This window comes from Pacificispira sp. (assembly GCF_965228185.1).
Lineage (GTDB): Bacteria > Pseudomonadota > Alphaproteobacteria > UBA8366 > Aestuariispiraceae > Pacificispira.
In genome coordinates this window covers 346,030-403,700 of the sequence record NZ_CBDDHE010000003.1, presented here as the reverse complement: position 1 = coordinate 403,700, position 57,671 = coordinate 346,030, and the positions used below count along the sequence as shown (strand labels likewise).

Annotated in this window: 51 protein-coding genes (2 of these 51 only partly in view); 20 read left to right on the top strand and 31 right to left on the bottom strand. The window is 62.2% G+C overall.

Annotation, left to right across the window (positions count from 1 at the left end; genetic code table 11):
* The 9 genes from ACO06O_RS05505 to ACO06O_RS05465 all read right to left on the bottom strand — a co-directional run.
* Positions 1–1,330: the 5' portion of a hypothetical protein gene (locus tag ACO06O_RS05505; RefSeq protein ID WP_421877124.1), read on the bottom strand. The gene continues 548 nt to the left of window position 1, outside the view; 1,330 of the gene's 1,878 nt are visible here — the first part of the coding sequence; the start codon lies at positions 1,328–1,330; its stop codon lies beyond the left edge, outside the window.
* Between the two features lie 88 nt (positions 1,331–1,418).
* The gene (locus ACO06O_RS05500) at positions 1,419–2,516 is read right to left on the bottom strand and encodes a hypothetical protein (RefSeq protein WP_421877122.1); all 1,098 of its coding nucleotides are present in this window, start codon (positions 2,514–2,516) and stop codon (positions 1,419–1,421) included.
* Positions 2,513–5,131: a virulence factor SrfC family protein gene (locus ACO06O_RS05495; RefSeq protein ID WP_421877120.1), complete on the bottom strand. Its 2,619-nt coding sequence runs from the start codon at positions 5,129–5,131 to the stop codon at positions 2,513–2,515. Before ACO06O_RS05495 ends, ACO06O_RS05500 begins: the two co-directional genes overlap by 4 nt.
* A gap of 21 nt (positions 5,132–5,152) precedes the next feature.
* Positions 5,153–8,239: a virulence factor SrfB gene (locus ACO06O_RS05490; protein WP_421877118.1), complete on the bottom strand. Its 3,087-nt coding sequence runs from the start codon at positions 8,237–8,239 to the stop codon at positions 5,153–5,155.
* A gap of 56 nt (positions 8,240–8,295) precedes the next feature.
* Positions 8,296–9,528: a hypothetical protein gene (locus tag ACO06O_RS05485; protein ID WP_421877116.1), complete on the bottom strand. Its 1,233-nt coding sequence runs from the start codon at positions 9,526–9,528 to the stop codon at positions 8,296–8,298.
* A 5-nt stretch (positions 9,529–9,533) separates the two neighbouring features.
* Complete coding sequence (locus tag ACO06O_RS05480; RefSeq protein WP_421877114.1) at positions 9,534–11,429, bottom strand: S1 family peptidase; 1,896 nt, start codon at positions 11,427–11,429, stop codon at positions 9,534–9,536.
* Positions 11,430–11,475: 46 nt separating this feature from the next.
* Positions 11,476–12,579: a hypothetical protein gene (locus tag ACO06O_RS05475; RefSeq protein WP_421877112.1), complete on the bottom strand. Its 1,104-nt coding sequence runs from the start codon at positions 12,577–12,579 to the stop codon at positions 11,476–11,478.
* A gap of 343 nt (positions 12,580–12,922) precedes the next feature.
* On the bottom strand, positions 12,923–14,380 hold the full coding sequence (locus ACO06O_RS05470; protein WP_421877110.1) for a sensor domain-containing diguanylate cyclase: 1,458 nt from the start codon (positions 14,378–14,380) through the stop codon (positions 12,923–12,925).
* 112 nt (positions 14,381–14,492) lie between these two features.
* On the bottom strand, positions 14,493–15,812 hold the full coding sequence (locus ACO06O_RS05465) for a hypothetical protein (RefSeq protein ID WP_421877108.1): 1,320 nt from the start codon (positions 15,810–15,812) through the stop codon (positions 14,493–14,495).
* Positions 15,813–15,965: 153 nt separating this feature from the next.
* Between ACO06O_RS05465 and ACO06O_RS05460 the strand changes: the two genes are divergently transcribed.
* Together ACO06O_RS05460 and ACO06O_RS05455 are read left to right on the top strand one after the other, a co-directional pair.
* A complete protein-coding gene (locus ACO06O_RS05460; RefSeq protein ID WP_421877106.1) occupies positions 15,966–17,123 on the top strand; it encodes a formylglycine-generating enzyme family protein in 1,158 nt (385 codons plus the stop codon).
* Positions 17,124–17,350: 227 nt separating this feature from the next.
* Entirely contained in the window at positions 17,351–18,115 is a 765-nt protein-coding gene (locus ACO06O_RS05455; RefSeq protein ID WP_421877104.1) for an AAA family ATPase, read from the top strand.
* A 66-nt stretch (positions 18,116–18,181) separates the two neighbouring features.
* Here the strand turns inward: ACO06O_RS05455 and ACO06O_RS05450 are convergent, their stop codons facing one another.
* The 5 genes from ACO06O_RS05450 to pdxY form a co-directional block, all read right to left on the bottom strand.
* Entirely contained in the window at positions 18,182–19,615 is a 1,434-nt protein-coding gene (locus ACO06O_RS05450) for an alanine/glycine:cation symporter family protein (RefSeq protein ID WP_421877102.1), read from the bottom strand.
* 136 nt (positions 19,616–19,751) lie between these two features.
* Positions 19,752–20,255: a PAS domain-containing protein gene (locus ACO06O_RS05445; RefSeq protein WP_421877100.1), complete on the bottom strand. Its 504-nt coding sequence runs from the start codon at positions 20,253–20,255 to the stop codon at positions 19,752–19,754.
* 55 nt (positions 20,256–20,310) lie between these two features.
* Positions 20,311–21,549: an amidohydrolase family protein gene (locus ACO06O_RS05440; RefSeq protein ID WP_421877098.1), complete on the bottom strand. Its 1,239-nt coding sequence runs from the start codon at positions 21,547–21,549 to the stop codon at positions 20,311–20,313.
* Between the two features lie 115 nt (positions 21,550–21,664).
* Entirely contained in the window at positions 21,665–23,209 is a 1,545-nt protein-coding gene (locus ACO06O_RS05435) for a trimethylamine methyltransferase family protein (protein WP_421877096.1), read from the bottom strand.
* Between the two features lie 92 nt (positions 23,210–23,301).
* The gene (gene pdxY, locus ACO06O_RS05430) at positions 23,302–24,159 is read right to left on the bottom strand and encodes a pyridoxal kinase PdxY (RefSeq protein ID WP_421877094.1); all 858 of its coding nucleotides are present in this window, start codon (positions 24,157–24,159) and stop codon (positions 23,302–23,304) included.
* A 173-nt stretch (positions 24,160–24,332) separates the two neighbouring features.
* Here pdxY and ACO06O_RS05425 point away from each other — a divergent pair, with 173 nt between their 5' ends.
* From ACO06O_RS05425 to ACO06O_RS05395, 7 genes are all read left to right on the top strand, one after another.
* The gene (locus ACO06O_RS05425; protein ID WP_421877092.1) at positions 24,333–25,250 is read left to right on the top strand and encodes a DMT family transporter; all 918 of its coding nucleotides are present in this window, start codon (positions 24,333–24,335) and stop codon (positions 25,248–25,250) included.
* Positions 25,251–25,323: 73 nt separating this feature from the next.
* Entirely contained in the window at positions 25,324–26,217 is an 894-nt protein-coding gene (locus tag ACO06O_RS05420) for an HpcH/HpaI aldolase/citrate lyase family protein (RefSeq protein ID WP_421877090.1), read from the top strand.
* 110 nt (positions 26,218–26,327) lie between these two features.
* On the top strand, positions 26,328–28,295 hold the full coding sequence (locus ACO06O_RS05415; RefSeq protein ID WP_421877088.1) for a peptidoglycan-binding protein: 1,968 nt from the start codon (positions 26,328–26,330) through the stop codon (positions 28,293–28,295).
* A gap of 34 nt (positions 28,296–28,329) precedes the next feature.
* A complete protein-coding gene (locus tag ACO06O_RS05410) occupies positions 28,330–29,376 on the top strand; it encodes a MaoC family dehydratase (protein ID WP_421877086.1) in 1,047 nt (348 codons plus the stop codon).
* A 35-nt stretch (positions 29,377–29,411) separates the two neighbouring features.
* Complete coding sequence (locus ACO06O_RS05405) at positions 29,412–29,930, top strand: molybdopterin-dependent oxidoreductase (RefSeq protein ID WP_421877084.1); 519 nt, start codon at positions 29,412–29,414, stop codon at positions 29,928–29,930.
* Positions 29,927–31,378 carry a sensor histidine kinase gene (locus ACO06O_RS05400; RefSeq protein WP_421877082.1) on the top strand — a complete coding sequence of 484 codons (1,452 nt, stop codon included), beginning with the start codon at positions 29,927–29,929 and terminating at the stop codon, positions 31,376–31,378. Before ACO06O_RS05405 ends, ACO06O_RS05400 begins: the two co-directional genes overlap by 4 nt.
* A gap of 104 nt (positions 31,379–31,482) precedes the next feature.
* On the top strand, positions 31,483–32,982 hold the full coding sequence (locus ACO06O_RS05395; protein ID WP_420417446.1) for a CoA-acylating methylmalonate-semialdehyde dehydrogenase: 1,500 nt from the start codon (positions 31,483–31,485) through the stop codon (positions 32,980–32,982).
* 60 nt (positions 32,983–33,042) lie between these two features.
* Here the strand turns inward: ACO06O_RS05395 and ACO06O_RS05390 are convergent, their stop codons facing one another.
* Both ACO06O_RS05390 and ACO06O_RS05385 read right to left on the bottom strand, forming a co-directional pair.
* Positions 33,043–33,717, bottom strand: coding sequence for a putative 2OG-Fe(II) oxygenase (locus tag ACO06O_RS05390; RefSeq protein WP_420417447.1), 675 nt, complete (start codon positions 33,715–33,717; stop codon positions 33,043–33,045).
* 129 nt (positions 33,718–33,846) lie between these two features.
* Positions 33,847–34,614: an SDR family oxidoreductase gene (locus tag ACO06O_RS05385; RefSeq protein ID WP_421877080.1), complete on the bottom strand. Its 768-nt coding sequence runs from the start codon at positions 34,612–34,614 to the stop codon at positions 33,847–33,849.
* Positions 34,615–34,708: 94 nt separating this feature from the next.
* Between ACO06O_RS05385 and ACO06O_RS05380 the strand changes: the two genes are divergently transcribed.
* The gene (locus ACO06O_RS05380) at positions 34,709–35,626 is read left to right on the top strand and encodes a DUF1835 domain-containing protein (RefSeq protein ID WP_421877078.1); all 918 of its coding nucleotides are present in this window, start codon (positions 34,709–34,711) and stop codon (positions 35,624–35,626) included.
* Here ACO06O_RS05380 and parA read toward each other — a convergent pair.
* Entirely contained in the window at positions 35,623–36,258 is a 636-nt protein-coding gene (parA, locus tag ACO06O_RS05375; protein WP_421877076.1) for a ParA family partition ATPase, read from the bottom strand. The genes ACO06O_RS05380 and parA overlap by 4 nt on opposite strands.
* Before the next feature lie 146 nt (positions 36,259–36,404).
* Between parA and ACO06O_RS05370 the strand changes: the two genes are divergently transcribed.
* The 5 genes from ACO06O_RS05370 (at position 36,405) to ACO06O_RS05350 (ending at position 39,677) form a co-directional block, all read left to right on the top strand.
* The gene (locus ACO06O_RS05370; protein ID WP_421877074.1) at positions 36,405–37,364 is read left to right on the top strand and encodes an L-threonylcarbamoyladenylate synthase; all 960 of its coding nucleotides are present in this window, start codon (positions 36,405–36,407) and stop codon (positions 37,362–37,364) included.
* Between the two features lie 98 nt (positions 37,365–37,462).
* The gene (locus tag ACO06O_RS05365; RefSeq protein ID WP_421877072.1) at positions 37,463–38,008 is read left to right on the top strand and encodes an EF-hand domain-containing protein; all 546 of its coding nucleotides are present in this window, start codon (positions 37,463–37,465) and stop codon (positions 38,006–38,008) included.
* A 34-nt stretch (positions 38,009–38,042) separates the two neighbouring features.
* Positions 38,043–38,705: an RNA polymerase sigma factor gene (locus tag ACO06O_RS05360; protein ID WP_421877070.1), complete on the top strand. Its 663-nt coding sequence runs from the start codon at positions 38,043–38,045 to the stop codon at positions 38,703–38,705.
* A 43-nt stretch (positions 38,706–38,748) separates the two neighbouring features.
* The gene (locus ACO06O_RS05355) at positions 38,749–39,204 is read left to right on the top strand and encodes a hypothetical protein (RefSeq protein ID WP_421877069.1); all 456 of its coding nucleotides are present in this window, start codon (positions 38,749–38,751) and stop codon (positions 39,202–39,204) included.
* On the top strand, positions 39,201–39,677 hold the full coding sequence (locus ACO06O_RS05350; protein WP_421877068.1) for a periplasmic heavy metal sensor: 477 nt from the start codon (positions 39,201–39,203) through the stop codon (positions 39,675–39,677). The genes ACO06O_RS05355 and ACO06O_RS05350 overlap by 4 nt, the downstream gene beginning before the upstream one ends.
* Before the next feature lie 350 nt (positions 39,678–40,027).
* Here ACO06O_RS05350 and ACO06O_RS05345 read toward each other — a convergent pair whose 3' ends face one another.
* The 9 genes from ACO06O_RS05345 to ffh form a co-directional block, all read right to left on the bottom strand.
* Positions 40,028–40,387, bottom strand: coding sequence for a VOC family protein (locus ACO06O_RS05345; RefSeq protein WP_421877066.1), 360 nt, complete (start codon positions 40,385–40,387; stop codon positions 40,028–40,030).
* Positions 40,388–40,533: 146 nt separating this feature from the next.
* Positions 40,534–41,154: a 3-isopropylmalate dehydratase small subunit gene (leuD, locus tag ACO06O_RS05340; protein WP_421877064.1), complete on the bottom strand. Its 621-nt coding sequence runs from the start codon at positions 41,152–41,154 to the stop codon at positions 40,534–40,536.
* Positions 41,155–41,171: 17 nt separating this feature from the next.
* Positions 41,172–41,342 carry a hypothetical protein gene (locus ACO06O_RS05335; RefSeq protein WP_420417458.1) on the bottom strand — a complete coding sequence of 57 codons (171 nt, stop codon included), beginning with the start codon at positions 41,340–41,342 and terminating at the stop codon, positions 41,172–41,174.
* Positions 41,339–42,745, bottom strand: coding sequence for a 3-isopropylmalate dehydratase large subunit (gene leuC, locus ACO06O_RS05330; protein WP_421877062.1), 1,407 nt, complete (start codon positions 42,743–42,745; stop codon positions 41,339–41,341). The genes ACO06O_RS05335 and leuC overlap by 4 nt, the downstream gene beginning before the upstream one ends.
* Positions 42,746–43,117: 372 nt before the next feature.
* Positions 43,118–43,528, bottom strand: a complete 411-nt coding sequence (rplS, locus tag ACO06O_RS05325) for a 50S ribosomal protein L19 (RefSeq protein WP_420417462.1) — start codon at positions 43,526–43,528, stop codon at positions 43,118–43,120.
* Positions 43,529–43,561: 33 nt separating this feature from the next.
* Entirely contained in the window at positions 43,562–44,272 is a 711-nt protein-coding gene (gene trmD, locus ACO06O_RS05320) for a tRNA (guanosine(37)-N1)-methyltransferase TrmD (RefSeq protein ID WP_421877060.1), read from the bottom strand.
* 4 nt (positions 44,273–44,276) lie between these two features.
* Positions 44,277–44,801 (bottom strand): ribosome maturation factor RimM, encoded by a 525-nt coding sequence (gene rimM, locus ACO06O_RS05315; protein ID WP_421877058.1) that lies wholly within the window; start codon positions 44,799–44,801, stop codon positions 44,277–44,279.
* Between the two features lie 49 nt (positions 44,802–44,850).
* Positions 44,851–45,300, bottom strand: coding sequence for a 30S ribosomal protein S16 (rpsP, locus tag ACO06O_RS05310; protein ID WP_421877056.1), 450 nt, complete (start codon positions 45,298–45,300; stop codon positions 44,851–44,853).
* A 66-nt stretch (positions 45,301–45,366) separates the two neighbouring features.
* Positions 45,367–46,845 carry a signal recognition particle protein gene (ffh, locus tag ACO06O_RS05305; protein ID WP_421877053.1) on the bottom strand — a complete coding sequence of 493 codons (1,479 nt, stop codon included), beginning with the start codon at positions 46,843–46,845 and terminating at the stop codon, positions 45,367–45,369.
* A 328-nt stretch (positions 46,846–47,173) separates the two neighbouring features.
* Here ffh and ACO06O_RS05300 point away from each other — a divergent pair, with 328 nt between their 5' ends.
* The 4 genes from ACO06O_RS05300 to ftsY all read left to right on the top strand — a co-directional run bounded on the left by ACO06O_RS05300 (position 47,174) and on the right by ftsY (position 50,772).
* Entirely contained in the window at positions 47,174–47,590 is a 417-nt protein-coding gene (locus ACO06O_RS05300; protein ID WP_421877050.1) for a helix-turn-helix domain-containing protein, read from the top strand.
* 114 nt (positions 47,591–47,704) lie between these two features.
* Positions 47,705–48,553, top strand: coding sequence for a diaminopimelate epimerase (gene dapF, locus ACO06O_RS05295; protein ID WP_421877048.1), 849 nt, complete (start codon positions 47,705–47,707; stop codon positions 48,551–48,553).
* A complete protein-coding gene (mtaB, locus tag ACO06O_RS05290) occupies positions 48,550–49,806 on the top strand; it encodes a tRNA (N(6)-L-threonylcarbamoyladenosine(37)-C(2))-methylthiotransferase MtaB (RefSeq protein ID WP_421877046.1) in 1,257 nt (418 codons plus the stop codon). Before dapF ends, mtaB begins: the two co-directional genes overlap by 4 nt.
* 42 nt (positions 49,807–49,848) lie before the next feature.
* A complete protein-coding gene (gene ftsY, locus ACO06O_RS05285) occupies positions 49,849–50,772 on the top strand; it encodes a signal recognition particle-docking protein FtsY (protein WP_421877044.1) in 924 nt (307 codons plus the stop codon).
* Positions 50,773–50,798: 26 nt separating this feature from the next.
* On the opposite strand, the gene ACO06O_RS05280 is transcribed toward ftsY, so the two are convergent.
* Positions 50,799–51,269: a GNAT family N-acetyltransferase gene (locus ACO06O_RS05280; RefSeq protein ID WP_421877041.1), complete on the bottom strand. Its 471-nt coding sequence runs from the start codon at positions 51,267–51,269 to the stop codon at positions 50,799–50,801.
* Positions 51,270–51,425: 156 nt separating this feature from the next.
* Here ACO06O_RS05280 and ACO06O_RS05275 point away from each other — a divergent pair, with 156 nt between their 5' ends.
* Positions 51,426–53,168 carry a methyl-accepting chemotaxis protein gene (locus ACO06O_RS05275; RefSeq protein WP_421877039.1) on the top strand — a complete coding sequence of 581 codons (1,743 nt, stop codon included), beginning with the start codon at positions 51,426–51,428 and terminating at the stop codon, positions 53,166–53,168.
* Positions 53,169–53,249: 81 nt separating this feature from the next.
* Here the strand turns inward: ACO06O_RS05275 and ilvC are convergent, their stop codons facing one another.
* The 4 genes from ilvC to ACO06O_RS05255 all read right to left on the bottom strand — a co-directional run.
* Positions 53,250–54,269: a ketol-acid reductoisomerase gene (gene ilvC / locus ACO06O_RS05270; RefSeq protein WP_421877037.1), complete on the bottom strand. Its 1,020-nt coding sequence runs from the start codon at positions 54,267–54,269 to the stop codon at positions 53,250–53,252.
* A gap of 163 nt (positions 54,270–54,432) precedes the next feature.
* A complete protein-coding gene (locus tag ACO06O_RS05265; RefSeq protein WP_421877035.1) occupies positions 54,433–55,500 on the bottom strand; it encodes a response regulator in 1,068 nt (355 codons plus the stop codon).
* 460 nt (positions 55,501–55,960) lie between these two features.
* Entirely contained in the window at positions 55,961–56,953 is a 993-nt protein-coding gene (locus ACO06O_RS05260) for an MDR family oxidoreductase (RefSeq protein ID WP_421877033.1), read from the bottom strand.
* Positions 56,954–56,992: 39 nt separating this feature from the next.
* Positions 56,993–57,671, bottom strand: partial view of a dimethylsulfoniopropionate demethylase gene (locus tag ACO06O_RS05255; RefSeq protein ID WP_421877031.1) — the 3' portion only. Its footprint extends 431 nt past the window's final position; only the last 679 of its 1,110 coding nucleotides appear in the window; its start codon lies beyond the right edge, outside the window; it ends in the stop codon at positions 56,993–56,995.

The following is a 57,671-nucleotide window of genomic DNA, read 5'->3' as shown; positions in this document are numbered from 1 at the left end:
AGCCCCCCTCGTCGTCGCCGATTTCATCGTCGACCTCGATCTTGGGTTCTTCGGAAATGGCATTCACCAGCCGCCCGATGACCCCTTTCAGGTTGCGCTTGAACTGGTCCGGATCGCGTGCGTCGACCGGGTAGTACATTTGGTCGAGGACGTTGTGAAATCCGGAAATGGCTTCGTAGGCCTCTTCCGCCGCGCCGTCATAGTTTCGGCTGGATTTGGATTTGATGTGCAGTGTCGCAATGCCGACTTTGGCGTCATCCGCGTCTGTCCGCACGTCCTTCGGACTTAAAGCGTAGCCTGCGTTTTCATCGCCCGGGGGTTTGGGGGGCGCGTCGGTGATCAGGATGATGATCCGACCGGCGAAATCGACTTCCTTTGTTTCCCAAACGGTTTCGTTGATCGCGTGCGTCAGACCCGCGATCGAATCCTCCGGGAACCCCCAGGTCGAAACGTCCTGCAACGCCTTCATTTCGCCCAGTGCCGTCACGATGGCATCGGCCGGCGCGTTCGGGTCCAGCGCCAGATATTCCTTCACCCGGTATTCGATCCCCGGGCGGCCTTCCGGATTGTCGCGGAACCCGACCAGACCGAAACTGACCGAGCCCTCATCGCCGCTTTCGCGCAGTTGATCGACAATCTCACGAACCGTAACCAGGGATTCTTCGATAAAGGGTCCCATCGACTGGGTGGTGTCGATTACGAAAACGATGCCGGTTTTCAGCGGTTCGTCAGGGATCAGAGACCCAGCCGCCGTTTCCTTCAACGGCACCGCGGCAATTTCCATTTCCAGCGCTTCATACTGGGAATAGCCGACGACGCGTTCGCGGAAATCGGTAATCGGCATCAAATAGAAACTCTCGGTCACGTCGACCGCCAGTTCCGGCTCGATGGAGACGACGCCGCTATCCGTCAGGTCCTGCTTTTTCTCGGCGGCGCTGCGGTTCTTGGTGACGATATCCAGATAGGATTCCTGCTGCAGCAGATCGGCCAGGCGCGGCTGCGTGTCATAGATCAACTGCCGGACCCGCTCGTCCCCCCGCAGCGTGAAGGCACCGACAATGTTATGAACCCAGGGGACGGTGCCTTCGGATTTGATCCAGCCGTCCACCTGTATTTCGCTTTTGCCTATCCGCAGCCAATCGCCGTCCCGTTCGTAGACATAGACCGGCTGCAACGGCCAAAGCGCGCCCGCTTCCTTACCGTCTTTCGCGTCATAAAGGGCTTGGCCGGGTTTTGTCAGAACCCGCTGGAAGATCGTCTTCGTATCTTCAAAAAGCAGCGGGCGCTCCGCGAAGGCGCCGCCGGTACTGAAGACGGAGACAACCGCCAACAATGCGCCCCCTGCCAATGATCGGATCCGCGACCGCCCCTTATGCGGTGAGGAACCCGGTTCGCGTTGGTCGATGCGGAACACTGTCTCAACTCCCCTGGCAGAACTTCTCATGCGTGACCTGTTCGCTCAGCCCCGTCGCGCTTTCCAGAACCTTGCACAGCGCCTCGGACAAGGGATCGGCCTCGCTAAGGCCTGCCTTCTTGGCGCTGTCATATAGCCGGATCGCGGTATTGGCATTCTTGCTTCCCATCGGATTGTCCCCGTCCAGATTTGGGTCCATCCATTTGCCCAATTGCAATTGCGCCTCGGGATAGGCCTCCGCCACCAGTGCCTCCACCAATTGCAAGGCCGATTGGGTATTTCCTTCGGTTATGCAGCTCTGCGCCATGGCCCATCGTTCGTCGGCGGCCGCGCCCTGAACCCCGGCAGGATCGCAGGCACCGGACGCCGTGTCGGATTGAGTGGCATCCGCCGGCTTTTCCTCCTCCTGCTCTACGACAGGAGTTTCCTCGGTCTTCGGTTCGTCGCCCGACATGCCGAAATAGGCGCCGGCACCGCCAAGCACCAAAAGCAGGCCCAGCACCCCAAGGATCAGCGGCACCTTGCTTTTCGGCGTCTCCGTTTGGCCGTCGTCGGGCTTCGGGTCGTTCACAGGCCCCGGCACAGGCTCCGGTTCGGGCGCCGGCGGTGTCGGCTCCGGCGTTGGTTGCACGGGCGGGCTCGGTGGCTCAGGGGGGCGTGGAGGCGGCGTGTCGCCGCCGGGCGGGGTTGGGGCAGGCTGCGCCGGACGGCCGGGAGACACCTTTCCGATACCCACCTTCCGGGCATGGACCGTTCCGCGCCGGGCGGTTCGTTGGGTGGTCGCAACATCTTCCGGCCATTTCAGGGTACCATCCACCCCGGCCTCTAGCACTTCCACACGGATTTGCTGGAACGGCGCCATTTGGCCGACAATATCCGGGCCCAGGATCAGCGTATGCGCGCCGTTCTCCTCGCTCAGGTCGAACGGCCCGACCTTGGCGTCATTCGTGCTCCACCCCGCGGCGGACAGATACTGATCGTCCTCCAAACGCGTGATACGGACATGGGCCGAAGCCGGCGCGCCGACTGACAGGCCGCCAATGATAACTTTCGCGTAACCGCCAAGGGGATTGGCCGGATCCTTTACGATTTTGATGCTCACGGCTGATCTCCATTCCCGATGTCGTCAAGTACCTTCAAGGTCGATCCCAGCCGAGCATTCTGTTCGATATTGATCGTCGATCCGTCCTCGCTGCGGGCATTGTCGTCGAAAACCTGGAACAGCATCCGGGTCCAATCCTGGAAATAGATCAAATCCCGGCGCGGCGGCGTTTCCGTCAGGGAAAGGGCGTCCTGATGTTCGGGCGGCGGTGTGAACACCGGCCGTTCCTCGTTGGTCTTGCTGTTCTTCAAGGTTGGACGCTTATCCGTTTCGATCAGCGATGCCCCCACGGATTCCACAAGATTGTTGATGTGATGGGCCGCAACCGCGGCAAGGGTCGGAACATCCGCCTGAAGATCGGTCCAGATCTTGATATCCGCTTCGATTTTTGGGGACAGGCCGAACCGCTTTGCCGCACGTTTCATTTCCGACGCCATTTCGGCGACACTGTTGCCCGAGACATACAGTTCGACCTTGAGGCCGTTTCTTTCCGACAGGCGGCGCATATGTTCGTGCCAGGCACCGATTGCGGAATCGGTCAGGAACGCCTCTCGCGTCATACTGACGACGCTGTCGTCACCGGCATCGGCTTCGCTGGCCTCCGCATCCGGCAGGTCCATACCTTCAGGCAGCCAATCAAAGGCGACGGAAGACGGGTCCGTCTCGCCGGTGACAATCTGAACATTGTCCGGCACACGCTCCATTCGCCAGATCAGTTCCGAAGAATCGATGCCGAAGGATTCGATGATTTTGCCGAAGGTCCGATTCTCGAAGGCGACCCGCAATTCCTTCAGAACGGACATCGCAACCGCCTGACGCGCCTTGACCCGCTTTTCGATATCCGAATCCGAATAGAAGGGTTTCAGGTAGTTTCGCACCGTACCGCAAATCGCCTGCAGCCGGGCGTCGATCTGACCTTCCTTGACTTCCGGTTTAGCAACCGGCGTCAGATTGTCGATCAGGTAGCCGACACCGCCGTCATTCAGCGACATCGCGGCCTGCCAGGCCATTTCCGGATCCGCGAAATGGGTCTTTACCAGCCCGGCGGAAACACAGCCGGCACGCAATTCTTCCAGGCGCTGCATTTTGTCGTCACGCAGCGAGTCCTCCACCCCATCCTTGTAGTTGATGACATGTTCCGCCGGAAAATTCGGGTTCCTAAGCCAGAAGCTGTTGTTAAACTGTCGGCCCGGTTTCCAATTCAGCGGCCAACTGTCCTTCAAGCTGCCGAAGGGCGCGATCAGCGACGCCTCGATCCGGTTCATGAAGCGTTGATCGGCGTCCACCGAACCCGCCTTGTCCGCCAGATGCATGTCGAACTTCGTCAGCACCAGGAACAGCAGCGTATCGACCTTTTGCCGTTCCTCCGGCGTGTCGCCCTGCGCCTTGGAAATCCATTCGGAAATGCTTTGCGACAGATCCGCCGCCACATCGACATTGCTGGGCGGCACGCAAAGCAGCATGGATGTCAGATCCTGGCGTTCGACATAGCGTTCGAACAGGAAACCGACCTTACCGCGCAGGAAGAGTTCCTTCTTCGGCGCTTCGCTGTGGCGGATGAAATTGTCCAGCGGCCCTTTCGCGGCACGGCGCTCGCGCACTCCCGGGAAGTCCAGCAGGTCGGCCTCGGCGAAAAGCGGCCACGGTTCCTTTGTCATCGGCAGGATCAATTCCGCCGTCAATGCGGTTACCACCTGCCGCGGCAGCGCGACCTTCTTTCCCGACGCCGACATCACATTGATCGGCCCCGTATCGCCCTTGCCGTCCAATCCGTACAGCGTGGCGACATCGATGATGCTGGTCGTGCGCGGGGTCAGACTTTCGATTCCGGCGAAGACCTTGTCCGCGTGGCCTAGCTTCTCCAGCCCCTGTGCCAGTTCGACATAGAGCGCTGTCAGAGTCTCATGCTCTCCCCATAACAGGGACAGCAGTTTCGCGCGTTCCGCGATCGACAGGGCCGGCAGGATCGTCGACGCCTCTTCCCAGAAGGACATCAACCCGGCCGAATAGGCGATGCCGGAAAAATGCGCTTCGAAATAGTTCTGGATGTCCCAGACCTCTTCCTCGGAAAGTCCGCTTCCATTCCCCATGGCCGCCCGCGCGGCACTCAGTCTTTGGGCGATCTCGCCCGATGTCGGCGGCGCTTCTGTATTGTCGCCGTCGCGCATGAAGGTGTTGGCCAGAATGCGGATCAGGTCGGCTTCCGACAGAAACCGAAGGCTGACCGGATAATCGGGCGGGCAGTCTTCCTTCTGCATCGTAAACCGGGTCACCAGGCCGGTGGCTTCCTTATCCCCTTCCGGGTTGATCTCCTCGATGAAGTCCATGCCCGCACCGACCGCCGCGATCAGACGTTCGTCGCGCGGTTTTGCCAGAACCGAGACCAGATAGGATTTTCCGGCCTGACTGGGACCGTAAACACCGATGCTCATGGTTCGATCCGCCGCATCCGCCAACTGGCGTGTCCGACGTTCATCGCGCCGTAGTTCCTTCACGATCGCGTTGCGTTCGGCACCAACCAATTCGGCATTCTCGGCGTCCGTGACCCAGTCCTGCGCCGCGCGGATCGCCTTCGCGACCGACTCGCAGCGGGTTTTAAGTTCGTCGCTCGACATCGCCCTGTCCTCTCACCCCAATCAAAACTTCAAAAGGCCGCTATCCAGCCAATAGTCGCGTTCCATTCCCAAGGTCTGGAATTTCAGCATCACGTCGCTGGTCTTGCAGGTATCGCCCGCGCCGTCTTCGACCTCCGCCACGACCAACCCTTCTTTCAAGGCCTCGGCACGCAGCGCCTCGTCCGTGCTTTCCGGATCGGTATCGAATTCGCGACGCTCCAGGACGACCCGGAACGGCTTCGGCCGACGTGCCGCCTGTTCATTGGCGAAATCGACCCTGTAGATGACCGTTGTCGTCCATCGTTCATGCGGCAATTGCCGGAACCCGATAAAGGTCGGCGAGAACAATTGAATTTCCGCCTCGGTCGCACTGCCCGGCCCGTCCGAAACATCCTGGAACAGGATATTCGGGTCGCTGATCGCGCCGTTATTGTCCAACTGGCCGATATAGCGGGCGGTCGAACTCATATGCAGCAGGTTCGTGTAGATCATGAAATTGGGGATCCGGTTCTGGGCGATCAGGGACAGCATTGCCCCCACCGCCGCGGTCGATTTCGGATCCTGAACCCGGTTCGTGACGACGTTTCGGTACGGATACCAATCGCCGACCTCGTATTCGTGCAGAGAAATCAGTTGGGACGGACGGACGACCATATGCTCGCGCACCATGTCCCTTATGACCGGCAGACGGGACGGCCGACCGGACAGAAGGACCGCGTCGACACCCAGATAGGATATGATTTCGCACATATCGCTCAGCGGCTTGCGCATGACGTCGCGGATCGCGGCGTCGACCTCCTCGCGGTGCACCGCGATGACGACATCGTGCAGTTTCCAGTCCGCCGCCCCCCGGTTACGGACCGCGTTGATCAGGTAATCGCTGTCGTCATCCATCAACAGCGTTCCGGTATCCAGCCGGTCCAGGACATCGCCAACCCGGAAACTTTCCGAACCGCCGACAGGCAACCCGTTCATCAAGGACAGGCATTCCAGCGCCAGCGGTGCCAGCACACGCAATACATACTGACGACGCTGCTGAGACAGCCGGATATCCCGATCGCCGACATCGCCGCCGAACAGTTCCCGCATTATGTTGCCGGGGTTCTGAACGCCGGCATTCTCCAGGTCTGTGACGATCTGCGACAGGATCACCCGCGAAATGATACTGCGCAGCATATCGTCGCCGGCGACCCGGAAGCCTTCGCGGAAGTCCTGATGCGGCACGATCGCCTGACTGCCCTCGGCGTGATAGGTCATCACCATGAGGTCCGTCGTGCCGCCCCCGATATCGATACAGGCAACCCGCAGTGACGGCTGCGGTGGATCGTTCGGGTTGACCGGCGAGGTCGGCGTCGCCGCGACGCGCTTGCGCTTCTTGCCGTAGAGGTCGAAATAGCGACGGATCTGCCCGCCGAACTTCTGATTGATTTCCGAGAATATATAGACCGCCTGCGTCGCGCTCGCCTCGTCCCAATCGACGCGGATTTCCGGAACCGTGGCATTCAGCGCCATGCCGGAATGCCACTTCAGAACCTTGAACAGCTGCTTCAGCGCCCCCTCGGCCCGCGACCGCATGATCGCCTGTTCCTGAATGGGCGTCGCGGAGGGCAAGGTCAGAATAATCGTTCTGAGCCGCCGGGGAATCGCGCTTTGCCGGCGCGTTTCCCGTTGCGCGGGATCGTTGATCAGAACGAAGGCCTGCAGGAACATTTCCGCCAGCATGAAGCCATAGGTCGCGGAGCGCGAGAACCGAGGGCGCGAGGCCGGGATCATCGAAACGTCACGCTTGTCCCGCAGCTTGTTCTTCACGTCCGCTTCAAGCTGATCGATATTGTCGCCGGCCTCGTTCAACTCGTTCTGTACCGCCCGTGCGACCAATGGCAGCGGTTCGGCCAGGGACGGAGTGAAATTGTGGAACCGCCAATCCTGAATCATCGGCCGGTCGTCCCAAAGATACCGTTTGGGACTCGACAGACCGGAAACCGTCTCGGTGCCGAGATCGTCCCGGGTCAGCCGCATCGCTTCCGGTCCGACACGCACCAGGCTGGGCCAGAAGAAGGACCGTGACCGAGCCGCCCGTCCGTCTCCGAAACGGGCATCCGAGAACTCGATCCGGCTTTCGAAAGTGCCGGTATAGCGGTTCACCGGATCGGAAAGATCGCGCAGCGACAGGGTATAGCAATCGGTCAGATTGACCGATCCGCCATCGGGCGAGGATTCGATCAGGATCCCGCATGTGTTGCTGTTGCCGACATCGAGAACCAAGTCAACATCGATGGGCGTGTACCGGAACCGGTCCGAGATCGGATCGCGCGACATGGTGTCGACCAGACGGATGGTCGGAAACCGGATCGCGCCGTCGAGCAATTTCAGGAAGGCGAAGAACCGCGACCAATGTTCGAACAGGCGTTCCGGCATTTCGTCATCGGAGCGTGGCCGCTTCGGCTTTTTCTGCACGGCCTCGAATTGATCCAGAAGCCATTCGTCGACCCAGGCCTGCAGATCGTGCGTGTTGCCGCTGTCATCCGTTTCGACCCAGCTGACGAACCAACCGACCTTGTCGGAATCGGCCACGAACTCGAACTTCCGTTCGCCGTCCTCCAGGCTGGGAGCCTGGTAGAAGCGCATGTCCTCGACCGTCTCGCAGGTCGTGTCCAGGGCGAGAATGACCCAATGCGTATGGCCGGTCTTGGGATCGGGTTCATCCAGTTCCTTGATGAAAATCCGCGCCCAGCAGGTCGGGCCCGGATCATGCCGATCCTGGGAATCGTGACCGGAACCGTGCCGGACGCGCAGCATCGGGACAGGCGTCCATTTCTCGATGAAGGGTTCCAGCGCCTTGGCCTGGTTGATCTGATACTCCTCGTCGTCCGGCTGGGCTTCGCTGAGGATCGGGGCGTCGAGATCGTCGTCCCCGGTCAGCACCAGTAGGGTTCTCGCATCCCCCTCCGCCGAGCGTTCCGTCGTGCGCTCGATGAAGCTCATCGTCTTGTAGGGACAATCATTGGCGTTGAACCCGAAGTCGAGGAACTGAATGCCGCTGAATGGCACCACCGTCGTCTCGTCTTTCCAGTCGTGCAGCTTCCGATTACGTGTCGAGGTCTTCATCGCAAAACAGATCCCATTAAAACATCACATCCAGGCGCCGCCGACAGCGCCTTCGATCATTGTCGGCGCAACTTAACATCAACCGGTTGAGAGTTCTCTCGTTCCAAATCCACCGACCCGCATTGAATCGACGTCTCAGCCGATGTCCGGCAGACATTCTTTCGCCGGACAATGAAGGAGGAATCGTCGCACTGCATCGGCGCATCGTCGACCCAGGTCATGTCCTCGCCCTGCGTCACCGTGGATTTCAGCGTTCCTTCGCAGACCGTGCCGTTGTCAAAGACAAGCCGTTGCGTTCCATTCTCGCCCGCCTCGTCCAGGCAGACTTGCCAATCCTGAACTTTACGGGGGCGGTTTATGTCGCCGTCGACATAAAGCGTGTAGTTGGAATCAAGTTGCCAACACCCCGCCAGCAGGGAGGAATCGCCTTCGGTGATCGCTTCCTCCACCGTCTTGGCACCGTCCTGCACGGGGGCTTCCGCAGTTGTCCCAGCCCCACCGGCGACGCATTGCCGGTCCAAATCCAGTATCGCGCGTTCCAGGGCGTCGATTTCAGCCTGGATGCGGTCGGATTCTTCATGCGGATCGTCAGCGGCAAGCACCGATGTCTCACACCGGTCGAGGAAAGAGAATGGCCACACACCGCAGGCCGGTATGGCGAGATAAAGGACAATGAAGATCAGAACCGCCAGCAGCAGCCAACCCAGCCACCACAGAATGTCCCAAAAGCGGGAGCGCTTTTCATCCTCCGGCAGAGGCGCGACGACGGCGGCGGCGACGGCCGGGCCGGCATCTCTAGCAGACGGCTCGACTACCGGCCGGGTGGGTGGGATCAGTCGGCTCAACAGCGCCCGCGGCGGCGCATAAACGTCCAGATGGAAACCCCACTGCACGATAACCGGCGCACCGCCCACGCTGAAGATGCATTCCTCGCTGGGGACCTCGACGGCGTTGCGCAAGGCGATTGCGATCGACTGGGCCGCCGGATCCGCCTTCACCGCAAAGTCGTCGGCGACCGCCAATATGTCGGCCACGATCTTGCCCAGCTTGGTTTTCAGTTCTTCCGCCGTGTCAGGGGACAAAGACGAGAGCGGCAGGATTTCACCCGGAAGCTCCGACTGCCAGACAGCGAGCCCCGCCTGATTGGAGGGTTCGGCGAACAGGGCGGCATGGCGGTCGCCCAGGGCCCGCCGGACATTGCCGACGACGAATTCATAGGTCCGCTGGCTGGGTTCCCCAAGCGGCTTAACATTGTCCAGCCGCGTGCGCGCGATTGTCCGTGCGACCATGGCCGTCAGTCTACCTTACCGTCTTGCGCCGCGGGGTCTGAGCCTTCTTCGGCCGGCTCTGCCGGTGTGTCGCCTTCCGGCGGCGTTTCCGGGCCCGGCGGCTGGGTGCGTTCCGCAACCTGAGGCCGGCAGGCCTGATCGGTTCCCGGGATCGTATGCCCCTTGCTTTCCGCGAAACGAACCAATTCCTTGGTATGCAGCGAGAAGTTCAGGAAGCGGCGCGTGACCTCGTCCTGGATACCGAAGGTATTGACGCCGATCACGCGACCGCACTGATCGACCAGAGGGCCGCCCGAATTCCCGCTTGAGATATCGGCGGAGTGGATCAGCGACAGAACCCCTTCTGCGCCGATATTCTGCTGCGCGTTCACGGTACCCTGGGTAATGACCATGTCGGGAACGGCGGCGGATTGCGTATCCTGGATGGCCCGGCCTTCCTGATCGACCTTGAAATAGGCGCTGGGGAAGCCCGCCGCGATGACGGGTTTCAGCTTCACCGATTCCTCGCTGTCCCAGACCGTGAAATGCTGCGCATTGGCATTCGGAACCCGCAACAGGGCGAAGTCGCGCCCGACCCCCCTGGATTGGCCGCTCGACGCCAACAGTTCCGCGCGAATGACCCGGCCAAGGGCCTCGCTCTTCACATAGAGCGCGACCGGCTTCCCGATCTTTGCCTGGTCGCCGGACGCCCCATAAACGACATGGTCGTTCGTCACCAATAGGTCCGGTCCGACGAAAAAGCCGGTCCCGGACCCTTTCCCGCCTTGAAATTCGGTGATTACAAGGGCCGTCCGCGCCTCGATAAAGCTCAAGAGATCGGTTGCTGAATCGGTAGAGCCATCCGGTGGAGGAACCTCCAAACGGCCGGGGGGCGGGGGGACGACGTCTTCGCTGGTGGCCGTACTGCCGCTATCTCCGGCGCCGCCATTTGCCCTCTCGGCAGCTTCGTCAATCGTAGCCGGAAATCTGAGCGATCCGTCGTCCAGACAGACAGCACCGTCCAGCGCCCGCTGCAATTCGTCCCGGCGCCGACGCAGGGAATCGTTCTGCTCTTCGGCGATCCGGGCGGATTCGTCGCCGCTGATCGAAACGGTTTCCGGCGGATAGAGCAGTGTGCCGGGGATCAACAGATAGGCCAACACCAGGCCCATGATCAGCAAAAGCAGGATCAGCGGGATCCAGCGCCACCGTCCGCCACCGCCGTTTCGATCTGTCACGGCGGGCGGTTCGCCCGATCCGCCGCCGCCGCCGGCATGCGATACAACGGGTTCGCCTGCCTTCGGCGCCGACGCGCCGCTATCGGAGACTTTCGGCTCTTCCGGAACCTCCTCGGCCGCAGCCGCACGAGCCCCCAACCGGTCTGAAAGTGCCCCCAACTCCTCCGCATTGATGGGCGGGGCGGACGCAAGCGGCAAATAGGCGCCCAGAGTGGCGCCGTAATGCCTGCCGCGCGCATTCGGCGTCAGCCCAACGGAGGATGGCACCATGCCCCAATTGACCAGGATCGGCCTTCCGCCGACCGCATAGATGCAATTGGCGTCCTTCAGATGCAGGGCCGCGCCGATCATAGGGCCAACCCCGGCATCGGCGATCCCATCCAGCAGCGGCGCCAGGCGCTCCCGAAGCTTGGCTTCGATCAGGTCCCGGTCCTGCCCTTCGCATTCTGACAGCGGGCGGGCGTCATCGGGAACATTGGCGTACCAGGAAATGACTGCCGGTGCGCGGTCGTTGCCGCGCCGGTAGACCGGTTCCGCGAATAGTTCCGCCGCGTCGCGGCCGGCCGTTTGAATTATCGCCGCCTTAAGGGCCTCGAAGTTATCGACGACGGGCGTGCCGCCGAAATCGATGAGGTCCATGTCTTCGACACTTGTCTTGACGATGAAGAAGGTCTCTTCGCTCACCGGTTCGCTCCTTCCAGGCGTGGCCCATTCACGTATTGCGCCGATGTCAGTTTCTGCACACGCCTTCTCCCTCATATCCCGCCGCCTCGCGCATCGACCGCGCAAGATCGGCGAGATCCATCCCATCGGATTTGCGATTGTAGAAACCGCCTGTGATATCGGCCATGCATTTGGCGACTGTCAGGGCCGACAGGTCGACGACATTGATGACCAATCCCGGCCGGCCCGCCTTCGCCGCCCGGGCCGCGGCGCAAGGGTCGCCGCCGCAACTGTCCACGCCATCCGTCAGAACGACCATGTTGACGTAATCGTCCGGCGTCTGACCGCCCTGCATGCGCCGGCCGGCCTCCTGCACGGCGGCCGCCAGCGCCGTCGGGTTCTCGGTGCTTAGATTATTGATCCGCGCGGTCAGTGCGGGTCTTTGCGCCGCAGAGAACGCCCCATGATATTCACCGCGGCATTCGTTGAAGTCGACAAGGCCGATAGTGATGTCTTCCGGTGCCTTCTCGATTGCGTCGATGGCAATTTCACGCGCGATTGTAATCCGACGTTCGCCCGGCACGCGGTCGATCTGACGCTGGATATCCTCCATTTGAGATTGCGCCGCGGCTAAGCCCACTGCCGCAAAGACATTGCCCCGCTCCAGTTGAGCGGCCAGTGCGTCGATCTCTTTGACCTTCTCCGCCTCGGCGCGCTGCAGAGATGCCGGCACGTCAATGGAATCCCGCATGCTGCGCGACGTATCCAGAACGAACATGATTTCAGAAGGACGCACCGCCTTCTGATCCGGTTCGCAAGCCTCGGCGAGGTCTTCCTCCGGCGGAGGCGTCGGTTCAGGTTCTGGAGGCGGCTCGACCTGGGCCTCCTGCTCCGGCGGTGGCTCGGGTTCCGGCGTTGGAGGCGGTTGTTCGGGCGAACATTCCAGCGCGGCAATCTCACGCTCGAGGGCGCGGATCTCTCCTTCCAGCGCGGCACGCTCGTGATCCAGCGCCGCACCGCGCTCCGCCGCGTCCGCTTCCTGCACCGCGCAATAATCGTTCCACCAGGGCAATACAGAAAATATGCCGCATGCCGGCAAAAGAAGGGCGAATCCGAAGAAAACAATCAAAAGCAACGTCAGGGACGCGATGGCCACAACGAGCCGTTCCATACGCACCCTCCCCACATGACGACGGAACCGAGCAGTCTAACAAATCATACAATCTATCTCCTGTCAGGAGAAAAGCCCGGTGTTATACAAACTTCACTTGCTGCGCCGGTCGCCATAATCAGTTGCCCGAGGGACCGGATGATATCCCCCTCCCCCAGCCGACGACGATATCGCAAAGCCATATCGGCCCGACTTACGCCTCACTTCGGGCGACCTAACACGGCACCGTGTGCCTTCTAGAGGCAGGGGGCGTTGGTTCGAATCCGAGATTTTCGGGCAAGAAGCGCCTCACCGCTCTCTGCGGCGACACGATCCATGAGGGACAGATTGGCAGTTGGTTCAATCAGGCGCGGCAGGCCTGATTTCGCCCCTGCTCTTTCGCTTCGTAGAGGGCTTTGTCCGCGCGTGCCAAAATGTCGTCCGGCGTATCGCCGACGCGCGCCTCGGTCACACCGAGGCTGACCGTGACCGCCGCCCCGCCGATGCGGTGAATCTCCGCACTTTCCTCTATCGACGTCCGGATCGTTTCCGCCCTGGCCATGGCAGAATCGACGTCACAATCGCTTACGAGGATGACGAATTCTTCGCCGCCCCAACGGCACAAAAGGTCTGAATCTCGAACCGAGTGACTTGTGACCTTCGCCACCGCCTGGAGAATTCGATCGCCGTTGAGGTGCCCGAGGCCGTCGTTAATCCGCTTGAAGTGATCGATATCGAACAGGATCAGACTGAACGGCGTCGGATCGCGCTTCAGCAGCTTGGTTTCTCTTTCGAGGGACGCGTCGAACACACCGCGATTGACCAGTCCTGTCAGGCTGTCCCTGGTCGCCATCCACTCCAACCGGGAATGGAACCGGTTCACGGCGACGACGACGACCAGCAACGTCACCATAATGACCGCGAGGCCGACGATCAGGTTCGTGAGAGTGGATTGAAAAATCCCCTCCAAGGCATCGCTCTCGCTCTGCTCGACCAGTACGCGCAGCTTCAGTTCGGGAATGTTGCGCGTGCTCAGCAGAAGGACTTCCCCGTCCCGTTCATACTCAAAGCCGCCATGTTCGGTTGCCATGATTTCTTCGGAGATGACCGAGATGCCGGCGGCCGAGGCAATGTTCGCCTCGGTCAGGGTTGCCCCCTCGGATCGAACCAGAATGTTTCCGCGTTCATCCAAGAAGTACACATGGCGTCCAAAATGATCTTTGTATCGGTCGACGATTTTCGACACCGATTGCACATCCAATCCGACGCCGGTTACGGCGAGGAGTTCGCCCGTCTCATCGACGACCCGGTAATTTATGAAGATCGTCAGAGCATCGCCCTGCTCTTCATTGAAATCGACATTCATTTCGTAACTTTGATCTAGCGACCGGACGCGGAAATACCATTCATCCCGGCTGTCATCTTCCGAGACCACCTGTGATATCCCGCTGAAATGATAGTATTTTCGGGATCTCTCAGAAACGAGGAAGCTAGTAAAGAAACCATACTTTCGCCGAATTTCATCGAGATACCGCGTCATCTCGACCGGTGTGAGTTCGCCCTTCTTCAGCCAGCCCTGCACGAATGTGTCGGTGGCCATGACCGAGGACACAAAGACCGGCGGCAGCAAATCACGCTGAATTTCCGAATAGATATTGTCGCTGGTCAACGGCAGTTCGCTATTCGCCAAAGACGCGCGGATTTCCGTCTTGGAAACATAATAGCTGACAAGATTCGTTACGGAGAACCCCACGACGAGAATGACGGATATGATCGCAATCAGCGGCGCGCGCACTGACTTCGGACGGCTCCAATCGACCATATTTTTCTCATTCCACCGACACCAATCCCGGGCGGGGTGTTGAGATCACAGAACCGGGGCGGGAACAACCAAAACTTCATGCCTAATCGACCGATACCAGTTGCCAAAGACCTTAAATACGGATGACGAGAAGCTTCGCGTTACCCCCGCTCGACAGGTTCCACTCGCGCCTCACCAACTCCTTGCCGTCCTCCGTCTCGACCCAGAATAGGGCCGTATTCTTCCCGGAACTCCCCTGATTCAGGGCCTTGATTTCAAGGACATTCTCCCCCTGCTGAAGCGGAATGTCGATCTGCCGGGTCGCATTGGCCAGCGTGAAGGTAAGAACCTCCGCGTTATTCAGAAAGATGGTTACCATATCCCCGTCTTCGGATCCGTGATCCTGCGCGAGGACCCGCAGAATGCGCGACGGCGTCTCGGTGACCCCCAGGAACTGGTCGCTGGAGTTTTTCAGCGCCTCAATTTTCAGGCGCTTGGCCCGGCTTTCCTCCGCCGAGGCGAAAGCGTCCTCCAGGATGCTGGCCCCGGCGGTGGTTTCCGATTGTGGCAATTGGCTGTTCCGGCTGTTTGCGGAAGCGGGTGTCTCCGCGCCGCCGAATGCGCTCTCCAAGGCATTCTCCAGGGCGGAAACCGTTGCCGGCGGGGCTTCCTGCTTCGCCGTCTCCGCCGTCTTCTCGGCCGCCGCCAGGGCCTCCCGGCAATAGTCCCTTGCCGCCGACCTGAGGGCATTGGCGTTGTAATCCAATTCGACCAGCTCAAGGTCTTCGACCTCGAACCCGACCTTGAAGACCGCTTTCGCTTCGGCCTTGCTGTAAAAGCTGCCGTCCTTTCTTTGCAGCAGTTGGTGCCAGGACGGGCTGCTATTCACCATCATGCCAAGCTCCAATGACCGCTTCAGCGTGTCCGGACGGAACCGCACATGCATTCCCGCGACATCGAGGCGCCGGTCACTCAGTACGATCTTCTGGTTCGGCACAATCCGAACGGAGAAAATCGAATCCGACAGCAGCTCCGCCTCGGCAAAGGCCGCCCGGAAGCGTTCCGTCATGTCTAGGCGCACATAGGGAGATGCGGCGGCTGTCATGCCCTCCAGGCCTTTCTCCCGGACAAGTTTCCAGCAATTTTCGGGAACCGCCACGATGGCCGGCGCCCGGAAGTCGTAATTTCCCCGAAAGGACATGACCGGTTCGCCCAACAGAACATCGAATTTGTAATGAATCGTCAGTCGGGACAGTGCGACCGCCCCCTCCCCGCCTGCGAGGCCGTTCAGCTTATCCACAGACAGGTTGAGGGTGTTCAGAAGCGGCAGCTTACCGTCAGGAAGGTCCTTCGCGACGGCGGGTGAAGAGGCCAGGAACAGCGCAAACGCGGTGGCAAGTGCCGGTCGCCCCATCCGGCGCCCGAACCGGTTTCCGACAAGACTCTGAAACATATGTTTTCCCGCGATTGCTGCTGATGAAATGCCGCCAGAGAGTCTTGGCAAGCCGTTGATTTGTCAAATGCCCAAGACCCTTGCCCTCGTTCAGGCAATTACTAAACTTCAATGCCTGGGCGCGTTGCATGTTGAGAGGTTCGAGGGGTTTCCATGACAAGTCTGATCCGTTTCGTTTTTGCAGTTTTCCTTTTCTCGCACGCCCCCTTACCGGCCCAATCTCAGAACCTTCCACCGGAAATCGAGTTCGATTTGAAGGTCCAGGAACTGGCGTCCCACATCGAAAACGAACGATGGGAACAGGCCCTGACGGCGATCAACGGTCTGAAGGACGGGCAGTTCAAACTGCCGCCGAGCTTCCTGCATTTTGAAGGCAAGGCGAATCTCTATGCCGGGAATGCCAATGCCGCCGAGAAGGCATGGATTGCATATCTGCAGGCCGAAGGGAAAGGCGGGAAATACTATACCGAGGCCCTGGCCGGTATAGTCGAGGCGAAGCAGTCACCCCGCTATGTGGCCCTGGCCGAAGGGGAATTTTTCGATTGCGCGGATTGTCCGGTCATGGTGCCGCTATCACCGGGCAAGGTCGAAATCACCAATCTGGGCGCCAACGGCGATCAGACATTGACGCTGAACATTCCATACCCTTTTGCGATCGGCAAAACCGAAGTTACCGTCGGGCAATTCAAGAAATTCGCGCAGGAAACAGGATTCAGGGGCCAGGGCGATTGTCTGGTTCACATCACCAAACTGGCGCAGCACGAGCACAAGTTCGAAAAGCGTTCAGGCCGATCCTGGAGAAACAGCTACGCATCGACAAGCGATCAGCATCCGGTCAGTTGCGTGAGTTGGTATGAGGCCCAGGCCTATGTGTCGTGGCTGTCGAATAAGACAGGACATTCCTACCGCCTGCCTTCGGAGGCCGAATGGACCTATGCCGCGAAAGCAGGGGAAAATATGGCATACCAGTGCGGCGACGATTTCGCCTGCCTTCAACAAATGGCCTGGACGTCCTCAACGGCGCAACGAAACCAACCCGAGCCCGTCGGCACCAAATCCGCCAACGCATGGGGTCTGCATGACATGACCGGCAACGTTTGGGAGCTTATGCATGAATGCTACGACTGGCCATTCAAGGACGTCCCGACCGACGGGAGCCTGCCGGATGCGAGCGGCGACTGTAAGCGGATCTTGAAATCGGGATCCTGGGCGCAGGTCCCGAAATACCTTATCGTGGATCGGCGCTTGTCCTATGCCGGCGATCGCTGGGATTCCCTGACCGGGTTCAGGGTGATGCGGGAATTGCGTTGATCGACGTAACGGCCGCAACGGCTCAATCGACGTCCTTTCAAACAGGACCGAACAGCTCGCCGGAAAGCCGGTAAGCGATCCCGGCATCGGTCCAATGTCGGAACTCGAAGCATGCTGACTTCGTGGCGAATTACACTTTTTAGACCCTTTTTGTTCTGATACCCTCCGTTCGCCGCGACAGGGGACGCGGCGTCCCATTCGCAATCATTCCCAGGAGAATGTCCGGTATGGCGAAGGAAAGGTTCGAACTGGGGGCCCCCTTCTTGAAGCGGGTGTACTTTCGCGAACCGCCGAAGGACAGGGCGGAATATCCACTCAGTCTGCCCATTCTGGACGGCCTCGACCTGACTTTCTCCACGCCTGTAACCGTGATCGTCGGCGAGAATGGGTCCGGCAAATCGACCCTATTGGAGACGATCGCCTACCATTGCGGCTTCAATGTCAGCGGCGGCAACCGGGATCACGTCTATGACCAAACGGCGGATGTCGCCCCCCTCGCGGATGCTCTGACCTTCGCGTGGCGGCCGAAGGTGGCACAAGGCTTCTTCATGCGGGCCGAGAGCTTCTTCAACTTCGCCGGCTATCTGGACGAGATGTCGAGCCATGCGGGCTCCGTCGCCTATGCATCCTATGGCGGTTCGTCATTACACCGGCAGTCCCATGGGGAGGCGTTCCTGTCGCTTTTCGAGAACCGGTTCGGCGGTAAGGGCATTTACATCCTGGACGAACCGGAAGCCGCCCTGTCCCCCCAGCGGCAAATTCAGCTGCTCGCCATTCTGCGGGCATTGGAAGAATCCGGAGAGGCCCAGGTCATCATGGCGACCCATTCGCCGATCCTGATGGCCTATCCGAATGCGGACCTTTACTACCTGCAGGGCGATACGATCCGGTTGGCGGATTACCGGGATACCGGCCATTACCGGATCACCCGGCGGTTCCTGGAAAATCCCGACGCCTATCTGCGCGAAATCTTCGACCGGTTCGATTCCTGATCCTGCCCCAAATGGAAAGGGGCGCCGAATGACGCCCCTTCCCTTCAATCGAAGCGAACGGCCAGGCTAGTTTTTCGGCGCCTCGCCGGTCCAGGCGGTGCGGTCGATGTCCAGATCGGGGAAATCGTCCGGATTGAGAACCGGCCGCTGCACGCCGTTCTGCAACTGCCGCCGGAAATCCTGCAGAAGGCGCAGGCAAGTCGGCAACAGCATCATGATCGCGATCAGATTGACCAAGGCCAAGACGCCCATCATCGGATCGGAGAAGAAGAAGACCGCCGTCGCACCGGGCGCCACCGCGCCCAGGAAGACGATGCCCATGATCACCACCCGCAGCACGTTCAGCGCCATCGGATGTCCGGTGATCGTGGTCAGCGCGTTTTCCCCCAGATAGTAGTTGTAGATGATCGAGCTGAAGGCGAAGAGCAGGATGATGAAGGTCAGGAAATACTGCGTCCACTCACCCAGGTGATAGACCAGCGATTGTTGGGTCAGCACAATGCCGTCGATCGCCTCCTCGCCCGGCGCATAGACGTCGCCCAGCAGGATGACGAAGGCCGTGCAGGAGCAGATCAGGATCGTGTCGATGAAGACCGAAAAGGACTGCGTGATTCCCTGGCTGATCGGGTGGCGGACATCCGCCGTGGCCGCCACGTTCGGCGCGGACCCCAACCCAGCCTCATTGGAGAACAGGCCTCGGCGCAGACCCTGCGCGATGGCGGCACCGATCCCGCCGCCGACCGCCTCTTCGAAGCCCAGCGCATTGGCCACGATCGACCAGATGACGCCCGGAAGGTCGCCGATATTGATCACGATGACGACCAGCGCCATGGCGATATAGGCCAGCGCCATGATCGGGATGACGATATCGGCGACCTTGGCGATGCGGCGGATGCCGCCGAACACGACGAACCCGGCAATGATGGTCAGCAGCCCGCCGGTCCACCAGCGGTCGATGCCCAGGCTTTCCTCCGCCGCGCCGGCGACCGTATTGCCCTGGAACGCATTGAACCCGATCGCGAAGGCGGCAATCAGACAGATCGCATAGAGTACCGCCAGCCAGCGGTAATTTGCCCCCAGCCCATGAATGATGGACCGGGCGGGACCGCCGCGGAACATGCCGTCCGGCTCCCGGCGCTTATAGAGCTGCGCCAACGAACATTCGACGAGGCTGGTCGCCATGCCGACCAGGGCAATCGCCCACATCCAGAATACGGCGCCCGGTCCGCCCAATGTGATCGCAACTGCCACACCGGCGATATTACCGCCACCGACGCGCCCGCCAACCGACACCAGGAGAGCCTGCCGCGCCGAGATCGCGTTGGGATCGCCGCTTTGGTTCTTGGACGACAACACGCGGAACATGCGGCCGAAAAACCGAAACTGAACAAAGCCGGTCAGACAGGTAATGAAAATGCCGAAGACGACCAGAATGGGAATAAGCGACCAACCCCAGGTGAAATCGCCGATGGCCCCGAAGAGCCCTTCGATTAAAGACATACTCCACCTCCAATTCCTTACTATGTTTTGGCGCCGGCCGCCTTTCCGGCTTATCGCCAGCAGGTAGACAGTAAACTAACAAACCTATCGGTTGTGTCGTGACAATTTTTGGCCGACCGCTGAAAGGCCACGGATTTCAGGTCTCGAAATCGAGAAAGCAGAGAATGCGGCTGACGGCGCCGGTTTCATCGCGAAACGGCAGTCCCAGACTGCAATAATGGGATCGGTGCCGATATTCCTCGACATGCCAGGTCAACGGGATGCGGGCGAAGTAAGGAATGCGATGCTCAACAACCGCCGTCAGCCGACGAATGCCGTCCTTCATATCCGCCTCGTCCAGCCAAGTCCCTTTGAGGTCGTGGCCGACCGCCCGAACGACGGATGTGCCCCACAGCCGGATTTGAAATCGCAGCGGGTCATAGACAACGCCGATCAGATCGGACCAAGGCAATGCGGTTCTTGGAATCTTCAACGGGTCGATCGACGCCACGGGAGGCAGCGAACCGTCTGGCATTTCGTGTCGCCAATAGGCCAGGGCGTCCGACAGATGCGCGGCGGGAAATCCATGGTCGCGCAGATAAGCGCGGTCCTCGGCCGCCTCTACCCACAGATCCGTTCCGGAAATGCCGTCGAATATCATCCAGCCTTTTTAGACCAATTCGACGCATACGCGTAAATTTTAGAGATCCCGTAACCTAAAGGTCCCTACGATTGAGGAAGCTTCCGCCTTTCAGGACCGCGCGGATATGTCGTTCGGGCTGTGCCAGGCAGGATATGTCGCTCAACGGATCGCCATCGACGACAATCAGATCGGCATAGAATCCCTGCCTCACCCGGCCGATGCGGTCGGCCATGCCGAAAAGCTGCGCGGCATTCAGGGTCGCCTGACGCACCAGATCGGCGGGCTGAACGACCTCGCTTCGGATCGTGAACTCCTCCGACTGCCGCCGGTGCATCTGACCCAGCAGGTCCGAGCCATAAGCGATATGCACACCGCCGCGATAAGCCTTCTCCAGCGCCACCAATCCGGCGTCGAGGACGTCCCAGGTCTTCTTCACCAGATCGGCGGCCAAGCCCGCGGCTTCGCCCTCCTCCACCAATGAACGGTAAATGATCAAGGTCGGCACCAGGGTCGCGCCATGGGCGTTCAACAGCCGAACGGATTCATCGTCCAGCAGATTGCCATGTTCAATCGATGTGACCCCGGCACGGACCGCGCGGTTGATCGCCCGGGCGGTATAGGCGTGGGCCATGACGGGGATCAATGCCGCCTCGGCCTCGCCCACAATGGCGCGCAATTCGGATTCGGAGAACTGGGTCGAGGTGATCCGGTCGGTCGGGGATGAGACACCGCCCGACGCCATGATCTTAAGATGCGTCGCGCCACGCCGGATCTCCTCCCGCGCCGCGCGCAGCACCTCCGGGACGCCATCGCAGACATGGCCTAACCCGGCACAGCAGAAACATTGATCCAACCCGTCCTCGCCGGGCCCGCGCAGATCGCCATGCCCGCCGGTCTGGGACAGGGCGTGGCCGCAGAACAGCAGGCGGGGCCCGTCGATGCGCCCTTCTTCGACCGCCTTGGCCAGGCCCCAATCCGCGCCGCCGGCGTCCCGCACCGTGGTAAAGCCCCGACTGGCCATACCGCGCAAGGTCTCGGCCGCCCGCGCAGCGACATAAAAGGGCGAGGTCGACTTCAGCTTCGCGAAATCCGCGGTGAAGGCGGTGACATGGACATGGGCATCGCATAGGCCCGGCATCAACGTCCGGCCCTTCAGATCAATTTCCTCAGCGCCATCACATCGAATTGCGCCGGTTTCGATCTCCGCAACCCGGCCGTCCCGCAACAGGACGGAATGCTCGCCCAACAACGCCCCGGCCTCGGTATCCAGGATATTTGCGTTGCGAAGAACGATGTCATGGGGCTGGGTCACGGTGGCTCTCTCCTGCATCAGATCGGCTCATGGGTCCGAATGGGTTCGTGACCGATCTAAGCACCCGGACTAAGGTCGATCCAGCCCTGTACGGAAAATATGGCCAAGCGCCGTATCAGGATTCCGGCGGCGCCCCGCCGCGTGCGGTTCGGTCGGCGATGAACTGGTCGATCCGATCGGCCGCCTCAGCCCCTCCGGACGGCGGTTCGAACCCGGCCAGAACGCTCTGCCAAATATCGGTCGCGCGCTCGGTCGAGGTCAGGCCCCCTGCCTCGCTCCAACTGCCGAAATTCGACAGATCCGCGACCAGGGGCGCGTAGAAGGCCGTCTGATACCGTTCCATCGTATGCGCGGTAGCGAAGAAATGACCGCCCGGCTTGACGTCGGCGATGGCATCGAAACCGATCTCGGCGGCATCCCCGCCCGGCGGAATGCAAAGCTCAGCGAAGGTCTGGAGCGATTCCACGTCGTTGATGAATTTCTCATATCCGAAGCTGAGCCCGCCCTCCAGCCAGCCCGCCGCATGAACCGTCACCGTTGCATTGGCCAGGACCGCACCCCAGGCGCTCATCACCGTTTCATTGGCGGCCTGTGCGTCTGAAATATTGGCGGCCGACCCCGCCGCCCCGCGCCAGGGCAGCCCGATATGACGGGCCAGTTGGCCGGTGCCCAGCGCCGCCTTGATATGTTCCGGCGTGCCAAAGGCGGGCGACCCGGATTTCATATCGACATTGGACGAGAACCCGCCATAGGCGACCGGCGCACCGGGCCGGACATGCTGCGCCAGGGCGATCCCGGCCAGGGCCTCGGCATGCTGCAGCGTCAGCGCGCCGGACACCGTGATCGGCGCCATCGCCCCGGCCAGGCAGAAGGGCGTTATGACCGAAAGCTGGTTGTGCCGCGCGAAATCGATAATGCCCTGGGTCATCGGGCGGTCCAACTGGCGGGGCGAATTACTATTGATGATCGTCGTCGCCCAGACACCGTCTTCGAAACCGGCCTGATCCAGACCGCGCGCGCGCTGGATCATTTCGAAGCATTCCAGGACCTGGGGCGTCCCCCGGGCATAAACGAACATCGGCTTGTCCGTCAGGGCGAGCTGCGCGCGGGTCATGGCGTAATGGCGCAGGGCCACCGGCACATCCTGCGGTTCCGCCGACGGCCCCAGCACGTGAATGACGTCGAAGCTCTGTTGCAGCGTCAGCGTCTCTTCGAAATCTCGCAACGATCCGGGTCGCCGTCCGCGCAGCCGGTCCGTCGCATGCGGGCAGCCCGCCCCCGCCATGAACAACATGGCACCCAGTTCGAAGGTCTGGGCGCGGTCCGGGTTTGCCGCGCGCAAAACGAAGGATCGCGGCGCGGTTTTCAGGGCCTGTTCGATAATGTCCCGACCGATCCGGACCATCTCGGTATCGTCGTCGACGATCGCGCCGGCTTCGCGGAAAACAGCGCGTCCTTCCGGCAAAAGGACCTTCAGACCCAGCTCCTCCAGCACCCGCAGGGCGGTGTCGTGCATCGCCTGGACGGCATCGTCGCTGAAGGCGGGCTGCGGCTGGAACGGGTGGCGAAGATGGGTGTAATCGGGCTTGCGCAACGGCGCCGTCTGGCCGCCGCCCCGTCTGCGTCCCCGTCGTCCGGCGGTGTCCTGAATTCTGGCCATGGCCCTGTCCTCCTTCAACGCGGGGCAGTCTCACAGCGGGACGGCGGAAGAAGAAATGAATTTTTTCGATCCCGAGTTGGGAACCGCCGATCCTACCCGACCGAAACCGCGTCGAATGCCGCCGGGGGCGCGACGAATGCCTCCTGCGCGTCGAGGATCGCCAGTTCGCGCGTGCCCACCCGCGCCGTCGCCTGGAACACTGCCTGAACCGATGCCGACGTGGCAGCCAGGGCGTCCGGTGGGGCCAGGCCGTCCAATAGATTCGCCAGGAAAAGCGCGGCCGTCAGATCGCCGGCCCCGTTCGGTGGCGGGGTCAGATCCAGTTTCGGCGTCGCAACCAGCCAGGCGCCCTCGCCCGTGACCGTCAGCATCTCGATCATGCCGTCCGGTGTGCCTTCGCGCTCCAGGGAGGTCAGCAGCACGGTATCCGGCCCGGACCGGCGCAGCGCCTGACAGGACGCCACCGCATCCTCGAGACGGACAATCGGAATCCCGGTCAGCAATTCGAGTTCAAAGGCGTTGGGCGTCGCGATGTCCGCTGCCGGGATTGCCCGATCACGCATGAAATCCGGAATATTGTCCCGAACGTAAACGCCGGGCGCCGCGTCGCCCATGACGGGATCGCAGCAGTAAACCGCGTCCGGATTATGCTTTCGGACCCGCGCCACGGCGTCCAGCACGGCCTCCCCCAGCGCCGCGTCGCCCAGATAACCGCTCAAGACCGCGCGGCACTGCGACAGGAACCCCTGACGCTCCAGTCCGGCAACCACTTCGCGGATCGTTTCTGGGGAAAAGATCGGCCCGGCGGGCGGTCCATATCCGGCATGCGCGGCGAACATGACCGTGTGAACGGCCCAGACCTCCCACCCCTTACGCTGTAGCGGAAAGGTTGCCGCAGCATTGCCGACATGACCAAAGGCGACATGGGATTGAATCGACAAAATGGCCATGTACGAACGGGCCTTCACTGGACTGGTCTATGGGCGCGGCGGCATCTGTGTTTCACTTGATCGGCCCGAACCGCGCGCATAATCAAGTACGGGACCGCCGCACTCTAGCCACCCCGACCGCCCCTTCACAAGGCGGTCATGCGACCTTCTTCCACCTGAAAGGCCCCGCGCCGATGCCGTCTTCGCCCCCCGCCTTCGTGCCGCCCAAGCCGGACAACATCAAGGGCGCGGTCTATGTGGTGATGTGCTGCATGTTGCTGGCCGGGACGACCTTGATCGCCCGGTCGCTGGGGCCGCAGATTGCAGGTGACGAGGCCCTGCACCCGCTTCAGATCAGCTGGGCACGGTTCTTCTTCGGGGCATCGGTCGTGGTACCCCTGGCCCTGATGCGCGGCCATTCCTTCCGGCAATCCGCCTATGGCCTGCATGCCGGGCGCGTCGCCATGGGCTATGGCGGGGTGGTCGGGCTGTTCACGGCGGCAGGCCTGATGCCGCTGACCGACGCAACCGCGATCAGCTTTCTCAGCCCCCTCTTCGCGATGGTCTTCGCGGTTGTTTTCCTGAAGGAACTGGTTGGGGTCTGGCGCTGGGGTGCGGCCGCCATCGCCTTCATGGGCGCGCTGGTCCTGACCCGCCCCGGCATGGATACGTTCCAACCCGCCGCATTGATCGCATTGGCCGCCGCCGCCTTCATGGGCGCGGAGCTGATCTTCATCAAGATGTTGAGCGGACGCGAACCGCCCCTGAAAATTCTGGCGATCAACAACGGCATGGGCGCGCTGGTCGCAACGGTTCCGGCCGTACTTTTCTGGCGCGAACCGACGGCGGAGCAATGGGGCATGATGATCCTGCTGGGCGTCATGATGATTTCCGCCCAGACGCTGTTCCTCAAGGGCATCGCCCTGGCGGAGGCCAATGTCGCGGCCCCATTCTTCTACACCACACTGATCTTCGCGACGGTTTACGGCTGGCTGTTGTTCGGTGAAACGCCCGGAACCGTGACCGCCTTGGGCGCTGGCCTGATCGTGTTGGGCGCGCTGATCCTGACATGGCGCGAAAATCTGGCGCGGAACCGGCAAAAAGGGAATTGAGATTTCCGAATAGCGGAATATATTTCGCACCATGGAAATTCACCCCATTCATATCTGTTAACGAGGTTCCGCCATGGTTGCCGACGCCCGCCCCCGCCGCTCCGTCCTTTACATGCCCGGTTCCAACCCGCGCGCTCTGCAGAAAGGCCGGTCGCTGGCGGCGGATGCGCTGATCCTGGATCTGGAGGACGCCGTGGCGCCCGAGGCCAAGACGGAAGCGCGCGGGAACATCGCGGAGGCTTTGGCCGAAGGCGGTTATGGCAAGCGGGAAATCCTGGTCCGGGTGAACGGTCTGGAAACGCCCTGGGGCCGGGACGATCTGATCGCCATGGCCAAGACCGGCGCCGGCGGAATCCTGTTGCCCAAGGTCGAAAGCGCCGACAGCGTGCGCAAGGCGATTGCCGTGCTGGACGCGGCCGGCGGACCGATGGACCTGCCGATCTGGTGCATGATCGAAACCCCGATGGGCGTTTTGCACGCGGAGGAAATCGCCGCCGCCTCCCCGCGTGTCGCGGGCTTCGTGATGGGAACATCGGACCTGGCGAAGGAACTGCATTGCCTGCACACCCCGGCGCGCCTGCCCTTCATGACCAGCCTCAACCACACCATCCTGGTCGCGCGCGCCTATGGATTGGCCGCACTGGACGGGGTCCATCTGGACCTCGCCGACGATGACGGTTTCGCGCAAAGCTGCCTTCAGGGGCTGGAACTGGGCTTTGACGGCAAGACGCTGATCCACCCGAAGACCATCGAAAAGGCGAATGAGGTATTCGGACCGAGCGAACAGGAAGTCGCCCGCAGCAAGGAGATCATCGCCGCTTTCGAAGCCGCACAGACGGAAGGCAAGGGCCTCGTCGTCCTTGACGGAAAGCTGGTCGAGAATCTGCATGTCGAGAATGCGAAGCGCATCCTGGCCCTGGCGGAACGGATCGCCGAACTGGCAGCGGACCAAAGCGCAGCGGCGTGACCGAAGCGGGCAGGAATTCCCGCCCGGCGCTTCCATACCCATTTGGAACTGGCTAGTCTTGACGGACCGGGTTGCCCCGGCGCCGTACCGGAACCGGTGGGAGAGCATGCATGACATATTCCGGCCCCGGATTTATCCCGAAGGGTATTCTTCCCGCGCTGCTGATCGCGGCCGCAATCTGGACGGTGAACCCCGTACCGCCCCTTGCCCAATCCGCTTATGACCGCGGCTTCGCGGCATTCCAGTCCGGTGATTATTCCCGCGCTGCCGACATATGGACGCGTCTTGCCATTGCCGACGACGTACAGGCGCAGAACAGCCTGGGCTATCTGTTCAAACACGGATTGGGGGTCCATCAGAGCCATCAGGAAGCGGTCTACTGGTATGAACGTGCGGCGTCCCAGGGCCGAACCGAAGCGATCTATGATCTGGCTGTCATGTATGACGACGGGCTGGGCGTGCCTCGCGACATCGACCGGGCGCAAGCGCTCTACCAGCGCGCGGCACGGAACGGCTTCGCCCCGGCGCACAACAATCTGGGCATTCTGCTGGAGAAAGGGCGTGGCCTGACCAATGACCGCCGCGCCGCCTATTTCCATTATACCCTGGCCGACCGGATCGGCGGCACAGAGAAGGCCGCCGAGAATCGCCGCGACCTGGCAGGGCGTCTACCGCCGGAAGACGTCGCGATCTTGAACCGTATGGCGGCCCGCGCGTCGGACGGGGCGCTTTATCCCGGCTGGCCGCCAAAGGGTTCGGCCGGTTGGTCGCCGCCGCCCGTCGCGGATGCGGCCGTATCGCCCGCTCCGCCCATCCTTTCGGCGGCGGAGGTGAAAGCCCTGCAAGGCGACCTCGCGCGGCTGGGCTACGATCCGGGTCCGGTTGACGGTATTCTGGGCCCGGCAACCCGTCGCGCATTGCGGGCCTTCGCCCAGGACAAGGGACTGTCAGAGACCGGAAGCTCTCTCGACATGTTGGCGGAGGCAGTCGCCGAGGACGCCGCCGCCCTGCCCGATTTTGCGCTTTCTGTGCCAGACACTGTTGTCGGATCCGACCCATTCCTGAAGATCGCCGGTCGGCTGACCGGTGCCGGGGGCATTGTGACCATCGACGGCGAAGCGGTTTCGATCGCCGCCGACGGGTCGTTCGACCACGGCGTCTATGTCATCGACGGCGAAAGAACGGTTACCGTGATCGCCCAGAGCGAAGACGGGGTCGTTCTGTCGAAATCCGTTACCCTTCGGCGCGACAGGCAGGAGACGGACGATCTGGCCGCTTTGGCCGTGAAGTTGATTCCGCTGAATCCGATCCGCACGGCGACGCAATCAAATCCCGACGCCGTCGCCCTGATCATCGGAACGGAAAAGTACCGAACCCTGCCCGACGCGACTTTTGCCGACCGGGACGCCAAGGCCTTCGCCGATTACGCACAATATGTCCTGGGCGTGCCGCCGTCGCGCATCAAAACCCTGGTCGGTGAGGACGCCGGGTTCGGCGCGATCCGCAAGGCGCTTTCGCTGTGGCTTCCGACCCTGGTGCAGAAGGGCCAGAGCGATGTCTATGTCTTCTTCGCCGGGCATGGCCTGACCGATGGCGACGCGGCGGGGGCCTATCTTCTGCCCTATGACGGCGACGCGGAACTGTTGCAGTTTCTGGCGGTGCAGCGGGGCGCACTGATCGACGAATTGGCCGCGATGCAGCCGCGACAGGCGACGGTCTTTCTGGACACCTGCTTTTCCGGTCCCGGCCGGTCGGCTGAAATGCTGGTCGCGGCGCGACCGGTGTTTTCCGTGCAGGCCCCGACCGTACCGCCTACAATCGCCATCCTGTCGGCGGCGAGCGGACGACAGGTCGCGGGCACACTGGACCAACGCCGCCACGGCCTGTTCAGCTATTTCCTGATGCGCGGCCTGGAGGGCGAGGCAAATACCAACGACGACGACGTCCTGACTTTGGGCGAGTTGTCGGACTGGGTGCATGATAAAGTACGTCAGGCGGCGGGCATGCTGGGGCGACCTGCCCAGACGCCGCAATTGGACGGTGATGGAACCGCAATACTGGTGCGATACCGTTCCTAGAACCATTCACGGATTGGGTTGGAAAGGACATACAATGACCGAAACGCCCGCACCGAAATCCACAACCGGCCGGTTCTTCGAAGATTTCGAGCTGGAGCAACGGATCAACCATGCCTCCCCGCGCACGATCACCGAAGGCGATGTCGCGCTGTATCACGCGCTGACCGGCAACCGCTTCACCTTGCAGACCTCCAACCAGTTCGCCCGGCATGTCGGCTATCACGCCGCACCGGTCGACGATCTGTTCGTTTTCAACGCGGTTTTCGGTCTGTCCGTCGCCGATGTATCGATCAACGCCGTCGCCAATTTGGGCTATGCCGGCTGCGATTTCCTGGCACAGCTTTATGTCGGCGAGACAATCCGCGCCCGCTCCACGGTGATGGGACTGCGCGAGACCTCGGACGGTGAGAATGGCATCGTCTATGTTCGGACCGAAGGGTTGGACCATCGCGACGTGCCGGTCCTACGTTTCGTCCGCTGGGTGCTCGTTCCCAAGCGCGATCCGAAGAGTGGAAAATCCAAGCCGGCGACGGTGCCGGACCTACCGGACGCGGTTCGGCCGATTACCGTGCCCCGTCATCGCCTGAACCGGGATTGGGACGATGCCAGCGCGGGGTCTCCGCACCGCTGGGACGATTATGCGCTGGGCGAAAAGATCGACCATATCGACGGCGTGACGATCGAGGAAGCCGATCACATGACGGCGACACGGCTGTTCCGCAATGCCGCACGGGTCCATTTCGACGCTCACGCGATGAAGAAGACGCCGTTCGGGCGGCGCCTGGTCTATGGCGGCCATGTGATCGCGACAGCGCGGGCCTTGAGCTTCAATGGATTGGCCAATGCCTGCATTGTGTCGGCCATCAACGGCGGACGGCATACTGCGCCGGTATTCGGTGGCGATACGATCTTTGCCTGGTCCGAAGTGATCGAAAAGATCGCGCTGGAGAAGCGGGACGATATCGGCGCGCTACGGTTGCGTACGCGCGCCACAAAAAACCATCCGTGTCACGATCACCCCGCGGAAGGCCCGGAAGTCGTCTTGGACCTTGACTACACGGTCATTCTGCCGCGACGTTAGGCGCACAGAGGGGCATTTGGCGTGAAGGAATGCCAGTGTTTCGTGTCGTCTCCAAACTTCTGATCTCGTTGTCCTTGGTCCTGTCCGGGGCTTTGGTTCATCCGGCATCGGCCACAGACCTGCCCAGCCCGGCATCCCCGGTCGTGCTGACGGTATCCGGCGAAATCGCCCACACCAATATGGAAGACGAAGCCCATTTCGATCTGCCGATGTTGCAGGCGATCGGCGCTGAGAAAATCCGTACCGACACGCCTTGGGACGAAGGGGTCGTCACCTATGAAGGTGTCACCCTATCCGCATTGATGGTGGCGCTGGGCGCAAATCCCGAAATCATCGTGGTCCAGGCACTGGACGGATATGAGGCGGAAATTCCGGCGGAGGATTTCAGCCGGTTCGGCGTTATCCTGGCCTGGTCCCGGGACGGCGAATTGATGCCGGTGCGCGGGAAAGGTCCGCTGCGGATCATGTATCCATTCGATTCCGACGGCATCCTAGGGACGGAGAAATACTCGGCACGGGCCGTCTGGCAGGTGGATCGGGTCATCGTAAAATGAAAGGCACCGCCGCCCCGGCCGTTCTGTCGCGACAGGTTTTTGCGATCTCCGCGATCGTGTGCCTGTTGTTCCTGGTCGGGGCGCTGATCGTTCTCTACCGTCAGAACGAGGCACTGACCGAACAATATTTCGAACGCGCTGCCGTCGTCCCGTCCCAGCTGCGCTCGCATTACAATCTGACACGCTACAACTTGCTGCTCGTCGCTCAGGGCGGATCCGGGGCCGACCGGGATGCCGCCCTGTTGGAATTCGACATCTTCTTTGAACGAACCTTCGACATCCGGCGGCGGCCGCCCTATCGCGACCTGATTGGCGGAACCATGTCAGACCGCTATGCCCGCCTGGAGGAATTGGTTCTGGCGGCGGAGCCGGCAATCGACCGCTTGCGGGCCGCGGGACAGGCCGACGCGCCGGCCATCGCGAGGGAAATCCTGACGATCCTTGACGGCTATGACCGGGAATTCGCCAGCATCGCCTCCCGCCTGAACCAAGTCTTCACGGAAAGCCGCCAGGAGGCGGAAGAAAATCTGATCTATACCCTGCGGATCATCATCGGCATGCTGATCGGCGTCGTCCTGGCGGCGGGGACCGTCATCTTCATCCATTTGCGGCATCTGCGGCGGTTGGCACAGGCCAATGCGGATCTGACCCGGCTGTCGGCCGACCTGACCCAGGCGCGCGAACAGGCTGAACGCGCAAACCGCGCCAAATCGGAATTCCTGGCCAGCATGAGCCACGAGTTGCGCACCCCGCTGAACGCGATCATCGGGTTTTCCGACATGATCCGGCAAAACTATGCCGGTCGGGTCAGCGACCGGGCACGGGAATACGCCGCCGATATCAACATGAGCGGTATGCACCTGCTGGCGCTGGTCAGTTCGATTCTGGATACGTCACGCATCGAACAGGGAACTTTCGAACTGGAGGAACAGGTGTTTCCCTTGGGCCCGGTCGTGACCGAGGTTCTGGAGATGATGTCCGTCAGTTTCGAACATCAACAGATCACGCCGTTCTGCGATGCTTTCGATCCCCCCAGGGGCGATATCCGGATTTATGCCGACCGGAAGGCATTGAAACAGATGCTGATTAATCTTGTCACCAATGCAGTCAAATTCACCCCGAATGGCGGTAGGGTCGGCATCGACAGGGGCGACGGATCGGATGGTGGTTTCACCCTAATTGTCTGGGATACCGGCATCGGCATCCCGGAATCGGACCTGCCGCGCATCCAGAAAGCGTTCGAACGCGGCAGCAACCGTGTCACCGCCGACCAGGCCGCCGCCGCGGCCGAAGGGGTCGGTTTGGGCCTGTCGATCACCAAGGCGCTGATCGAGAAACACGGCGGCACGATGACTATCGAAAGCGTCCTGGACAAAGGCACGAAGGTCACATTGAACTTTCCACCGGAGCGACGCGCGGCGATCGACATCGATCAACCGCGGACTTGAGCCACCGCGCGAGACCGCCTAGAACTTCGTCCGGAATTCATCCGATAACCAAGAAATGGGCGGCCCCCCAGCGCCTTGGCGCCCCCGCCTGTGGGAGAATGATTATGGTGGAAACGATCTCGCATTTCGTCGGCGGTCAGCATGTGGCCGGTACCAGCGGCCGCTTCGGCGACGTCTTCAATCCCGCGACCGGCGAAGTCGCCTCGAAAGTCGCCTATGCCAGCCGCGCCGAAATCGACGCCGTCGTCCGTAACGCCGTCGCCGCGCATGAGGTCTGGTCGAACACACCGTCCCCGAAACGCGCCGCCGTCATTTTCCGCATGCGTGAGCTGATGGTCGCGAACAAGGACCGCCTGGCGCAGGAACTGTGCAAGGAACACGGCAAGACGCTGGCCGACGCGGCGGGCGAAATTCAGCGCGGCATCGACGTCGTCGAATTCGCCGCCGGTGCGCCGCACCTGATGAAGGGTGAGTTCAACCATAACATCGGCGGCGGTATCGATCTGTATTCGATCCGCGAACCGGTGGGCGTCATCGGCGGCATCACGCCGTTCAACTTCCCGGTCATGATCCCGCTGTGGATGGGTGCGATGGCGATCGCCTGCGGCAACGCCTATATCAACAAGCCGTCCGAGCGCGATCCGTCGGCCCCGATGATGCTGGCGGAACTGTGGAAGGAAGCCGGCCTGCCGGACGGCGTCTGGAACGTCGTCCACGGCGACAAGGAAGCCGTCGACGCACTGCTGGAACATCCGGATGTTCCGGCGATCAGCTTCGTCGGCTCGACCCCGGTCGGCGAATACATTTATCAGCACGGCTGCGCTCACAACAAACGGGTCCAGGCCTTCTGCGGCGCCAAGAACCATATGGTCATCATGCCGGACGCCGACATGGATCAGGCCGCGGACGCCCTGATCGGCGCCGGCTACGGCTCGGCGGGCGAACGCTGCATGGCGATCTCGGTGGCCGTGCCGGTCGGCGAGGAAACCTCCAAGGCGCTGGTCGACCGCCTCGTCCCGAAGGTTCAGGCCCTGCGCATCGGCCCGTATAACGATCCGGAAGCCGACATCAATCCGCTGATCACCCGCCAGGCGAAGGAACGCGTCGAAAGCCTGATTCAGCGCGGCGTGGACGAAGGCGCCAGCCTGCTGGTCGACGGCCGTGGCGCAACGCTCCAGGGCTACGAGAACGGCTTCTTCGTCGGGGCCACCCTGATCGATCAGGTCCAGACCAATATGGAAATCTACAAGACCGAGATTTTCGGCCCGGTCCTGTCCGTCATGGCACCCTGCGGTTACGAAGATGCGGTTCAGATGATCAACGATCATGAATACGGCAACGGGGTCGCGATCTTCACCCGCGACGGCGATACGGCCCGTGCCTTCTCCAATTCCGTCGATGTCGGCATGATCGGCGTCAACGTGCCGATCCCGGTGCCGATGGCGTTCCACAATTTCGGCGGCGCCAAGCGGTCCAAGTTTGGCGACACCCAGATGCACGGTCCGGAATCGATCCGTTTCTTCACCAAGATGAAGACGATCTCCAGCCGTTGGCCGTCGGGCATCAAGGAAGGCGCGCAGCTTGCCTTCCCGACGAACAACTGACCGTCGCCTGACGAATAGTGTTTGAAGAGCCCCCGGCCGCCGCGCCGGGGGTTTTTCGTTTTAGCCGCCTTGGCCCGGCAGCAGGGATTCGTCGTCGGGTCGGCCCGGGATCATGTTCCGGTCGATGTTCCAGGCGATGCTGATCCGGTGCCCGTCGCCCATATGCGGCGTGACGTAATGGGTCACGAAACTGGGAAATAGCACCAGGGTTCCGGGATCCAGCGGCGGGTAAACCTGTGACGTCACCAGCCCCTGTTTCGTGGGACAGCAACGCTGAACGCGCGGATCGGAAATCCCCAGCGCGCCATTGAACTGTTCCCGGTCGCCCGGTTCCGGCGGCAATAGATGGTAGACCGCACTGACCTCCGTCCGGCGATGGCCGTGCGGACCGATATACTCGCCCTTGCGGGAGACATTGGCCCAGACATCGTCGATATGCGCCGTCTTCGCACCGGTAATCCGGCGAAAGGCTTCCTTCACCCTCTCGTTCAGCAGGGTGATGGTCGGACATTGCCATGACCCGAAGTCGCGGATCTTGGCACCGCCGCCGCCGACCCACCGTCCCTGCTCGGATTCCTGCGCCCGAAAGGCCGCCTCGGCGTCCAGCAATGGCTGTTCCAACAGGGACAAAATCCGGTCGTTGTCCGGAAAGATCGCAACACAGACCAGCGGATCGATATGCTGCAATATGACGTTCTTGGGCCAGACATCGACCTGGGCCGGCCCGATAGGCACCGTCTTCCTCACCCGTTCCCCCCCGGTCAAGAAGCGCTTAAATTTTGCGCAGTATGACCGGTGACCGGCGGGTCGATCAACTATTTGTGACCGACCCGCCGACCGCAGAGGGAATCGGTTGCGCCCCGGCTATGTCCGGTTGATGGAAATCCCACCATCGGTCAGATATCCGCCCCCGGTCAGGAAACTGGCCGAATCGGAAACCAGGAACAGCGCCGCATTGGCGATTTCCTCAGGCGAGGCGCTGCGCTTCAAGGCGTGCAGGCCGCGCACGAAGTCGAGGACTTCCGCCGAGCCGCCGGTGCTCTGAACCGCCATCTCGGTATCGGTCGCCCCGGGGATCAAGGCGTTCACCCGAATGCCTTTCGGCCCGTATTCCGCCGCCAGCACCCGCGTCAGCCCCAACAGGCCAAGCTTCGCCGCGCCATAGGCCGCCATGCCCGGCATGCCCACCGTGTGTCCGGCGACCGAAGAGGTGAAGAGCAGCGACCCTGCCCCGGCTTCCTCCATCACCGGAAGCTGATGTTTGGCGCACAGGAAGGCCCCGGTCAGATTGACGTCCAATGTTTCACGCCAATCCGCCGCCGACATGTCCGCGGCGGGACCCAGATTTCCGAGAATGCCGGCATTGTTGAATCCGATATCCAATCGGCCGTAAGTGTCCGTCGCCTTCTTTACCAGGGCTTCGGAGAAACCTTCGTCGCAGACATCCCCGGCCACGAATTCTGCGCGTCCCCCATCGTCCCGGATCTCCCCGACAAGGGCCGCCAATTCGGTGTCGCGACGGGCGCCGACCACGACCGCAGCCCCGTGTTCCGCGAATAGGCGTGCCGCCGCGCGTCCGATCCCGGAACTGGCGCCGGTCACGATCGCGACTTTCTCTTTCAAGCTAAACATGGATGATCCTCCTGTTGATTGATGCGGCGGAGACTGCATTTTTGGTCCCAACAGCCCCACCCGCTTCTTGCGGCACTGACAGGAAAGCGACGCGATGCAGCGCACAGCCCATATCCGCTGCGGATCCGACATCCGTGAAAGTTTGAAGACGGCCAGTGTAGCGGGTGATTTCTTCGAATGGAGCGACCCGTTAAGCCGTGGACCGGTGCCCGAGGGCCTGGACCGCGACGCCCTGCGCCGCCTGCGGGCCGACTGGATGGCCAGCCATTGGGGGGATGACCCGTCCCAGATCCTGGAAAAGTTGGAAGCGCAGGACGCAGCTTTGGATCGGCTGGATGATTATGACCGCGTCATCCTGTGGTTCGAACACGATCTCTATGATCAGGCGACCTTGATGGGGCTCCTGGACTTAATCGGCTACAGATCGAATCTCTACCTGCTGTCCATCGACCGCCACCCGAACCACGACCAATTCATAGGCTTTGGTCAGCTCCAACCGGGGGAACTGGCGCAGCTTGTCGGGTCCGAAAGGAAAATGACACCGGAACAGGTAATTATAGCGCGCGAGGGCTATGCCCTTTACCGGGGGGCCGACCCGGCGGCACTGAAAGCCTTTGCCGAGCGACCGGATACCGGCAAGGCATTACCCTTCCTGCCGGGCGCACTGATGCGGCATCTAGCGGAACTGCCGTCGGAAACAAACGGCCTGTCCCTGACCGAACGACTGACTTTGCAGGCACTGGATGAAGGCGCGGCAACGCCCGGCGAATGCTTCCGGGATTTGGTTCGGAAACTGGACCCCCAGCCGTTTCTGGGCGACCTGATGTACTGGGAGGATGTCATGCGCCTGGCAAAAGCCGACGCGCCCGCCTTCGCACCCATGCCCGAAAACTGGCGTAGTCCGGTCACGCTTACCGAATTCGGCAGGGCGCTGTTGAACCGGGAAGCGCGTTGGACAGACAGGAACCGACTGGATCGCTGGTGGGGTGGTAAGCAGTTAACCCGGATCTAGACGGATTTGGCCAGTTCATTGGCGAGGGCCCGGATTTCCTTTGCGGCGACGGAAGACCCTTTGGTCTCCAATGCGGTACGACCGCTGACCATGGCCTCGGCGAAAACGACGCGGTTGCCGATGGTCGATTTGGCCACTCGCACCGGATAGTCGCCCAGTTTGGTGATCATCTGGGCGGTCAGGTTCGCCCGCGGCGGCACCCGGTTCAGGACCATCAACGCGGTCGACTTCTCCTTCGCCGCCAATTCCAGTGTCGGTACCGTCGCCCAGACGTCCAGTGGGCTGGGTTGGGCCGGCACGATGACGATATCCGCCGCGCGGACGGCGACACGGGCATCGGTGTCGGCATGGGGCGGGCTATCGATCAGCACGAAATCGTGGTTCTCCGCCAGTTTCTCCACCACCCGGGCGGCCCGCCAGCCCGTGACCGCCTCAAAGGTCAAGCCGGTGCGATCTTCACCGAAATGTTTCTCGCGCGCCTCATACCAGGCGGCAAGGCTTTGCTGAGGGTCGATGTCCACCAGGGCGACCGACTTGCGCTTCAGCGACCAGGCCAGGGCCAGATGCGCGGCCAGGGTCGATTTGCCGGCGCCGCCCTTCTGTTGGGCGATAGTGTAAATCTTGGCGGTCATGGAAATGGGTCTCCCAAAGGCAGGAATGAACCAGCGTCGCACGAAAAAACCGCGCCATGCAATTCCATTTCGCAGGTGCGAAATGACGCGCCCACCACTATCTCCCGGACTTGTCAGCCGCGCCGCCCGGCGGCATAAGCCGGAACATGGACCTGAAACCGAAACGAACGGAAATCATCCCCTTGGATGAAAAGGGATTGGACCGCGCGGCGAAGACGCTGCGGCGCGGCGGCCTGGTCGCCTTCCCGACGGAAACGGTCTACGGCTTGGGGGCGGACGCCACGGACGACACCGCCACCGCGTCGATCTTCGCGGCAAAGGGTCGGCCGCAGTTCAATCCGCTGATCGTGCACTTCGCCGATGCCGACGCGCTGCGCCGCCATGTCGAGGTCACCCCCTTGGCCCAGCGATTGGCGGATCGGTTCTGGCCGGGTCCGGTGACCCTGGTGCTAAAACGCCGTCCGGACAGCAAACTGTCGCGGCTGGTCAGCGCCGGCTTGGATACGGTCGCGGTGCGAATGCCCGCCCATGGCGGTGCGCGTGACCTGCTGCGCCTCACCGACCGTCCCATCGCGGCGCCCAGCGCCAATGCTTCTGGGCGGCTGAGCCCGACAGAGGCGGCCCATGTCGCGGCATCGCTGGATGGACGGGTGGATCTGATCCTCGATGGCGGCCCCTGCCGCGTCGGCGTCGAAAGCACCGTACTGGACGCGACCGGCGACGCACCGATCCTTCTGCGCCCCGGCGGATTGGCCTTAGAGGCGGTGGAGGAGCTTACCGGAAAGCCCGTCATCCACAGCCTGCATGACGAGACCGCGCCGAAGTCCCCCGGCATGTTGTTGAGCCACTACGCCCCCGGCCTCCCGGTGCGGCTCGACGCGCGGACGGCCGCCGAGGGCGAGGCGCATCTGGGCTTCGGCCCGATCGCCGGGACGGTAAGCCTCAGCCCGGACGGTGCGCTGCTGGAGGCCGCGGCCAATCTGTTCCGACTGTTGCACGAACTGGACGATCCGTCGCGATTCACCGGGATCGCCGTGGCGCCCATCCCAGAAACGGGTCTGGGCCTCGCCATCAATGACAGGCTGCGCCGGGCCGCCGCGCGCTGACCGGAAAAAATCTGCGACGGAAGGCCGACGACGACGCGTCCTTGGGGTCACGAACGGGATGGTTCCCCCCTCCCCCGACCTTGAAGGAGCAAGTTCATATGACGGTTACCAAAACCAAATCGATCCTGATCGCCGGTAGCATCGGCATGGCGGCCCTGGTGGCCGGCGCGGGTGTCGGCCTCGCCAAAAGCGGCCCCGGCGGCTGGGGTCATCACGGACCGCACGGTTTCGGCGGCGCGCATTTCGAGCGCATGATCGAACAGATCGATGCGAATGCCGACGGCAGCCTGACAGGCGAAGAAATCGCTGCCTTCCGCGACGCACGATTCCAGGCGATGGACGCGGACGGCGACGGCGAATTGACGCCCCGCGAACTGACCGAAGGGTTCCGCGCCCTGCGCTTCGCGGCCATCGACACCGATGGCGACGGCATGATCTCGCAGGCCGAATTCATGGAATCCGGCAAACATCGCGGCTGGGGCGGCAAGCGCTTCCACCGGATGGACGAGAACGGGAACGGCCGTCTTGACGCGGATGAAATGGGCAAGATGACCGAACACATGATGTCTCGCCTGGATGCCAATGAAGACGGTATCATCGGCGCGGACGAATTGCAGGAAATGCGCGATCGGCATCATCGCTGATCGGGCGGACCGGCGGATCGGACGGAGGCGCGCCATGACGACATTCCTCACGTCAGCGGCACACCTGCCGTCCGGCCGACCCGCGCGGATGTTGGGATATGGAATGACGGTCGAGCGGACCGAAACGGCCTCTTCCGAGGCCGGTGACGGGGACCTGTTAACAGCGGCGGCGCGGGGCGACGGCGCTGCTTTCCGGCATTTGCTGGACCGCTATGCCGGCAGGGTCTTCGCCAATTGCTATCGCGTTCTGGGCGAATCCGACGAGGCCGAGGACGCAATGCAGGAGAGCTTCGCCCGCCTGTGGAAGGTTCTGGGCCGCCATACAGGCGCCGCCGCACCGGACCGGGACGCCGGCGGCTGGCTGATGCGGACGTCGCGCAATCTTTGCATCGACCGCCTGCGCCGGCGAAAGCGTTGGACGACGGACGAAACCGTATTGGAAATGCAGCCGGATCCGACCCCAGGAGCAGAAGAACGCCGCCAGACACAAGATGTCGGCGAGCAGGTCCGTATCGCCCTGAACGACCTGCCGGACCGGCAACGTGCGGCGATCGCAATGGTGCATTTCGAAGGATTGCCTCAGACGGAGGCGGCGGAAGCCATGGGGGTTTCCGTCGATGCGCTGGAATCCCTGTTGGCCCGCGGCCGGCGATCCTTGCGCGCGCGGCTGGAAACCGCCAAGGCGGATTTGATATGACGATGGGACGACAGGCTGGGGCGTTGCCCCGGCGAGGATGGAAATGATGACCGAAGACCGCATCCTGGAACTGATCGAGGCCTATGGCGCCGACCCTATGCGCTGGCCTGTAGACGAGAGAGCGGCAGCACAGACCTTGCTGGCCGCGAGCGACGATCCGCGCCTGCGCACCTCCCTGGCCGCGGCGAAGGACCTCGACACGATGCTCTCAATGGCGACTGTCCCCGCCATCAGCCCGGACGCAAGACACCGCCTTTATGCCGAGGCTGTCGCGCCCACCGCCCCCAGCGCCTGGCTGCGGCGCCTGTTCGATTGGCCGGGCCCGATCTGGCAGCCGACCGGCGCCTTGGCGGCCGCGCTGGTTCTGGGAATCTGGGTCGGCATAGCCAATCCGGAAGCCTCTGCCGATATTGCCGGGCTGGCCGGCGGCACCGTTCAAACGGAAGTGGAATCCGGTGACGATTTCGACAGTCTCGTCGGAATGGAGGACAATCTATGAGTACAGACCGCAAATCCTCCTTGGTTCGGTGGCTGCTGATCGGCTCCTTGGCGCTTAACCTGTTCCTGATCGGCTTTTTCGGAGTCGGCGCCCTGCGTCACCATTGGCATGACGGACCGCCGCATAAGCCGTTCAAGGAAATGATCCATTTCATGCGCGACCGGGGCCCGGAGGATCGGTTCCTGCACCATCTGAGTGCGGCCGACGCCGACATCATGCGGGCCCTGAAACAGCGCCACGGCGCGGCATTGAAAGACTCTTGGCAGGAAAGCCGGGAGGCTCGTAATGCCCTGCGCGATCTCATGCGCGCCGGGGAGCGCGACCCCGCAACCCTCCAGGCCGCAATGGACCGCGCGCGCGAAACCCGGCAGGCGTCCTTCCTGACCTTCGAGGCCCTGATGCTGGACGTCGCCGCGCAACTCTCCGACGAGGGCTACCGTGCTCTTGCCGGCGATGCGCGCGACGAACGATAGTTCCCGGCCAATTCAGGGCACGCCTGCATAAACCGGTACACGGCCTCCACCCGCGCCAATCATCTCCCTCTCCCTCGAGGGAGAGGGCCGGGGTGAGGGGGAAATCGCGCCACCGGCAGCGGCCGCCCCTCACCCGACCCTTCGGGCCACCCTCTCCCAGAGGGAGAGGGAAACACCCATCGCTGAGTTCTCACGAAGTCAGAGACAGCGCCTCCACCCACGCCAATCATCTCCCTCTCCCTCGAGGGAGAGGGCCGGGGTGAGGGGGAAAACGCGCCACCAGCAAAGGCCGCCCCTCACCCGACCCCTCGGGCCACCCTCTTCCAGAAGGAGAGGGAAAAGAGCACGCCTTATGCGGCGGTCCAGGCGGCCAGTTCGTATCCTTCGGGGTCCGTGAAATGGAATCGCCGGCCGCCGGGAAAATCGAAGATCGATTTCACGATTGAGCCGCCCGCCCTTTCCACCGCATCCTGACAAGCTTCCAGGTCTCGGGCGTAGAGGACGACCAAAGCGCCGCCCGACGGGCTGGACTCGCCTCCCGCAAATCCGCCCTTCATATGGCCGTCGGAAAACTCGCAATAGGAGGGGCCGTAATCGGTGAAGGTCCAACCGAAAGCAGATCCGTAAAACGCCTTCATCGCGTCGATATCCCCGGTCAGGAACTCGACGTAATTGATTGTCCGGTCCGCCGGCTCGCATTCCTGGGTCATGGCATCCTCCTGCAAAAAAGAACAGACAGGGGGCAAATTAATAGAACATACCAGGATCGGAAAGAGATTATTTCAAATACAAATACCCCCGATCGGCAGAAATCGGGGGTGTGGTACTATTGTACTGATACGATTAATGGAATTTGTCAGGCGGCGTCCGGCGTGACCCAGGGAGCGGTCTCGGCGCGGGCGGCCTCGTATCCGTCGATCGCGCCGCCCTTCTGAAGGGTCAGGCCGATATCGTCCAGACCGTTCAGCAGGCAATGCTTGCGGAACGGGTCGACCTCAAACGAGATTTCCACCCCGTCCGGGTCGACCACGACTTGGCGCTCCAGATCGACGGTAAACATGGCGTTCTGACCACGGTCCGCCTTTTCCATCAGCGCATTGACGGTCTCTTCCGGCAGGCGGATCGGCAGGATGCCGTTCTTGAAGCAGTTGTTGTGGAAAATGTCGGCGAAGCTGGGTGCGATGACGCAGCGGATCCCGAAATCCTCCAACGCCCAGGGCGCATGCTCGCGGCTGGACCCGCAGCCGAAATTGTCGCCGGCGATCAGGATCGACGCATGACGGTACGGCTCGCGGTTCAGAACGAAGTCGGCCTTCTCGCTGCCGTCGTCGTTATAGCGCATCTCGTCGAACAGGTTCTTGCCCAGGCCGGAGCGCTGAATCGTCTTCAGGAACTGCTTCGGAATGATCATATCCGTATCGATATTGATCAGATCCATCGGCGCGGCGATGCCGGTCAGTTCTTTAAAGGCTTTCATCGTTCGGTCTCCTCCTCTTACCGCCCGCGCCGCTTCAGAAGCGACAGGATGAAGGACGGGTCGACGATGTTGATCAGCTCGTCGTCATTGGCGGGCGCCGGGACGTCGACCTGCCAGCCGGCGCTGCGCAAATCGCGGCCGAACAGGCGGTTGAGATGGTCTTCGGGAAGGTTGGTCGCGGCAATCATTTCAGATACTCCCGGACATCGGCCAAAGTGCCTTTCAGCGCGGCGGCGGCGGCCATGCCGGGGCTGACCAAATGGGTCCGGCCGCCACGGCCCTGACGGCCTTCGAAATTGCGGTTGGAGGTCGACGCGCAGCGTTCCTGCGGCTTCAACTTGTCGGCATTCATCGCCAGGCACATGGAACAGCCCGGCTCGCGCCAGTCGAAACCGGCTTCCAACAGGATCTTGTGCAGACCTTCCTTCTCCGCCTGCTCCTTCACCAGACCGGAGCCCGGGACGACCATGGCGTGGATGCCGTCGGCGACCTTGCGGCCCTTGGCGACCGCGGCGACTTCGCGCAGGTCTTCGATCCGGCCATTGGTGCAGGAGCCGATGAAAACCTTGTCGATCTTCACGTCGGTCAGCGGCATGCCCGCCTTCAGGCCCATATAGTCCAATGAGCGTTGTGCGGCTTCACGCTTGCCACCCGCGAAACTGTCAGGCGACGGCACGGTACCGGTGATCGGCGCAACGTCTTCGGGGCTCGTGCCCCAGGTGACCTGCGGCGGGATGTCGGCAACGTCCAGCTCGACTTCCTTGTCGTAGAACGCGCCCTCGTCGGAGGGCAGCGTGCTCCAATAGGCGACGGCCTTCTCCCAGGCATCGCCCTTAGGCGCCATGGTGCGGCCCTTCAGATAGTCGAAAGTCTTCTGGTCCGGTGCAATCAGACCGGCACGGGCGCCACCTTCGATGGTCATATTGCAGACCGTCATGCGGCCTTCCATGGACAGATCGCGGATTGCCTGACCGGCGAATTCGATGACATGGCCGGTACCGCCTGCCGTGCCGATCTTACCAATGATCGCGAGGATCAGGTCCTTCGCGGTCACGCCGGCCGGCAGCGCCCCATTGACCATGACGCGCATGTTCTTTGCCGGGCGTTGCTGCAGCGTCTGGGTCGCCAGCACATGTTCGACCTCGGACGTGCCGATCCCGAAGGCCAACGAACCAAAGGCGCCGTGGGTCGCGGTATGGCTGTCGCCGCAGACAATGGTCATGCCCGGCAGAGTGAAACCTTGTTCCGGACCGATGATATGCACGATGCCCTGACGGATATCGAACATGTCGAAATAGGGGACGCCGAAATCCTTGGCGTTCTTCGCCAGGGTTTCGACCTGGATGCGGCTTTCCTCGTCGTCGATACCGCCGGCGCGGTTTTCGGTCGGGACGTTGTGATCCGGCACGGCCAGGGTCAGTTCCGGACGGCGCACCGCACGACCGGCATTGCGCAATCCCTCGAAGGCCTGCGGGCTGGTCACTTCATGCACCAGGTGACGGTCGATATAGATTAGGCAGTTGCCGTCATCCTGACGGTCCACGACATGGCTGTCCCAAATCTTATCGAAAAGCGTCTTCGGCTGGCTCATTCCGGCTGACCTCACATCTCCACCACAAAATTCTGGCAGGCGGATACATCAAAAGCCGGGATTTATAAAGAGTATTCCGCGCGTTAGCGCCCCGCGCAGCGGTTTGTCCGCGATAGCCGGGCGGGCTACGCGAAGACGGCGCGAAAGCGTACCCTGCGGAAAACCTTGAATTTCAGTGGCTTCACCATCTTTGTCGATCCTGTCCGCGTCCGGTTGCGTCCAGGAAGGTCAAACAGTGTTGCCGCATAAGAAAGACGGGAACAGCCCCGACCTTGCGGCACCGGCAACGCGCCCCGAACACAGAAAGGCGCACCGGGAGACCTTGCGGCTTCCCGATGCGCGCCCTGTCACGAAGCGTCGTGTGGGACGGGATTAGGCGTCCTTTTTGTCGCCGACGTAACGGCCGTTTTCCATGCCGCGGCCGGAGGTACGTTCGACGATACGGGCCGACTTGCCGGCGCGGCCACGCAGATAGTACAGCTTCGCGCGACGGACCTTACCGCGACGCACGACATCGATGCCTTCGATGCGCGGGCTGTACAGCGGGAACACGCGTTCCACACCTTCGCCGTAGGAGATCTTGCGGACCGTGAAGTTGGAGTTCACGCCGGCATTCTTGCGGCCGATGCAGACGCCTTCGAAGGCCTGGATACGCTCACGCGTGCCTTCGACGACCTTCACGCGGACGCGGACGGTGTCACCCGGGGAGAAATCCGGGATCGCCTCGCCGGCGGCCAGCTGCTTTTCGACCTGTTCGGCGTTCAGCTGTTCGATAATGTTCATGACTGGGTTCCTTTCCTGCAAAATTCCGTGCGTTCAGCACGCAACGTGTTTCGACCCGGTATGGCGGGCCCAAAGATCCGGCCGGCGCCGCTGTGTGACGGCTTCGGCCTGGGCCCGTCTCCAGGCCCGGATATTCTCGTGGTGGCCGGACAGCAGGACGTCGGGCACCGCCCGTCCGTCCCATTCCGCCGGCCGCGTATACTGCGGATATTCCAGCAACCCGCTTTCGAAGCTTTCCTCGTCCAAGGACTCGCGCGACCCGAGATAGCCCGGCAACAGACGCAAGACCGCGTCCAGCATTGCCAGGGCCGCCGGTTCGCCGCCGGACAGAACGAAATCGCCGAGGCTGACCTCTTCGATCTCCCACTTGTCCAGCACCCGCTGATCGACGCCCTCATACCGGCCGCAAAGGATTCGCAGGCCCGGCCCGTCGGCCCATTCCCGCGCCGTCGCCTGGTCGAAGACCCGACCTCGCGGCGAGAGATAGACCATCGGTCCCGGACGGTCGGCCACGGCGGAAATCGCCGCATCCAGCACGTCCGGCCGCATCACCATGCCGGCCCCGCCGCCCATCGGCGCGTCGTCCACCGTCTGATGACGATCGGTGGCGAAATCCCGGATATCCACGGCATCCATCTGCCAGACACCCTTTTCCAGCGCCTTGCCGGCAAGGGATTGGCCGAGGAATCCGGGAAACATCTCCGGGAACAGGGTCAGGGTCGTGACGGTCCAGGGGGCATTCATGGCGCTACGCGTCCCCTTCTTCGTCTTCGACCGATGCCGGCGGCACGATCGTCAGCCGGCCGGCTTCCAGATCGACATCCGGCACCACGTCCGAGGTGAAGGCATAGAGTTCCGCGCGGCCTTCGCCATCGACGATTTCCAGCATGTCGCCGCTGCCGAAATCGTAAATCGCCCGCACCGTCCCCATCGCCTGGCCCTCCGGCCCGACAGCGTCGAGCCCGATCAGATCGGCGTGGTAGAACTCCCCCTCCTCCTCGGTCTCCGGCAGGAGATCGCGGTCGAGATAGAGTTCCGTCCCGCGCAATGCCTCGGCGGCATTGCGGTCGGCGCAGCCTGCGATGGCGGCCAGAATCTGACCCTTCACATCGCCCTTGACCGTCAGGTCGAAGGTCTTGGATCCGGAAGCGTCCGTCAGCGGACCATAGGCGGTCAGGTCGGCGGGATCGGCGGTGAAGCTCTTCACGCGCACGAGGCCGCGCACGCCATGCGCGCCGGTCACGACGCCGATGACGAGTTTACGCTTCCCCATTATTCCGATCCCATCCGGCATGATCCGATCCGTCCGTGTCGCGTGGACCTTACGAGGCAGCTTCTTCGGAAGCTGCTTCTTCAGCCGGGGCTTCCTCGGCCGGAGCGGCGGCAGCTTCGGCGGCTTCCGCCTCGGCAGCGGCCGCGGCTTCAGCAGCTTCGCGGGCTTTCTCTTCGCGCTCGCGGATACGCTCCTGCTCCTTCGCCTTCGGCAGGTTCTTCTTGGTCTGCTCCGTAATGACGGCCTTTTCCAGGACGCCGGCTTCCGCCAGGAAGCGGTGGACGCGCGGCGACGGCTTGGCGCCGACCGACAGCCAATGACGGGCACGGTCCAGGTCCAGCTTCAGGCGCTCTTCGTGGTCACGGTCGACCATCGGGTTGTGGAAGCCGATTTTCTCGATGAAGCGGCCGTCGCGCGGGGCGCGGGAATCCGCGACCACGATGCGATAGAAGGGGCGCTTCTTCGCGCCGCCACGGGACATACGGATCTTAAGGCTCATATGCGTTCTCCAGTTTACTGAAACATCGTACTCGGTTGTCGAAAGGTCGAAGTCGGCTCCGACCGGTTATTTCTTCGGGAAACCGGGCGGGAAGCCGCCCATCCCGGGAGGCAGGCCACCGCCCCCCAATCCACCGCCAGGGCCACCCAGCCCCGGGAGTTGTCCGCCGCCGGGCATTCCGCCCGGCCCGCCGCCAAGAAGCGCGCCCATGTCGCCCATGCCGCCGGGAAGCTTGCCCTGCTTCCCCAGCTTGGAGACCTGCTTCATCATCTTGGCCATCGTCTGGTGCTGCTTCAGCAGCTTGTTCACGTCCTGCACGCTGGTGCCGGACCCCGAAGCGATGCGGCGCTTGCGCGAGGCATGCAGCATCTTCGGCTGGCGCCGTTCCTGCGGCGTCATGGAGGAGATGATCGCCTCCTGCCGCAGCAGCGCCTTCGGGTCGATATTGGCGCCGGCCATCTGTTTCTTGATCTTGGCGACGCCCGGCAGCATGCCCATCAACCCTTCCAGACCGCCCATCTTGCGCATCTGCTTGAGCTGCGAGGCCATGTCTTCCAGGTCGTACTCGCCCTTCTGCATCTTGCGGGCGATCTTTTCGGCTTCCGCCTGCTCGATCGTTTCCGCGGCCTTTTCGACCAGCGAGACAACGTCGCCCATGCCCAGGATGCGTCCGGCGACGCGGTCGGCGCGGAAGGCCTCGACCTCGTCCATCTTTTCGCCGGTGCCGAGGAACTTGATCGGCTTGCCGGTGACGTGGCGCATCGACAGGGCCGCCCCGCCGCGCGCATCGCCGTCGACGCGGGTCAGGACGATACCGGACAGGCCGACGCGGTCCTGGAAACTCTTGGCCACCGTCACCGCGTCCTGACCGGTCATGCTGTCGGCCACCAGCAGCGTCTCGCGCGGCACGGCAGTGTCCCGGACGGCGGCGACTTCGGCCATCAACTGCTCGTCGACATGCAGGCGACCGGCCGTGTCCAGGAAGACGATGTCATAGCCACCCAGCCGCGCGGCATTCAGGGCGCGCTTGGCGATATCCACCGGCTGCTGGCCGGCGACGATAGGCAGGGTGGCGACACCGGTCTGCTCACCCAGGATCTTCAACTGTTCCTGCGCCGCCGGGCGATAGACGTCCAGCGAGGCCATCAGGACCTTTTTCTTCTCTTTTTCGGACAGGCGCTTCGCCAGCTTCGCGGTCGTCGTCGTCTTACCCGAACCCTGCAGGCCGACCATCAGGATGGCAAAGGGCGGCTCGCCGATCAGGTTCAAATCCTGATCATCGGTATGCAGAAGATCGACCAGCGCATCATGGACGATCTTGACGACCTGCTGGCCCGGGGTGACCGATTTCAGGACCTGTTCGCCAACAGCCTTTTCCTTGACGCCGTTGATGAACTCTTTGACCACCGGTAGCGCAACATCGGCTTCCAGCAGCGCGATGCGGATATCGCGCATGGCGGCATCGACGTCGCTCGCCTTCAGCGAACCACGCCGTTTCAGGGCGTCGAAAACACCCCCCAACCGGTCTGACAGCGACTCGAACATCCGTACCTCGAACCCAATTCAAAAACGCGTGCGCGCGCGGATCAGACAGGTCACAACGCAAAACGCGCCGGTGCGCGAAACTCGCGGACCGGCGGGGCCCCTTGGGACCGAGTGCTGCAGCACTGCCTGATATGGCGCGGGTTCTATGCCCAATTTTCCGGCGCGTCAAGCCCGCGGCCCCCAGCAATCCGGCATTTCCGCCCAATGCCCTCCGCGTCGCGCCCCGGCAAGGCCAGCACCCGGCGACTCAAGAACAGATTCATTATTATGCATTGCATTGCCATCGTAGCGCGGGCAATACTCGGTTAGATTTAATTAGGAAAGCATAATGGCTACAAAGAGTAGGGGAAATGCCCGGCAACCGACCGATATTGACCGGCATATCGGCGGAAACCTTAAAAGACTGCGCCGGCAGCGCAGAATGACCCAGGTCGAACTGGGCGAGGCCGTCGGCCTCAGCTTCAAACAGATACGGAAGTACGAAAGCGGTGAAAACCGAATCTCGGCAGGCGTCCTCTTTCTGGCGGCGGATACGTTGAACGTGCGGATTGAGGATTTCTATGCCGGCTTGCCGATGATCGATACGGACGGAGCGGAACCGCGGGACAGCAACGCCGAAGAACTGGGGCTTTTGTTCCAACAGATCACCGACCCGCGCGAGCGCCTCTCCTTTCTGCGACTGATCAAGGAGATCGGCGACAGCGAAATTTTTCGCCAAGCCCGCGCGAACCGGCGGGACCCTTGAGCCACCGGCACCGCCGGGTCAACGCCGGGTCAAAGACTGCGGCAACGGTGAAATTGCGCGAAACGCTCCGCGCCCCTATAAGACGCGTCGGTCCGCCCCATATAGGGGCTTGAATTGGCGAAGATCGATGGAGCCGCGGGCGTGCTGGCGTTTCGCAAGATGCATGGACTGGGAAATGATTTCGTCGTGCTGGACGCGCGCGCCGAGCCCATTCCGCTGCCCGAAGCGCGCATCCGCTTGATCGGCGACCGCCGGCGCGGCATCGGTTTCGACCAATTGCTGGTTCTGGAACCGGCCAATGACGGCAGCGCCGATGTCTTCATGCGCATCTACAACCCGGATGGCAGCGAGGCCGGGGCCTGCGGCAACGGTACGCGCTGCGTCGCCCATCTGCTGATGGAAGAGACGGGCACGGGGTCGTGCATCATCGAGACCCGACGCGGATTGCTGTCTTGCCGCCGCGTCGACGAACTGGTGTCGGTGGATATGGGTGAAGCGCTGCTGGACTGGCAGGATGTTCCGCTGGCCGAGGCAATGGACACCTTGCATCTGCCGATCCAGGAAGGGCCGCTGAGTGATCCGGCGGCGGTCGGAATGGGCAATCCTCACTGCATCTTCATCGTCGACGACGCCGAAGCGCCCAATTTGGATGCGCTTGGCCCGGCCGTCGAGCATCATCCGCTTTTCCCCGAGCGGACGAATGTGGAAATCGTGTCAGTCCGCCCCGACGGATCGCTGCGCCTGCGGGTCTGGGAGCGCGGGGCGGGCATCACCTTGGCCTGTGGCTCTGGAACCTGCGCCACCGTGGTCGCGGCCCATCGCCGGGGACTGGTCAATGCCCGTGACGCGGCCGTATCGGTCCATGTCGATGGCGGGATGTTGGAAATCCAATGGCGCGACGACGGCCATGTCATCATGACGGGCCCGGTTTCGACGGCCTTCACCGGCGAGGCGGCGCTATGACCGCCAAGCCGGAAATCGTCACCTTCGGCTGCCGCCTGAACGCCTTCGAATCCGAAGCCATCCGGGAATTGGCGGAAGGCGCGGGCCGCGAGAATCTGATCGTCGTCAATACCTGCGCCGTGACGGCGGAGGCGGAACGCCAAGCGCGCCAGACGATCCGCAAGCTGCGCCGCGAACGTCCCGACGCTGAAATCCTGGTCACCGGCTGTGCGGCCCAGATCAGCCCCGATACCTATGCCGCCATGCCCGAAGTATCGCGCGTGGTCGGCAACCGCGAGAAGCTTCAGGCGGAAACCTATGGCGGGCGGTCCGAGGAACGGGTGCGCGTCGACGACATCATGTCGGTGCGCGAAACCGCCAATCACCTGATTTCCGGCTTCGGCGGGCGGGCGCGCGCCTTCGTCCAGGTTCAGAACGGCTGCGACCATCGCTGCACCTTCTGCATCATTCCCTATGGCCGGGGCAACAGCCGCTCCGTCCCGGCGGGCGAAGTCGTCGAGCAGATCCGCACTCTGGTCGAAGGCGGCGTGAAGGAAGTCGTGCTGAGCGGCGTCGACATCACGTCCTATGGCGCGGACTTGCCCGGCCAGCCGAGCCTTGGCCTGCTGGTCCGGCGTATCCTGAAGCTTGTGCCGGAACTGCCGCGTCTTCGCATCTCGTCCATCGACTGTATCGAGATGGACCCCGACCTGATCCGTGCGGTCGCCGAGGAAGAGCGTCTGATGCCGCATCTGCATCTCTCGCTGCAGGCAGGCGACGACATGATCCTGAAGCGCATGAAGCGCCGCCATTCGCGCGGCGACGCGATCCGTCTGACCGACACGCTGCGCGCGCTACGCCCCGATATCGTTTTCGGTGCGGACCTGATCGCCGGCTTCCCGACCGAAACAGACGCGATGTTCGACAACACGCTTCGCATCGTCGAGGAATGCGGCCTGACCTGGCTGCATGTCTTCCCCTATTCCGAACGTCCCGGCACGCCGGCGGCGCGCATCCCGAACCAGGTTCCGAAGGCCGACCGCAAGGCGCGCGCGAAGGCCCTGCGCGACGCGGGCGCCCGCGCCGAGGCCGCCTATCTGGCGCGGCTGGACGGCGGCGAGGCCGTTGTGCTGATCGAACAGGACAATAGCGGCCACAGCGAAGGCTTCGCGCCGGTGCGCTTCCCCGGCCAGGTCCAGGACGGCAGTCTGATCCGCGCGCGCCTACGGACCGGTCGAGACGGATCGGTCACCGGCACCGCGCTGGCCGCATAGCCCAGCAACGCCCCCTTCCCTTCAACGCAAATCGGTAGGTTCATGGCCCTCAACTGGTTCCAAAAGATCAAGCAAGGCCTGACGAAGACTTCGTCGCGGCTGACCGACGGCGTCGCCAGCATCTTCACCGGCAAGCGCCGGCTGGACGACGAGGCGCTGGAGGAATTGGAGGAGGTTCTGATCGCGGCCGATCTGGGCCCGGCCATGGCGGCACGCATGACCGCGGAACTCGCCAAGACCCGCTTCGACAAGGAAATCAGCGATCAGGAGGTCCGCGAAGCCTTCGCCGACCATGTCACCTCTGTGCTTGAGCCCGTCGCGAAGCCGTTGGACCCGAAGCCGGATCTCAAGCCGCATGTCGTGCTGGTTGTCGGTGTGAATGGTTCCGGCAAGACAACGACGATCGGGAAACTGGCGAAACGGTACCGGGAACAGGGCCTGTCGGTCATGCTGGCCGCCGGCGACACTTTCCGGGCGGCAGCGGTGGAACAGCTTAAAGTCTGGGGCGATCGGACCGGCGTTCCGGTCATATCGCGGGATACCGGCACCGATGCCGCCTCCCTTGCCTTCGATGCATTGAAGGAAGCCAAAGAGGCGGGGGTCGATATTCTGCTGATCGATACGGCAGGCCGCCTGCACAATAAGGCGAACCTGATGCAGGAGTTGCAGAAGGTCGTCCGCGTCATCGGCAAACAGGACGAAACCGCGCCGCATGACACGATCATGGTCCTGGACGCGACAGTCGGCCAGAACGCGCTGCAGCAGGTCAGCGTCTTCGGCGATATGGTCAAGGTGACCGGGCTGGTCCTGACCAAACTGGACGGCACCGCCAAGGGCGGTGTCCTGGTCGCGCTGGCGGATCGTTTCGGCCTGCCGGTCCATGCCATCGGCGTCGGGGAACAGGCGGACGATTTGCGCCCCTTCGAAGCGCGGGATTTCGCCCGTGGCCTGATGGGGTTGGAATAGGCGGCGAGAGGCCGAACGGCGTCGATTCAGCCGATGCGAAGAACCAACATCGGCAACATGCGCCCGGGGATGACTTCCGACGGTGCCTCGCCGACCCGAACCGCGCCCATTCTTTTGTAAAATGCCTCGGCATCGGGATCGGATTCGATCACCATGCTGTTGCATCCCGCCGCGCGGGCCGTTTCGGCCGCCCAATCGAACAGCGCCCGTCCGACCCCCAACCCCATCGCCCCGGGATCGACGAAAAGTTTCTCCAAAGACGCATGCTTACCCGCCACCGTCACGTGGCACACGCCAAAGAGGTCTTCACTGAGCGTGCATTGCGCCGCCATGACCAGACCTGATCCTATCGTTTCCGGAGAAATGGTCAGGGGGCCGACGCATTTGGCCATGAATTCCGGGCCATAGCCCCAATGTCCCTTGGACCGCAAGGCCAGGGCAGACAACGCGGCGCTTTCCTGCGGTGCCGCAGGACGCAACTTGAATGATGCGGCCATTTCACCAGCCCCCATTTCGCAACAATCTGCTTCCAGATATGTCGCTATGGCTACACTATCCAGTAACAGATGTAAGAATTAGCCATTTCTTAATCTGGTAAAGTTAAAATCACATCCACGACTTGTACGACTTTTTGAATATCAGGGGGACAATTCATGGCGGACACTTCCGCAGACGCCGTCGCGTCGGACCTGGACGGGGCTACCACAAAACAATCCGCGCCGGCCCGTTCCGTGGCTCAGCCGTTCTGGCTGGTCATGGCGGCGATCCTGTTGTTGGCCGCGATCATTGGCGGCACATCGGTCTATTCGAATCAAAAGCTCAGCGCGGCGATGAACGAGATCGTCGAGAAGCGCTATGAGAAGATCGTGACCGGCATGGAGTTCGAGCATGCGCTGACCCGCGTGAACCGGACCGAGAAGAGCATGATCCTGGCGATCTCGCCGGTCCACCGGGAAAAGAACATGGAAGCCGGCGAGCAGGAACTCGCGCTGGCCCGCGAGTTGAAGGACCGCTTCGCGGCCATGCTTTCCCCCGAAGAGGCCGAACTGTTCCAGGAAGTGAACGACGCCTTCGATTCCTGGGTTTCCGGTCATGAAAAAGTCGTCGAATCCGTCAAGGAGGAAGAGACCAAACGGGCGACCCGCGTATCCGACGGCAAGAACCAGAAGCTGATCGAGCGCATGACCGAAATTCAGGCCGAACTGCTGGCCGCGAACCGCGCCGCGATGGATGAATTGCGGGCCGAGGCCGCCGAACTGGGCCGCCTGGCGGTGCGAGGCACCATCATTGTCGCGGTGGTCGGAACATTGGGCGTGTTCTGCTTCATTCTTTGGATCGTGCGCCAAAGGGTGCTGCGCCCGATCCGCAGCATGACCGGGGCGATGCAGGTCCTGGCCGATGGCGACACGGATCAGGAAAGCCCGCGCTTCGGCCGAAATGACGAGTTCGAGCGCATGGCGACCGCGCTGGACCGGTTCCGCGAGTCGATGATCCGCACGTCGGATCTGACCCGCGCGGCGGAAACCGAAAGCGCCCGGCAGTCGGCGCGCGCCCGGGACGTCGAAACCGCCGTTGCCACTTTCCGGGACAAGGTCAGTCAATCCCTGCAGGCCTTGGGTCGCTCTGCTGCCGGATTGGACGGATCGGCCCAGAAACTCGCCGAAAACTCGTCACGGTCCACTTCGGAATCCAGCGTCGCTGTCGAGGCGGCGGATCGGGCCAACGCCAGCGCCAGTTCCGTCGCCGCGGCGATCGAGGAAATGTCCGCCGCCATCAAGGAAGTCAATCGCCAGGTCCTGGACGCCAGCGTGACGACCGATAGCGCGGTGACCGATGTCCGCCGGGCGGCGGAGACCGTCAGCGGCCTGAAGGACGCGTCCCAGAAGATCGGCGAAGTCGTCAAACTGATTACCGATATCGCCGAACAGACCAACCTTCTGGCACTGAATGCCACGATCGAGGCCGCGCGCGCGGGCGAGGCCGGTAAGGGTTTCGCCGTCGTTGCGGAGGAAGTGAAATCCCTGGCCAACCAGACCGGCAGCGCGACGGAACAAATTGCCCGTCAGATCGAGGACGTTCAATCGCGCACGGAACAAGCCGTGGAAGCCATCGGCAGCATTTCCACCGTCATCGAGCGCGTCAACGGGATTTCTGCCGCCATTGCCGCCGCCGTCGAGGAACAGGAAGCGACGACGACCGAGATTTCCCGTTCCGTCCAGGGTGCGTCAGAAAGTGCAGCCACCGTGTCGGAACATATCTCCTCCGTCCGCGAGGGCGCCGCGTCGACCGACGCCGTCAGCCGCGAATTGCTGGAAGCCGCGGAGGGTCTCAACAGCCAGACCGAGGCCCTGAATGCCGAGATCGAGGCTTTCCTGCGTAAGATCGAATCCGACTGATCCCGGACGGCAACCTATCGGACCAAAGAAAAACCCCCTTCCGGCCGGAAGGGGGTTTTCTCGTTCCGTGGCCCGGACGGATCAGTTCTTGGTCTTGTCGACCAGTGCCTTTTCCGAAATCCAGGGCATCATGGCGCGCAGCTTCTCGCCGACTTCCTCGATCGGATGGGCGTCGTTGAGGCGGCGCGTGGCCTTGAAGCTGGTCTGGTTGACCTTGTTCTCCAGCATCCAGTCGCGGGTGAACTTGCCGCTCTGAATGTCCGACAGAACACGCTTCATCTCGGCCTTCGTCTCGGACGTGATGATCCGAGGGCCGGTGACGTATTCGCCATACTCGGCCGTGTTGGAGATGGAGTAGTTCATGTTCGCGATGCCGCCTTCATAGATCAGGTCGACGATCAGCTTCACTTCGTGCAGGCATTCGAAATAGGCCATTTCCGGCGCGTAACCGGCTTCGACCAGGGTTTCGAACCCGGCGCGGATCAGTTCGACCAAACCGCCGCACAGGACGACCTGCTCACCGAACAGGTCGGTTTCGCACTCTTCCTTGAAGGAGGTTTCGATGATGCCGGCCTTGCCGCCGCCATTGGCGCAGGCATAGGACAGGGCGATTTCCAGCGCATTGCCGGAGGCGTCACGGTCGACCGCGACCAGGGTCGGCACGCCGCCGCCACGCAGGTATTCCGAGCGCACGGTGTGGCCCGGGCCCTTCGGCGCGATCATGAAAACGTCCAGATCGGCGCGGGCTTCGATCAGATTGAAATGAATGTTCAGGCCATGCGCGAAACAGATCGCCGCGCCGTCCTTCATATTGCTGTGCAGTTCGTCGCGATAGATGTCGCCCTGCAGTTCGTCGGGCGTCAGCATCATGACGACATCGGCCCAGGCCGCCGCTTCGGACGCGGTCATGCACTTGAAGCCGGCCGCTTCGGCCTTCTTGCGGGTGGCGGAGCCTTCGCGCAGCGCGACGACGATGTCGCTTACGCCGCTGTCCCGCAGGTTCATGGCATGGGCATGCCCCTGGCTGCCGAAGCCGACGATGGCGACCTTCTTGGTCTTGATCAGATTAACGTCCGCATCGCGGTCGTAATAGACGCGCATGATTGAGCGCTCCCCTCTGGTGTGCATATGTCGATTGTCAAAAACGGCGGCAGACCCGCCAAAACCGCGTCTCTCTAGCGGTCTTGGCCGGATGGATCAACGGGGGAATTCGAAAGTTGCGGCAAAACGCCTATGAAATTTACGGAACGAATGTCCGGCGGCATTAAACCGAAAATTTCTTCTTCGCCTCGGATAGACTTTTCAACAATTGCTGACCGACCGAACCGCCGTCGCCTTTGACCTTCTGTTTGGTGACGACCTTGATCAAATCGATATGGGCGTCGATCAGATCCAGAAGCGGTGCCGAGATCTGTGAATCCTCGCCCGTCACATCATAGAGCGACTTGCCGAACTGGGTCATCAGCGGATAGCCGAAAATGCCGCCCTGCCCGCGCAGCTCATGGGCGATTTCGTTGATCGTCTTCAGGTGATGGACGCCGCGTTCCGGCTCTTCCAATGCCCGGTGGTGAGCCTGGGTCAGTTCCTCGATCGAATTCGCGACCCAGTCCGCGTAGTCGCCTTCCATATTGGCGATTTTCTGCTCAGCGGCTTCGATCAATGCCGGATCGAAGGCCGGCTCGTCAGGGTCGCCGCCGGAGGCGCCGGCCAGCTTGCGTTTCAGCTGACGCGGAATCCGGAATTCCCAAACCATCTTGCTGCTGTTCTTCAGCGCCGACATTTCCTTGCCGGAATAGACGGTTTCGACATCGTCTTTGCCCAGAACCCGCCGCTCGCTGGTCACCGGCTTGCTGCGACGGCGTCGGTCGGGTCCGAAATAGCGCGGCGTATAAATATAGGGGCGCGGATGATCGACCACCGCGACCAGCCTTTGCGCCAGCTTTTCGGCCGAAAAAGGTTTGGCCAGGAACTCGTCGACGCCGGCATCGCGGGCGGTGAACAGCACGTCCATGTCGGCTGCCGCGGATACCATGATCGTCGGCAGAAACCGGTCTGGCGACCGTTCCGACCGGCGCAGCCAACGCATGAACATGGCGCCGTCGACGGTTGGCATGAAATAGTCGCAGATCACGACGTCGATGCCGGACATCCCGATCATTTGGGATTTTGCCCCTTGCGCAGGGGCCATGATCTTAATCGCCTGTTCGCCGTCTTCGGCGACGATCAGACGTTCCACTCCCAGTGCGCGCAGTACATTGATGAAAATGGAGCGCATGAAAGCGCTGTCTTCGACCACAAGCACTGAAAGCCGCGAAAAATCCAACCGCGCCATCTAACGTCCCCACTCCACCCGGTTCACCCGATGGGTTTTATTATGTCGCGCAGGTTTCTGAATAATTCGTTTAAACGCAAGTGGGAATATTCCCGCAAACCGACTCGACGGCGGGAAACCGCACAAATCCAGCGTTAAACCAGGATATTCAGATAAAAGCCGCGCATTCGGACGTCCTGGCGGGGTCCCCCGTCCCCATCGAAGGCCAGAAGCGTCCGCAACCTTTGCAATGCGCCATCCAGCTCCGCCGTACCATCGGGGCCGGCCCCGCGGTTTCCCCCGCCGCCGGCACGGCTGCCGCGGCCCGCCGACAGACCATGGGCCGCACCTCCCCCCGGACGAGGTTGAATGCGGGAATTAGTGGAAGAACCGATATCCGTCATGGGCCAATTGTGGACCGCATCGTTTCAGGATGCAATCGGTGCCTCTGCTGGGATAGTGGAAGCCGAGGGCCGGGTCCTCAGGCGTTGACGTCGATCACGGCGCGGCCCCGGACCTGTCCTTTCAGAATCGCCGGGCCGAGATCGAGGACGTCGGACAGGGCATGATCCTCCACCATCGCCTCCAGCTTCGCCATCGGCAGATCGGTTCCAATGCGCCGCCAGGCCGCCAGGCGATCCTCATAGGGGCGCATGACGCTGTCGATCCCCAGCAGATTGACACCCCGCAACAGGAACGGGATCACGGTTGCCGGCAACTTGGCGCCGCCCGCCAGCCCCACGGCAGCAACCGAGCCGCCATAGACGATCTGGGTCAGGACCCGGGCCAGCATGCCGCCACCGACCGCGTCGACGCAGCCCGCCCAGGTTTCGCGCTCCAGCGGCTTCGCCGACGGTTCGGCGATGTCGTCCCTAGCCACGATCTGCGACGCGCCCAACTCTTTCAGATAGTCCGCCGTTTCAGGCCGGCCCGTGACCGCCGCAACCTCATATCCCAGATGCGCCAGAATCGCGGTGGCGACCGACCCGACACCGCCCGCTGCCCCGGTCACCAGAACCGGCAGGCCGCCCGGCTTCAATCCATGGGCCTCCAGCGCCATCACCGACAGCATGGCGGTGAACCCTGCGGTGCCGACCGCCATAGCCTGCTTGGTGGTCAATCCCTCCGGCAGAGGAACCAGCCAGTCGGCCTTGACCCGCGCCTTTTGGGCATAGCCGCCCCACCAAACTTCCCCGACGCGCCAACCGGTCAAGACCACCTTGTCGCCCGGTTTAAAGCGTGAATCGTCCGACGCCTCCACGGTACCGGCGAAATCGATTCCGGGCACATGCGGAAAACTTCTCACCAAGCCGCCGCCGCCGGTGACGCACAGGCCATCCTTGTAGTTCACGGTGCTGTATTCGACCGCCACCGTGACGTCACCTTCTGCGGGGAGTTGCGCATCATCCAGTTCCTTGACCGAGGCCGATACGGCGCCGTCTTCGGATTTTTCGACCAGGATGGCTTTGAACATGACGTCACTCCCTTAAGAAAGCTGTTCGGATCGCCCGCCTCATTCGAACGGCAGGTTGACCACTTCCGCCGGGCGCGGCCCCAGCGGCGTCTCCACCGTGACCGCCGTACCGGCGTCCCAGAAATCGCGTTCGATCATAGCGATGGCGACGGTGGTCTCAAGTCGCGGCGACCAAGCGGACGAGGTAACCTGTCCCGCATCTACTCCCGCCGCCGTCACCGGCCAAGGCTGTATGGTGAATGGCAGTCCCTGGGCGTCGATCCTGAGGCCGCGAATCTGGCGCTGCGGCCCTTCCATGATCACCCGGATCAGGGCATCCCGGCCGATACAGCCGATCGCATCCGCGGTCTGACAAAATCTGCCGAGGCCGCATTCATGGGGGGTGTTCTGGCGCGTCATGTCGTTGCCGTAGGACAGCAACCCGCCTTCAACCCGCTCAATCAGGTTCGGGCCGCCCGCGCGGATACCATGGGGTTCACCGGCCTCCACAATCGCGTCCCACAGGGCCTCGCCATGGGCACTGTCCTGCAGATAGATCTCAAACCCGCCCTGTTTGGAATAGCCGGACCGCGCAACAATGTATTCCTGACCGTCCAGCAGCATGGGTTCGAAGCGGAAGAACCGGATCGACCGGACCTGATCACCGAATACGGCCGCGACGGTATCCTCGGCCTTCGGACCCTGGACGGCCAGCGGCGACACATCGGGCTCTTCGACC

Excerpts from the sequence above, each read along its gene's own strand:
- ACO06O_RS05495 (WP_421877120.1), bottom strand. The coding sequence starts at position 5,131 with ATGTCGAGCGACGAACTTAAAACCCGCTGCGAGTCGGTCGCGAAGGCG.
- ACO06O_RS05490 (WP_421877118.1), bottom strand. The coding sequence starts at position 8,239 with ATGAAGACCTCGACACGTAATCGGAAGCTGCACGACTGGAAAGACGAG.
- ACO06O_RS05485 (WP_421877116.1), bottom strand. The coding sequence starts at position 9,528 with ATGGTCGCACGGACAATCGCGCGCACGCGGCTGGACAATGTTAAGCCG.
- ACO06O_RS05475 (WP_421877112.1), bottom strand. The coding sequence starts at position 12,579 with ATGGAACGGCTCGTTGTGGCCATCGCGTCCCTGACGTTGCTTTTGATT.
- ACO06O_RS05470 (WP_421877110.1), bottom strand. The coding sequence starts at position 14,380 with ATGGTCGATTGGAGCCGTCCGAAGTCAGTGCGCGCGCCGCTGATTGCG.
- ACO06O_RS05465 (WP_421877108.1), bottom strand. The coding sequence starts at position 15,812 with ATGTTTCAGAGTCTTGTCGGAAACCGGTTCGGGCGCCGGATGGGGCGA.
- ACO06O_RS05460 (WP_421877106.1), top strand. The coding sequence starts at position 15,966 with ATGACAAGTCTGATCCGTTTCGTTTTTGCAGTTTTCCTTTTCTCGCAC.
- ACO06O_RS05455 (WP_421877104.1), top strand. The coding sequence starts at position 17,351 with ATGGCGAAGGAAAGGTTCGAACTGGGGGCCCCCTTCTTGAAGCGGGTG.
- ACO06O_RS05450 (WP_421877102.1), bottom strand. The coding sequence starts at position 19,615 with ATGTCTTTAATCGAAGGGCTCTTCGGGGCCATCGGCGATTTCACCTGG.
- ACO06O_RS05445 (WP_421877100.1), bottom strand. The coding sequence starts at position 20,255 with ATGATATTCGACGGCATTTCCGGAACGGATCTGTGGGTAGAGGCGGCC.
- ACO06O_RS05435 (WP_421877096.1), bottom strand. The coding sequence starts at position 23,209 with ATGGCCAGAATTCAGGACACCGCCGGACGACGGGGACGCAGACGGGGC.
- pdxY (WP_421877094.1), bottom strand. The coding sequence starts at position 24,159 with ATGGCCATTTTGTCGATTCAATCCCATGTCGCCTTTGGTCATGTCGGC.
- ACO06O_RS05425 (WP_421877092.1), top strand. The coding sequence starts at position 24,333 with ATGCCGTCTTCGCCCCCCGCCTTCGTGCCGCCCAAGCCGGACAACATC.
- ACO06O_RS05420 (WP_421877090.1), top strand. The coding sequence starts at position 25,324 with ATGGTTGCCGACGCCCGCCCCCGCCGCTCCGTCCTTTACATGCCCGGT.
- ACO06O_RS05415 (WP_421877088.1), top strand. The coding sequence starts at position 26,328 with ATGACATATTCCGGCCCCGGATTTATCCCGAAGGGTATTCTTCCCGCG.
- ACO06O_RS05410 (WP_421877086.1), top strand. The coding sequence starts at position 28,330 with ATGACCGAAACGCCCGCACCGAAATCCACAACCGGCCGGTTCTTCGAA.
- ACO06O_RS05400 (WP_421877082.1), top strand. The coding sequence starts at position 29,927 with ATGAAAGGCACCGCCGCCCCGGCCGTTCTGTCGCGACAGGTTTTTGCG.
- ACO06O_RS05395 (WP_420417446.1), top strand. The coding sequence starts at position 31,483 with ATGGTGGAAACGATCTCGCATTTCGTCGGCGGTCAGCATGTGGCCGGT.
- ACO06O_RS05385 (WP_421877080.1), bottom strand. The coding sequence starts at position 34,614 with ATGTTTAGCTTGAAAGAGAAAGTCGCGATCGTGACCGGCGCCAGTTCC.
- ACO06O_RS05380 (WP_421877078.1), top strand. The coding sequence starts at position 34,709 with ATGCAGCGCACAGCCCATATCCGCTGCGGATCCGACATCCGTGAAAGT.
- parA (WP_421877076.1), bottom strand. The coding sequence starts at position 36,258 with ATGACCGCCAAGATTTACACTATCGCCCAACAGAAGGGCGGCGCCGGC.
- ACO06O_RS05370 (WP_421877074.1), top strand. The coding sequence starts at position 36,405 with ATGGACCTGAAACCGAAACGAACGGAAATCATCCCCTTGGATGAAAAG.
- ACO06O_RS05365 (WP_421877072.1), top strand. The coding sequence starts at position 37,463 with ATGACGGTTACCAAAACCAAATCGATCCTGATCGCCGGTAGCATCGGC.
- ACO06O_RS05360 (WP_421877070.1), top strand. The coding sequence starts at position 38,043 with ATGACGACATTCCTCACGTCAGCGGCACACCTGCCGTCCGGCCGACCC.
- ACO06O_RS05355 (WP_421877069.1), top strand. The coding sequence starts at position 38,749 with ATGATGACCGAAGACCGCATCCTGGAACTGATCGAGGCCTATGGCGCC.
- ACO06O_RS05350 (WP_421877068.1), top strand. The coding sequence starts at position 39,201 with ATGAGTACAGACCGCAAATCCTCCTTGGTTCGGTGGCTGCTGATCGGC.
- ACO06O_RS05345 (WP_421877066.1), bottom strand. The coding sequence starts at position 40,387 with ATGACCCAGGAATGCGAGCCGGCGGACCGGACAATCAATTACGTCGAG.
- leuD (WP_421877064.1), bottom strand. The coding sequence starts at position 41,154 with ATGAAAGCCTTTAAAGAACTGACCGGCATCGCCGCGCCGATGGATCTG.
- ACO06O_RS05335 (WP_420417458.1), bottom strand. The coding sequence starts at position 41,342 with ATGATTGCCGCGACCAACCTTCCCGAAGACCATCTCAACCGCCTGTTC.
- leuC (WP_421877062.1), bottom strand. The coding sequence starts at position 42,745 with ATGAGCCAGCCGAAGACGCTTTTCGATAAGATTTGGGACAGCCATGTC.
- rplS (WP_420417462.1), bottom strand. The coding sequence starts at position 43,528 with ATGAACATTATCGAACAGCTGAACGCCGAACAGGTCGAAAAGCAGCTG.
- trmD (WP_421877060.1), bottom strand. The coding sequence starts at position 44,272 with ATGAATGCCCCCTGGACCGTCACGACCCTGACCCTGTTCCCGGAGATG.
- rimM (WP_421877058.1), bottom strand. The coding sequence starts at position 44,801 with ATGGGGAAGCGTAAACTCGTCATCGGCGTCGTGACCGGCGCGCATGGC.
- rpsP (WP_421877056.1), bottom strand. The coding sequence starts at position 45,300 with ATGAGCCTTAAGATCCGTATGTCCCGTGGCGGCGCGAAGAAGCGCCCC.
- ffh (WP_421877053.1), bottom strand. The coding sequence starts at position 46,845 with ATGTTCGAGTCGCTGTCAGACCGGTTGGGGGGTGTTTTCGACGCCCTG.
- ACO06O_RS05300 (WP_421877050.1), top strand. The coding sequence starts at position 47,174 with ATGGCTACAAAGAGTAGGGGAAATGCCCGGCAACCGACCGATATTGAC.
- mtaB (WP_421877046.1), top strand. The coding sequence starts at position 48,550 with ATGACCGCCAAGCCGGAAATCGTCACCTTCGGCTGCCGCCTGAACGCC.
- ftsY (WP_421877044.1), top strand. The coding sequence starts at position 49,849 with ATGGCCCTCAACTGGTTCCAAAAGATCAAGCAAGGCCTGACGAAGACT.
- ACO06O_RS05280 (WP_421877041.1), bottom strand. The coding sequence starts at position 51,269 with ATGGCCGCATCATTCAAGTTGCGTCCTGCGGCACCGCAGGAAAGCGCC.
- ACO06O_RS05275 (WP_421877039.1), top strand. The coding sequence starts at position 51,426 with ATGGCGGACACTTCCGCAGACGCCGTCGCGTCGGACCTGGACGGGGCT.
- ilvC (WP_421877037.1), bottom strand. The coding sequence starts at position 54,269 with ATGCGCGTCTATTACGACCGCGATGCGGACGTTAATCTGATCAAGACC.
- ACO06O_RS05265 (WP_421877035.1), bottom strand. The coding sequence starts at position 55,500 with ATGGCGCGGTTGGATTTTTCGCGGCTTTCAGTGCTTGTGGTCGAAGAC.
- ACO06O_RS05260 (WP_421877033.1), bottom strand. The coding sequence starts at position 56,953 with ATGTTCAAAGCCATCCTGGTCGAAAAATCCGAAGACGGCGCCGTATCG.